A 53,940-nucleotide genomic window follows, 5' to 3' on the forward strand; every position below is an offset into this window, starting at 1 on the left:
AGCAGTTCCAGCGGCTTTTGGGCGACAACGGCATCACCTGTTCCATGAGCCGGTCCGGCAATGTCTGGGACAATGCGGCCATGGAGAGCTTTTTCTCATCACTGAAAACGGAGAGAACAGCCCGCAAACTCTATCGTACCCGCGATGAGGCCCGCTCTGATGTGTTTGATTATATAGAGCGCTTTTACAATCCCCATCGCAGACACTCGAAACTGGGCTATATCAGCCCAATGGAGTTCGAAGAACGCGACAAGCAGGCTTAACCAACTGTCCACCAAACCGGCAGCAGCTCACACTGCATAGCCCAACGGGGCCTGCACAACGGCGGTCACGATATTGAAAATCGCCAGCGCGATTCCGATGTCGACAAAATTGACGCTCATGATGGTCGGCAGAAGCGGAAGCAGCGCCGGGACCGTCATGATGTGAAAATGGCTGACCAGATGAGCGGCGGAGACTTGCGCGAGCAGCCCGCGTTGTGGAGCCGTCATGACGAATTTTCGGCTTCCCCATTGGCGGAGGGCGAGTCCATGACGGGCCAATAGAAGGCGTCAGGGGTCGGACGGGGGCCGAATATGGCCTGACCGACGCGCACGACATCGGCGCCTTCCTCGATGGCGACCTCATAGTCCCCGGACATCCCCATGGAGAGCTGCGTCAGGCAGGGGTGAACGGCGACCGCCCGATCCCGCAGATCGCGGAGTAGACGGAAGCACCGGCGCACGCGCTCGGTATCCGCGCTGAAAATCGCCAGCGTCATCAGGCCGCGCGGTTTCAGCCGGGGATAGTCCGGCAGGTGTTCCACGAAAGAGAGCAGGTCATCAGGATGCAGGCCGTATTTGCTGGCCTCGCCAGAGGTGTTTACCTGCACAAACACGTCGAGATCGCGCCCTTGCGCGTCAAGGCGACGGTTCAGTTCCTTCGCCAGCCGAAGGCTGTCAAGCGCATGAAATTCGGATGCGAAGCGGACGAGGTATTTGACCTTGTTGGTCTGAAGGTGGCCGATGATGTTCCAGCGGATCGCCAGATCGGCCAGCACCTCCTGCTTGCTTCTTGCTTCCTGTAGCTTGTTCTCGCCAAAATCCGTGATCCCGGCCGCGAAAGCGTGGCGCAGGATATGCGCGGGAACCGTCTTGGTGACAGGCAGCAGCCGCACATCATCGGGCTGACGGCCAGAGCGAAGGCAGGCGGCCGCGATGCGATCCTTGACCGTTTGGAGGTTCGCGGCGAAAGCCTCAGCCGGATGCTCACCGAAGCGTGCGATATCCTCGGATGAAAGATCGCTTTTCATCGATGCCGTCATATCAGAACGGGCTCCCGGCTGATGCCGTCAGTAAGGCAAGGGAAAGCGACGAACGAGATCGCGAACCAGCCCGCTGATCCGTTCCCGCTCAGTGTCGAGTCTTCCGCCCCGAACAGCATTAAGCGTGTCGAGCATCAGCCCGGCGATTTGCTTATATTCTTCGGGGCCAAAACCGCGTGACGTTCCCGCCGCGCTGCCCACCCGGATGCCCGATGTCACCATGGGTTTTTCAGGGTCGTTCGGGATTGCGTTCTTGTTGAGCGTGATGCCCACCGATTCCAGCGCGTTCTCGGCGATGTTGCCGGTGAGGCCCAAGGGGCGCAGATCGACCACCGCCAAATGACAATCGGTGCCGCCGCTGGTGATCGCAAGCCCGCCATCGATCAGCGTTTGCGCCAGAACGCGGCAATTTTCGACAACACGCCGGGAGTAGGTCTTGAACGAAGGGTCCAGCGCCTCGCCAAATGCCACGGCCTTCGCCGCGATGACATGCATGAGCGGGCCGCCTTGCAGGCCGGGGAAGACCGCCGAGTTGATCTTCTTCGCGATCTGCGCGTCATTGGTCAGGACGAACCCGCCGCGCGGCCCGCGCAGCGTCTTGTGCGTGGTCGAGGTGACGACATCGGCAAAGGGGATTGGCGAAGGATAGGCATCGCCGGCGACCAGCCCCGCGAAATGCGCCATATCGACCATCAGGATCGCCCCCACTTCATCCGCGATTGCGCGAAAACGGGCAAAATCCAGAGTGCGGGGATAGGCCGAGCCGCCTGCGATCAGCAATTCGGGGCGATGCATGCGCGCCAGTTCCGCCACTTGATCCATGTCGATCAGATGGCTGTCAGCGTCCACGCCATAGCTGGCGACATCGAACCATCGGCCCGAGAGGTTGACGGCTGCGCCATGGGTCAGATGGCCGCCCGCCTTGAGGTCAAGCCCCAGGATCGTGTCGCCGGGCTTCAGCAGCGCGAGAAGTACCGCCTGATTGGCCTGACTGCCCGAATGCGGCTGCACATTGGCGTATGTGCTGCCAAAAAGCCGGTTCAGGCGCTCAATGGCGAGGTCTTCAGCCATATCGACATTAGCGCAGCCGCCATAATAGCGCCGATGCGGATAGCCTTCGGCATATTTGTTGGTGAGGATCGAGCCCTGCGCTTCCAGAACGGCGGGGCTGACGAAATTCTCCGAGGCAATCAGTTCGATGCAGTCACGCTGGCGGTTCCGTTCAGCGGCGATGGCAGCGAAGATCGCGCTGTCGGTGTCCGACAGGCTGGCGTTCCCGACGCTTCCGTCAGCGACAGGCTGGCTCAAGGGGGTGGTTATCGATTGTGCTTTCATTGGTGTCTTCCATGATTGTGGTGTGAAATGCGCACCACATGAGCCCCATGCAGCGGACGATTGTTGGCCTCTGTGTCTGACAGGAACGCCGATCAATTCAGGCGATCTGGGCGAGCCATTCTTCCATCATTTTTTCGGCGGCCACACGGGCGTTGGCGGGAATGGTCTTCGCTTGCGCCCTCAACTTTCGTGGATCGATGCGCGACGATGTCAGTTCCGCCGCGTGCCCTGTCAGCCAGCTTTCGATCCCCGCGTTCGCGTCCACCTCGGGGTGAAATTGCAACGCCAATATGTTGCGACCGATGGAGAAGCCTTGGGTGTCGCACACCTCCGTCGTCCCAAGGTTTTCGGCACCATCCGGGATACGGAAGGCATCCCCATGCCAATGCAGCACGGGGATGCCTTCCAGATGGCGGAGCGGCCCAACCCGTCCGGCATCTGTCAGCGAAACAGGGCTGAACCCGATTTCCTTGTGCCCCATTGGCATAACATCGGCGCCAAGCGTTGCAGCGATCTGCTGTGCACCCAGACAAATGCCGAGCGTCGGGCGTTCCTTCGCCAGCCTCGCGGCGAGTATCCGGCGCTCTTCGGCAAGATAGGGATAGGCATCATTCTCATAGACCCCGACAGGTCCACCAAGGACGATCAGCAAGTCCGGTTCTAGCGCATCAAGCGTTGAAACATCATCGCTATCCAAATCGAGATAGATGACGCTGTATCCCGCCGCCGTCAGCACCGGCTCAAACAGCCCGAGATCTTCAAACAGGATATGCCGAATGACGACGGCTGTTTTGCTGGTGGCGGGGCGTGCTGTCATGCTGTTCTCCGAGGCGACGTTGCCAGCACGCTTATCAGATATATGGACTGATTATCCCCACCAATTTCGCATCATTGCCCAGACCACTCATACTGGTGTGCGCAATGCCTGAAACGCGCTGACCAGCTTCCTGACCGCGCCTTCCAGTTCCATCGGCGTATAGGCGGCAAACCCCATCAGGAAACCGGGCTCGCCATCGCCAGCGGCATAAAGGCCCGATAACCCCAGCAGATCGACGCCGACGCGCCGCGCCGCATCAATCGCCGCGCGTTCGGATATCTCGCCCGTCAACACACAAGGCATCTGCAAACCGCCAATGGGAACATGAGGTTCGACAAAATCAGATAGGTGCTTTCGAACCAATCCCGCCAGCGTATCGAGCCGCTGCGCGTAAATGCCTCGCATGGTGCGGATATGGGCGCCGAAATGCCCGCCCTCCATGAAGCGGGCGAGCGTCAGTTGCGCGATGGATGCCGTGTGGCCGTCAAGCAATGTGCGCGCGACGGTCATTGGCTTCACCAGTTGCGGCGGCAGCACGGCGTACCCGACCCGAAGCCCCGGAAAGAGGGATTTCGTGAAGGTGCCGATGTAGATGGTCCGGTCATGAGGATCGAGGCCCTGCACGCACGCTGTCGGTTTGCCGGAATAATGAAATTCACTGTCGTAATCGTCCTCAATGATCCAGGCCTGATGTCGCGCCGCCCATTCGATGAGCGCAAGACGACGATCCAGCGCCAGCGTCGCCCCGGTCGGGAATTGATGTGAAGGCGTGAGAGAGACCGCTTTGGCCCCGTGCGGATCGTCAAGAATTGGCTCAACCATCACGCCCTGCCGATCCACCTTGACCGGGACGGAGGCCAGCCCTGCCGCATCGAAGGCCTTGCGCGCGCCATAATAGGCCGGGTCTTCGATAAAAATCCGGTCGCCGGGGTCAAGCAGCATATTTGCGCAGAGCGTCATGGCCTGTTGTGAGCTTGTCAGCACCAGCACGCGGTCCGCCGTGGCGCGTGCGCCGCGTTCGAGGTTCACATAGTCCGCGATGGCCCGCCGAAGCGTAGCGTTTCCCTGTGGATCGCTCTGAAGCAGCGCCTGCGTGCCAACCTCTTTCAAAACCTGTCGTTCCAGACGCTCCCAAAGCGGCAGCGGGAAATTGCGTGTCTCCGGCACCCCATGGGTAAACGGGCGCGGCGGCAGCACTTCGCGCAATCCGCCGCTACGAAACATGTCCTTCCCGCGTTCGCTCAGGTTCGGGGCCTGATTGACCAGCAAAGCGCTGCGCCTTGAGCGTCGATGCCCTGGCATGAACTCAGTAATCTCGGTGACGAAACTGCCGCTGCCGACACGCCGCTCAATGAAACCTTCCGCGTGAAGCTGGGCGTAGGCGGACTCGACCGTATCACGCGAAACACCCAGTGATCTGGCGAGGGCGCGGGAGGCTGGAAGTGGCCTTCCTGGGCCAAGCGCACCGTCAAGAATCAGTTGCCGGATCGCTCGCTGTATCCGCGCGTGCAGCGGCATAGCCGCATGGGCCGGATGTGCGAGCCATGCCTTTACGGATTCGAGTTGGGAATGCTTGAACAAATGGCCTGATCCTCTGGAGATAGATGGCTGGTAATATCCAGCCATTTATCAGCTAGATGTCAAGGCATGTTTCCGGCCTCGTGCCCACCCTTTCGGAGAACCACCCAGAACCATGTCGACCAGCCCGTCATCATTACCCATCCGACTGAACGATCTCACCCATCCCATCGTCGCGGGGCTGATCTCCGTCATCGTCAACTATGGTGGAACGTTCATTCTTGTCTTTCAGGCCGCACGGGTTGCGGGCCTTAGTCCCGAATTGACGGCATCCTGGGTATGGTCGGTTTCAATTGGTGTCGGCCTGACCGGCCTGTTCTTGAGCTGGCGCTACCGCGAGCCAATCATCACGGCCTGGTCAACACCGGCCGCCGCCTTCCTTGTAACGGCGCTTGCCACAACGTCTTATGCAGAAGCGGTCGGGGCCTATATTCTCTCCGCTATCGCTTTCATTATACTCGGGCTTTCGGGATATTTTGAGAAAGTGATCAGGCTGATACCGCCCGGCATCGCATCGGGCTTGCTTGCGGGCATCCTGCTGCAATTCGGGATCGGAGCGTTCGAAGGCGCGAGTGTCGATCCCGTTCTGGTCGGCCTGCTGATCGCCGCATATGTCGCGCTCAAGCGCATTTCCGCGCGCTACGCCGTGGTCGGCATCCTATTGATCGGACTTGTGTTTCTTCTTTTGCAGGAACGTGTTGATCTGTCGGGCCTACAATTGAAGTTCGCCATGCCGATCTTCACCATGCCGGAGTTCACGCTGAATGCGACATTGAGCGTCGCGCTGCCCTTGTTCCTCATCACGCTCACCGGCCAGTATATGCCGGGGATGCTGGTGCTGCGAAATGACGGGTTCAAGACAAGCGCCAACCCCATCGTGACCGTAACCGGCCTTGGCTCGCTTCTCATGGCGCCGTTCGGCTCCCATGCGTTCAATATAGCCGCCATCACAGCCGCAATCGCCACAGGGCGGGAGGCGCATGAAGACCCGGCGAAGCGTTGGATCTCCGGTATCGCGGCGGGTTTCTTCTATGTACTTGTCGGCGTGTTCGGTGTGACTCTGGCAGCCGTCTTCATGGCATTTCCGGCGACGTTCATCACCACGCTGGCCGGTCTTGCCCTGCTCGGCACAATCGGGGGAAGCCTTGCCGGGGCCATGGCTGATCCCGCTTCGCGGGAAGCCGCACTCATTACCTTCCTCGCCTCGGCGGCAAACATCAACATGCTCGGGGTTGGGGGCGCGTTTTGGGGGCTGGTGATCGGGTTGATCGCCTATGCGGTCCTGAACGGAAAGCTACCCCGCAAACGCACCATCAAAGCAGAAATCATTGAAAGCGCGGCAGAGTAGTGATGACCATGCAAACATCCATCATTTCCATCCAGAGTCAGGTCGTTCACGGGCATGTCGGCAACAGCGCCGCTGTTCTTCCCATGCAGGCGCGGGGGCTGAACGTGGCGGCGGTGCCGACGACGCTGCTGTCCAATAACCCGCATTTTGAAACCATGCGGGGCCGGGTTCTGGAGCCTGAACTCGTCGGCGACCTGCTGCGCGGGGTCGAGGAACGCGGTCTGATCGAGACAAGCCGTTACATCGTCTCCGGCTATCTCGGCTCACGCGCCAATGGCGAGGTGATCGCCGCTTTCGTGGAGCGCGCCCGCAAGCTCAATCCCGATATCACCTATATCTGCGATCCCGTGATGGGGGATTCCAATCTTGGAATCTTTGTCGCAGATCAGGTTGTTGAATGGCTGTGCGACGATCTCGTGCCGCTCGCCGATCTTTTAACCCCCAACCAGTTCGAGCTCGGTCTGATAACACAGAAACAGGCGAGATCATGGCAGGAGCTGACCGCTGCGGCATCAAAGGTGCAGGCCTTCCGGGGCGCCCGGCTTGTCGTCACCGGCTGCACCTTTCCCGATACGCCGGAAGGATCGCTTGAGAATGTCGTCGCCGATGGGGACATGCGAACAAGGCTGACCTCGCCCCGGCTGCCCATCGTGCCGGTGGGAACGGGCGATCTGTTCACCGGGCTTCTCACGGCCAATCTCGCGCATGGTCGGGATTTGGTGGATGCCGCGCGAAATGCTGCCAGCGTTTTGCTTGATGTCCTTGGGCGAACCATCGTCGAGGGCGAACAGGAAATGCAGCTTGGCAGCGTTATTAACGCACTGGTGGAGAAATCCGAATGAGCGGCGCGCTACTCCCGGTATTCCAGCCTGCGCCGATGGTGTTCGAACACGGCGAAGGCGCATGGCTGACGACGACCGACGGCGAGCGCTATCTCGATTTCGGCGCCGGTATCGCCGTCAATGCGCTTGGCTATTCGCATCCGCATATCATGTCCGCGCTGGAGCGGCAGGGGCGTAAACTGTGGCATCTGTCCAACGTGTATCGCATTCCCGAAGGGGAACGCCTTGCCGAGCGCCTGACGGCCGCCAGTTTTGCCGATCTCGTATCTTTTGCCAATTCCGGCGCCGAGGCGAATGAGTGCGCGATCAAGGTCGCTCGCCGCTATCAGCATACACGCGGCCAGCTCGAACGGTGGCGGATCATTACTTTCAAGGGAGCGTTTCACGGACGCACGCTCGCCACCATGGCGGCGAGCGGAAACAGCAAATATCTCGAAGGGTTCGGCCCGGTGGTTGATGGTTTCGACCAGTGCCCGCTTGGCGATATCAACGCTGTACGCGAAAAGGCCGGGCGTGAAACAGCAGCCATCATGATCGAACCCATTCAGGGCGAAGGCGGTGTTCGGGTGGCTTGCCCCACCTTCCTGCGTCAGCTTCGCGATTTTTGTGACGAATTGGGATTGTTGCTGATCTTTGATGAAGTCCAGTGCGGAATGGGCCGTACCGGCCATCTTTTTGCGCATCAGGAAATCGGTGTTGCGCCTGATATCATGACTTTGGCGAAGGGGCTTGGCGGCGGTTTTCCTGTCGGGGCCTGCCTTGCGACCGAAAGCGCAGGAAGCGCCATGACGCCAGGCGCGCACGGTTCAACCTTTGGCGGTAATCCGCTCGCGGTCGCCGTGGCGAATTCTGTGCTTGATATCGTAGAGGATGAGGCATTTTTGGCCGAAATTCGCCGCAAGAGCATTCTGGCACATGCAGCCCTTGTAAGCGCTGCCCAACAATTCCCCGAACTGATCGCGGATGTTCGAGGCCATGGGCTGATGCTTGGCGTCAGAACAGCCTTGCCCGCGCAGCGGATCGTTGAAGTATTGCGCATACATGGAAAGGTGCTGACGATTCCGGCCAGCGACAATGTTGTTCGCATCCTGCCGCCGTTAACTGTCACCGATGAAGAAATTCGGCTGTTCTCCGAGCGGTTCCACCTGTCGCTGCGCCAACTCGCTGTGTCAGCCGTGAAGGAAACGTAGAGATGAGGCCCCGTGGCGGAGTGGTTACGCGAAGGATTGCAAATCCGTGAAGACCGGTTCGATTCCGGTACCCGCCTCCAAATATTTCAATGACTTAGCTGAGGGTGCCCGGTAAAGGGTATCACAACGGGTATCAGTTTCCCGTTCTGGTCTCGTTCTGTTCATTGCCGTTTCTCCCGTGCCTGACGCGCCCGCATTTCCTGCCGGGCCTCGCCTGCGTACTTCGCAATCATCTCTTTGGTGGCATGGCCGGAATATGCGGCGATTTCGTCATCATCGCATCCGGCCCATGCCAATTCCTTCACCCCGCGATAGCGCAGCGCGTGAAGGTCATAGGCTTCCAGCCCCAGCCGCTTGCGCTCTTTCAGCATCAAATCAGCCATGTAGCGGTAGCTAATCGGGTTGCCGTCTCGCTTGATAAGGATAGGGCGGGCGGCAATGGGAACCGCGCCAAGCGCCCCCTTTGTGCGGTCCAGTGCGGCCTTGAGCTGTTCAGTGCAGGGCAGGACCAGCGGCTTGTCTGTCTTGTTCTGCCGCAGGGTCAGGGAATCACCGTCATAGTCACCCCAGCGGAAACCAACCCAATCGCCGGGGCGCTGGACGCTGCCCACGCCAATCTCGAAGATAAGGCGCGGCAGGCCCTCGGCCTCGGCCCGGAACTTCTCCACCGCCCAATCCGGCCAGGGCAGATGTTCGCGCTGCCGCTCGGTCGGGGTCTTGAGCGCCCGGACGCCCTTCGCTGGATTGTTCTGGATCCAGCCCAGATCAATGGCATGTTCGCAGAGAACAACCAGCATCTGGGGGATATAATTAGCAAAGCGGGTGCGGTGCGCGTTCGCCTTCTGCGCCCCGATCACATCGGCCCGCGTCAAGGATTTCACATCGCGGGTACCAATCTTCTCGCGCAGATAGTCCATCACCTTGTCATAGTCCTGCCGGGTGCGCGGCTTGAGGCCGGTCCAGCGATCTGACTTGCGGTAATCGTCCATGAGGGCCGACCATGAGGTTTTGGCCTGCATCCGCTTGCCTGTCAGGATTTCCCAATACTGGCGGTCGAAATCGGCGGTGCCCTCGGCTGCGGTGATGCGGTGCAGCTTGCCCTTGAGCCGCACATAGATACGGCCTGTGGGGTGGCGCCACAGGAAGCGTTTGGAAGGCGCTACCATGCAATGTCGCCTCCCCCATCAACTGCTCGTCCCTCAACAATGGCGAGGATCTCGGGCACGCTCCACCTCGTCAGGCCGGGCGCTATGGTGCGACCGGGAGGCAGGTGTCCTTGCTGAACAAGGCTGCGGAACTGAGCCACGCTTACGTCAAACAGCTTCGCAGCACTTTGCTCGTTCGCGTACAGCGGGTGACTAGGTCGCATCTACGATCCTCCCGCTTGGCGAAAAATCCGGGTTAAAAGCCACGCTGCCGCCCCTCGCTACATACGCTTCCGATGGCAGGGCTTGAACTGTATTGGCATGGAAAAACTCTGCAATCGCGCTCTCTGGCACCAAGCTTCGGCCGCAAACGCTGACATACCTAAGTTGCCGTCTTGCGATTAGCTGTCGCACCCTGCGGACTGACAGCGACATACGAGCCGCAGCATCACGGGTGGATAGGAGGACATCCATAGATATTGCTCCATTTTCTGTGAATTGATACCATAAGGCCTACACCACGCCTCTTAAGGACAATTTGTTCCAATTAGGCACTATATTGCACTTTATGGAGCAGATTGGGCCATGTCTACCCCTTTTTACGAAATGGGTGATCGCCTGCGTCGCCTCAGGCGAGCGGCAGGACAAACTCAGGTGGAGTTCGCCGAGACGCTTGGTGTCTCGCTTCGGGCCTACAAGGGCTATGAGGGGGGAGAGCGCGAGATACCGACCTCGGTGATTCTAAAGCTCTGCGATATGAGCAGCGTAACGCCAAGCTGGATTCTGACTGGCAAGAAGGACGACATCGACCCAGCATCGATGGAAATGCTCAAGCAGACGATGGTTCACGGGCTGGACCTTTTACGCACGCATTCGACCGGGGCCCCTTCGGACAACTGGGCGGAGTTCTTGGCCGTTCTTGTCAGTATGAGCCACGCACAGGGGTCGAGGGTTAGCAAGGAAGTTGCCAACAACATATTCAATCTAAAGGATAAACTATGAGCTTGGATGCCGACCCAGAAAGCGAGCTCGACCTTTTCCCGGACAGTTCGCGAGTGAGATTAGTGCGCGACCAAGAACAGGCCAGCGCAAGGGCTAAGAAGCAGCGCATTGCTTCGTTACTCCTTGGGGCAGGCGTCGTATTAGCCGTGCCCGGCATATGGATCGGCTCACCTTTGCTACTGAAAGCCGCTTTGCTGGGGTCAAGCTTGTTGTTTACATGTGCGGCTGCGGCGCTCCATCGGTCTCGGCGCAGGATGCTTCTGCCGTGACAAAGCAAGACATCTTGCCCCATCAAAACAGGACAGAAACCGATCAACAACTAGGCTTGGATCGGATAAATTGGTTGCCTCAAAAGGTAGTGGAGGTGGCATGAGACCCATCGGTATAGATTTGTTTGCAGGGGCCGGAGGGCTCAGCCTCGGCTTTGAGCAAGCCGGGTTTGATGTCGTCGCTGCTGTGGAAATTGACCCTGTCCATTGCGCTGTCCACGAATTCAACTTCCCAAACTGCGCGGTCATTTCTCGATCAGTCGAAGGGCTTTCGGGAAGTGAAATTCGTTTGCGAGCGGGCATAGGCAACCGCCCAGTTGACTGCGTTTTTGGTGGGGCACCCTGCCAAGGCTTCTCACTCATCGGGCACCGCGTCCTAGATGACCCCCGTAATCGACTCGTCCTTGAGTTCGTTAGGATCGTCTCCGAGCTGGACGCTCGCACCTTCGTTTTTGAAAACGTAAAGGGACTGACGGTCGGGCGGCACAAGCAGTTCTTGCATGAGCTGGTCGCGGCGTTCGAGGCCGAAGGTTATGCAGTTGAGTTACCTTGGAAGGTGCTGAATGCGGGAGAGTATGGCACCCCGCAGTCCCGCGAGCGGCTGATCCTGATGGGAGCCAAGAGAGGCACTGCGCTGCCATCTTATCCCGCCCCGACAACGCGCATGGCGGGGAAGAAAGGCAATGCAGAGCTGCCCCTAGGCCCAACGTGCCTAGAAGCGTTGGATGACTTGCCGGACGCCGAGAAATTCGCGGAACTTCGCCTGTCTGATGAAGTTCGTGCCAAGAAGGGTAAGGCTGTATCGCCATACGCCGCCACGCTGCGCGGGGAAGGCAATGACGCTTGGGCTTTTGCGCATCCTCGGGTTTGGGACCCTCGCCAGTTAACCTCTAGTGCCCGCACGGAGCACACCGATATATCTCGCCGCCGGTTTCAAGCCACTGAGCCGGGTGCAGTGGAACCGATAAGCCGGTTTTTCAAGCTGCCGCCGGATGGCATATCCAATACGCTAAGGGCGGGAACAGATGGCGCTCGCGGCGCGTTCACCAGTCCGCGCCCCATCCATTACCGCTATGCACGCTGTGTGACCGTAAGGGAAATGGCACGGCTTCATGGTTTCCCAGATTGGTTCCGCTTTAACGCGACCAAATGGCATGGCGCGCGGCAGATCGGCAACTCGGTACCGCCGCCGCTCGCGCGAGCTGTGGCCACGCAGGTGATCTCTGCGCTTGGTTACACACCCGAGCGCCCCTCCACAGCGATCCCGTTGGGCGATCCGGCTTTGCTTACCATGGATGTATCCACTGCGGCGGCTCACTTCGGGATTAAAGCTCCGAAGTCGGGGCGTGATCGCAAAAGTGGCGCAAAAAAGCGCAAGCAAGAAGAGATTGAACGTGACATCTACGCGAGGGCGGCAATTGGTTAAAGTGAACCGCTATCAGGCGCTGATCTCGCGCATATTCTTCGCGAGATATGAACAAGGAAAAACTGCCTTCGAGTTTGATCGTGAGGACTTGCCTAAGGCCGCGACAGAGCTGGGTATACAGCTGCCAAAAAACTTGGGTGATGTCATCTACTCGGTTCGCTTTCGGTCCCCACTTCCCGACGACATTTTGGCTACTCAGCCGGTTGGGATGGAGTGGATCATCGAAGGTGCAGGGCGTTCGGCCTATCGTTTCAGGCTCGTGAAAATTAACCGGGTAGTGCCTCGCCCGGACCTTGTCCGCATCGCCATTCCTGATGCAACCCCCGAACTCATTCGCGCCTATACCCTCGACGATGAACAGGCCCTGCTTGCCATAGTCAGATACAATCGTTTGATCGACACCTTTCTTGGTCTGACCACGTACAGCCTTCAGAACCATCTGCGGACCACCGTCAAAGGTATCGGGCAGATCGAGATTGACGAGCTTTATGTGGGATTAGATAAAAGAGGGTGCCATTATGTAATCCCTGTTCAAGCCAAGGGCGGAAAAGACCAAATTGGCGTTGTGCAAACGACGCAAGACATTCGCTACGTCGAACAAAAATTTCCCGGCCTCCGATGCCGTGCCATTGCTGCGCAATTTATGGACGATCAGGTAATTGCCCTTTTTGAGCTTGGCTTAGTGGAGGGTGACATAAAAGTTGTCGAGGAGAGACACTACAAACTAGTCCCGGCAAAATCTATCGATAGGAATTACATTTCTACATACCACGACTAATCGAAGCTACTCTCTCCTAGAGCAAGGTAACGCTTCACTCTTAATCCGAGTATTTGGACGAAAACGCCACATGGGTTCGCTTGATTAGCATAAGCAACGTGAGGAAGAAGTGGGATATCATCGCCACTAGAATTGCTCCTTCAACGTTATCTCTCCAGTTGGTGAGCATCAGGACAACAAAAGACGTAAGAAATAAGCAGGACAAAAGTATTAAATATGAAACATTGAAATTAACATCCGAGAAAAACTTCTTTTCTCGGATATATCGAGCATGATCTCGACTATCCGTCGTGCTATCACCTGTTTGATGAGGTGCACGCGGTGACAGGCTGAAAAGTGCCATCTGAGCACTGAACAGCAGGGCGCCAAATACAGAGAAGACTGCTATTAGCGCGGACATAAGTCCATCGGGTATGCTGAAAGGGAAAAAATAATATCCGACCGCTAAGGCTGTTGGCAATCCATAGAAAAAGATAATGTCTGGCACTGATATTTTTCCACTTCTATCATCCACCAATGTACACATGTGGTCGCGAATAATTATATAAATATTCACCTTTCTCATTTTTCAGCTCGCCACAATATCTTCGAATATTGATGTGGTTTCTGCCCTCATTGAATCTATTTTAGGCATGCCATTCGCCCCGCGTTCTACCTGATCTGTTAGATCAAATTTCCCGGTTTCACGACTTACTCCGAAGAGTGTAACGCGTCTGCGTTTCTTGCCGATTAAAATTTCCGCCGTTGCCTTGTCGAAATTTGTGTCGCCATACTGGATGTCTGAGTCCCCGGACCGGGCGGCGAATTTTTCCCTCAAGCCACCAAGAAATCCTAGGTTTCCCTTTGGCTTAGCTTGAATTGTCACTTGGTAGTCAACCAAGTTTCCCGCCGGAAGCACAGCGTTTTCAGATGAATCGCTCGTATGGTCATGCTTGAAGAAGCTAATCTTTTTAACCTCTCCATCTCTATATGAGGCTAGTTTTGCAGGGACAACAGGGGCGAAGGCAACCCGATAACCATCGTTAACACTGCGATACCCGTTCTCAAATCCTCTGCAAAACCTTCCTACGCATGAACGTTGCCCAAATGTCTGAAGAGCAACCAGACCATATTGGCCAGACTGGGGAATCCAGAGGCGAAAATAGAGGGGTATCACCTCTACGTCAGTGACCTTCCTAGCGTAGTTCTCTTTTAAGCTCTTCGAGTCGACTATTGTACTTTCAAACCCGGAGCTTCCATACCGAATTACCCCATCCGTTGTGTCGGAGTTCGAAGATACAGAGTTAAGATGCCAGAATCTTGCGCGGCTTCCATCCTCATATTCTGCGGTGGAGAATTTTCTTATGAACTTAGGGATGAATTCTTTTAGCAACCTCCCTTCGCCGCTCGCAGACAGTGGGATTGATTGGCTATTTCGCATCCGGTATTGTGTAATTGCGTAAACGTGCAATCCGATAGCATTATCTGCCATTATGAAATCTTCCAGTGTTTGTCGGCTCAGCTTATCGCCTATTGCCTCTATCGATGAACTGATAATTGGAGCTGCGGCAGCATAGACTACATGTTGGATATTTTTGCGCGGAGGGGGATTTAGCGCTGACAGCCGGTTTCCCCCTAAGTTTCTGCATCCAATCTGAAAACGGCCCCTGTTTTGATCTCCTTCGCGTTCACCCCCAATTCCCGAATAATGTACTGGCCTCCGCGCCCCGAGATGTTCCGAAGGTAGCCCTTCCCATCTTCGGTCATGAACAGGCATCGAATATTCGAATAGTCCCCCCAGACCCCCGCAATCGCCGCCAGATACACCCCGGCTGGCAGCGTACTGACCTTCTCATAGTCACGGTAATCGATCCCGTACATCAAAGCGTCTTTGAATCCCATGGTATAGGGGCGGCCAAAGTCAATCATTTTTCTGTCTCCTTTTCAAAGTCCATGCGATTCGCCGCGATCCCGCTCTCGGTTGCGATCCCTCAACGCCGCTTCAACCTCGCTTCGGCGTCCGTCAGCAGCCGCTCGCTCGTGGTCAACTTCTCTTCCAGCTGCGCGTAGGTCGCGGATTCTGTCAGCACTGAAGCGAGCGATTGCGTCAGCGCCCGCTGCGAGCGCATCAGCAGCCCCACGCAATCGCGTAAGCCAGTCAGCATTTCCCCCTGCTGCGTGGTCGAGCGCTGCTCCAAACCGCGCAATTCCTTCGCCGAGACCTCGCAACACGCGACCAACCTCTCGACGTAGGCCAGCAATTCGCGTTCCAACGGGGTCATCGCCTCGGCCATCATTCAGTCCTCCACCTTGAAACAGGGCACTTCGCGGCCCTGCTGGTTGCATCGCGTCACGGTGATCAGCATCGGATCGGGGATCAGATATGTGCCGGTCAGATCGCGGTGCAGCTGCATCCCCACCGCTTCCAAGCCCGTCCGCTGGTGCATGTCCGCGATCCCGGCGCTCCACACCCATGTCACGCAGGCCAGCATCACGGTCAGCAAGATCACCCCGGTCAACAGCATCCAGCGCCGCCACCAGATCGCTCGCGTGATCGCGCTGCGGTGATTGTGCCAAAGCATCGCGTTCCAGTTCTCGAACGCTTTGGTATCGGCCTCGATTGTAGTCAGCGCGGCGCTCGCAATGCCCTGCAAATCGTTCCTGAAGCTCGCCAGCTGTGACGCCATCAAGGCGGCATTCTCTTCCCTGATCCTGTCCAGATCGGTGTTCAGCTTCGCGCTCAGGCGCTGCGGCGGGGGCCTGCCATCCTTCACGGAAAATTTCTCCTTTTAGCCGCCAACGCTCGCCGGTTTCCGGGTCTTTGACGGTCAGGTAATCTTTGCCGAGGCGCGGCAGCTCATAGCCGACCTCGCGCAACACTTCGGCCATGCTGCCCCTGTCATGGATCGCGCCGATGGAAATCTGGTCGATGATCCAGCTGTGCAGCTCTTCGCGGCCCTGCGCCCGCGTTGGAGCCTCGGGCTGTTCGCGCACCGCCTGCGCCCGGTCGGCATCGAGCGGATCGGCCCAGCCGTGGGTTTTGTTCATCAGGTCGCGCAGGCTGTCGAAGGCGGTCTGATAGCCGGGCGGCGCGATGTTCAAGCTTTTGCCGGTCGATAGCTCCAAGCGCGGCGTGCAGAAATGCAGCTCGACCCGATCCTCATGCGTGTGCCGCACCCAGAGGCAATCGTATCGGTCGCGGTCCAGCCCGGCAAAAGCCAGTTCTTCGAAGCGGTCTATGACCTCGGCCTGCTGGTGGTCGTCTGGCGCATCGTCGCGGGTGAAGCTGATGACGCCCGCGCGATAGGTCCATTGATGCGGGCAGGCATCAATCAGCGCCTCGGTGCGGGCGGGATCGCCGCGCACGACTTCTGGCCGGGGATCGCGGTTCACGGTTAGCGGATTGCCGTGTTCATCGCGGCGAAGATCGCGATTGTCATCATAGGCCAGAACCGTGGTGGCGATCAGATAGCCGACCGGCCCGGCACCCGCGCCTTTGCCGTTCGGGAAGAACTGGATCAGCATGGCCGCGCCTCCGCCAGCAGGCGGCCAAGCTGGCGTTCGATCCCGACCAAGGCTTGCGCCACCCGAACCGCGTCGAAACCTTCGACCCCGCCCGCAAGGGCGTTGCGGTTCAGGACACGGGCGATCTGGTTGAGGTTGCCGCCGATCCGGCCAAGCTCGCGGATCAAGGCGGGGTCAGCCTTTGGCACAGGCTTGCGGCGGCGGGCATCAATCAGGCCAAGCGCTTCGCGCAGCAGGGTAGCCGATGACAGGCCAGCAAGCGCGGCCTGATCGCGCAATCGATCCTTCTCGACGCGGGTGCAGCGGAAAACGAACGTTTCCGCGCGGACTTCTTTGGCGCGGGCCTTGCCCGTGGCGGTGGGGTTCGAAGGGGAGGCTTGCCGCCCCTCGCAAGGCTCCCGGTCAGAAGCGCCAGCGTATGACAGGGGTCGCCTTGCTCTTTCCTCACAGGACATGATGGTTTCGTGGCCTGCGGTCATGACGCCACCCCGACGCGAGCCAGATCGGCGCTCGCGACCATGCCACGGGCCACAAGTTCCCGCGCCTGTTTTGGCGTGATGTGGCGGCACAGCGCAGAACCTTCACGGACCCACTCTGCCAAACGAGAAAGCTGGGCATTCAGGCTTTCACTGGCTTCCACCTGCTGCGCGCGCAACGCCTCAACGCGTTCCCGCCAACGTCCTTGGCGAAACCAATTGTCAGAAAAACTGACCTTTGAGCGCGTGAAGCCTTCGCTTTCCAGCGCGTAGGACTGCACTGCTTTCAACAGTTCGGCGGCGGCGTATCCCTCGCTGATCGCCGACCGATATGCAGCGAGACACGCAGGCCGCCCACGCCGCCGATCTGAAGGGAACGCGGCCCATATTGTTTCGAACTCTTGATCCGCCGCCTCTGCCACGCCCTCGCGCGTAGGTGGTTTATGGGAGGTTTTAGGATGGTTTGGGGTCCGCTGCGGACCCGGTACCCCGGTCACAGTGGCCCCAGTAGCGGGACCAGTCTGGACCCCGTCCGCTCTGGACCCGGTCTCTATTTCGGGGTCATGAATCGGATCGAGCAAGTCAATCCGGCCCAGATTAATGCGATAGATGGTCGTGTAGCCGTTGATGCATTGGCGGCGTCCGGTCTGGATCAGGATTCCTTCCGAGACAAAGTCAGAGATCGCCCGCTTGACGGTGGTTTCGCCCAGCTCGGTCTGCCGAGCGATGGTGCCCTTGCTGCACCAGATGCCCGAACCGTCATCACTGGCCTTGTCAGCCAGATACATGATGATTTGCTTGCGTACTGGGCTGCCAAAACGGCGTTCAGAGCAGAGGGTGGCAACCTTCCAGCTCATTGCAGCCACCCTTGCACTTTGCGCGGGCCGCGACCATTGGAGGTTAGAGAAAAAACAGCGGTACCATGTTCATCGGCTGTTCGCGCAATGTCCTGATACTTTTTCGCCGCTAAGTTACTGAGGTCGAATGAAAACGAGTTGGATTGCAAATCCTTGCAGCGCTGGTTCGAATCCAGCGCGGGGCCTCCAGAAGATCGTCAGATGCTTATCTGACAGAGCTGTTCCCAAATAGAGCGGAGCCTCCCCAATGGCCCTTTTCGACTATCAAGACTTCTTCGCGCATGAACTCACCAAATTGCATCGGGAGGGGCGATATCGTGTCTTTGCAGACCTCGAACGTGAACCGAAAAGCGACATCTACGCCTTCGATCATCGTGTTGGCAGGCGTGTCACCATCTGGTGCTCAAACGACTATCTGTCCATGGGCGTTCACCCCGATGTCATAAGCGCAGCGCGGGAGGCGTTGCAGCAATATGGCGCGGGAGCCGGTGGTACACGCAATATTTCCGGCACCAGCCATGAGCATGTCCTGCTGGAACAGGAGCTTGCCGACCTGCACCGCAAGCAATCCGCCTTACTATTCACATCGGGCTACGTCGCAAACGATGCCGCGCTCTCCACGCTTGGTCGCCTTCTGCCGGGCTGCGTGGTCTTTTCCGATGCCCTGAATCATGCGTCGATGATCGAAGGCATCCGCCACTCAGGAGCGGAAAAACGCGTGTTCGCGCACAACGACTGGCGCGACCTTGAGCGCCAGCTTGCGACCGTCTGCAAATATCGGCCGAAGCTAATCTGCTTCGAGAGCTGCTATTCCATGGATGGCGATTTTGCCCCGATGGAAGCGATCTGCGATCTCGCCGATAAGCACAATGCCTTTACCTACGTCGATGAAGTCCATGCCGTCGGTCTTTACGGCGCGCGCGGAGCTGGCATCGCCGAACGGGACGGTCTTCTCGACCGTATCGATATGTTCCAAGGAACGCTCAGCAAGGGCTTCGGCTCTATCGGTGGCTATATTGCCGGTAGTCGCGATGTGTCGATTTCGTTCGCAGCTTCGCGTCAGGATTCATCTTCAGCACGGCACTGCCACCATCTGTGGTCGCGGGTATCCGCGCGGCCCTGCATCATTTGAAAGAAAACGGCTCGGCCCGGCAGACGCTGGCGAGGCGGGCAACGTCGCTGAAGGGTAAGATGCTGGCAAACGATATTCCGGTGATGCCGAGCCCCAGCCATATCCTGCCCGTCATGATTGGTGAAGCCACGTTGGCAAAGGCGATAACCGATCACCTCTTGGCCGAGAACGGCATCTACATCCAGCCCGTCAACTATCCAACCGTGCCGCGAGGGACCGAGCGCTTACGTATCACTCCAACCCCTCTTCATACGGATGAGGATGAGGATACCCTGATCGCCGCACTTGTTGGTGCACGCGATGTCTTCCCGCGTTGGCGACATCTGACAGCTGCCCAGTGTTCAATTCGAGCATTGGCAGAACCGGACTAACCAAAGGACCGCCCCGCTTCACGGCTTAAACTCACTCCCTCTGAAAGAATAAGACAATGCAAACCAGAATGAACATCGCTCAGCTTACTCCTGAACTATATCGTGCCGTCGTCGCCCTCGATAGTGCAGTGAAAAAATCAGGCCTGGACAATCGCGTCTCGCACCTTGTCAAGTTGCGCGCCTCGCAGATCAACGGTTGCGCGTATTGTGTTAACCTTCACGTGAAGGAAGCTCTCGACGATGGGCTGAATGCACAAATGTTACATCTTGTGGCTGTGTGGCGAGAGTCTCCATTCTTCGACAGCCGGGATCGCGCGGCTCTGGAATGGACGGAGAGCGTAACGCTGGCCGCCCAGAGTGGCATTCCTGATAATGTGTTTGAAATGGCTAGAGGTGCCTTCTCAGAAACGGAGATTGCACAGCTGACAATTGCTATTGGAACAATCAACATCTGGAACAGGATTGCGGTTAGTTCTCGTTTGCAGCATCCAGTGGATGAAAAAAGCGAAGCGCGCGATGTCAAAGGAGCCATCCGCTCGGAAAGTATCTGAGAGCTTGACGGTAATGCGTAGGCGTAGGCGGCAAGCCCAGAATATAGCCTCGGCGAAGGTGCCGCAGTTTTTGAGTGGCCGGTTCCCAATGGTTGCTTTGGTCCAGACTCTGGCTGTTGCCGAGTATTTGAACTTCCGTCATGCGGCGAATGCGCTTGGTGTCGCGCAATCTAGCGTAAGCGCGCGGGTGAAGGCGCTGGAGGAAGACCTTGGCATCCTTCTGTTTGAGCGTCACGCGCGCGGCGTCCGGTTGACCGAAGCCGGACGTCAATTCGTGGCGCAAGTCTCAGCAGGCATCGACCAGCTCGATCATGCGGTGAAGACCGCCGGAAGGGCCGCATCGGGGGAGCAGGGACGCCTGCGCATCGGCGCCCATGCGCTGATCCCCGGCGGTTTCCTTGCCGGGCTGCTGGCCGGATACCGGGAAGACCATCCAGGTATCGAGATCGACATTACCGAAGGCACGGCCCGCGACACCATGATGCGGCTTCGCGCGGACGAGTTGGACATCGTGTTCGTTGCCGGAACACCCGAACCGCCTGACTTTCATGCCCGGCGCATTTGGGCAGAACCCCTTTTCGCAGCGTTGCCGAATGACCATCACCTTGCTGACCGGCCTGCGGTTATGTGGGCCAATCTGACGCAAGAGACATTCCTTGTCCGGCATGGGGGCACCGGCCCGCAGGCATATGACCATATCCTGCTGCGCCTTTCCGGGCAGTGGCCCGCGCCGTCGATCCAGCGTTTCGATGTCGGGCGCAGCGCGTTGCTCTCCATGGTCGCACAGGGCTTTGGCGTCACCATTGTCGGCAGGGACGCATCGCTGGCGCCTGCATCCGGCGTTGTGTTCGTGCCATTCTCCGATGAACCGGAGCCGGTTGCCTTCTCTGCGGTCTGGTCGCCGTCCAATCGCAGCGCCGCGCTGCGCAACCTGCTGGACCTCGCAGCAGCCATGGAGCGACAGGCCCGGAAGGTCTGATCTTCACAACCATCCTTTTCGCCGCCGATCCTGTCCGACAACCCTCCGGCGGCGGTTTTGCTGTTGCCAGCACCACAAACGCTCCGTCTCTGATCGGCTCACACTCATGCCGATGGGAGCGAATATGCGCGGAGGCCGAATCCTCTGGGGTCAAATTACCGCAGTTTTCACCATCGTTCTTGTGATGACCTGGGCGGCGACGCAATGGACGGCGTTTCGTCTTGGCTTCCAGCCCCAGCTTGGTGGACCTTGGTTCGAACTGGCGGGCTGGCCGGTCTATTACCCGCCCGCCTTCTTCTGGTGGTGGTTTTCCTTCGACGCCTACGCGCCTGCAATATTCGTCGAAGGCGCGATCATAGCCGCGTCCGGCGGGCTGATGGCCATCGCCGCCGCCATCTTCATGTCGATCATCCGTTCGCGCGAGGCCCGCAATGTTGCCACCTACGGATCGGCACGATGGGCGGAGGATAAGGAAATCCGCTCTGCCGGTTTGCTTGGCCCCGATGGCGTGGTGCTTGGCCGATACGAACGGACCTATCTGCGCCATGACGGCCCGGAGCATGTCCTGTGTTTCGCTCCGACACGCAGCGGCAAGGGCGTCGGGCTTGTGGTGCCGACACTGCTGACCTGGCCGGGAAGCTGCATCGTCCATGACATCAAGGGCGAGAACTGGGGTCTGACCGCAGGGTTTCGGGCGAAACACGGTCGTGTCCTGCTGTTCGACCCGACAAATGCGAAGTCATCCGCCTACAACCCGTTGCTGGAGGTTCGGCAGGGTGAATGGGAAGTCCGCGACGTGCAGAACATCGCGGATATTCTCGTCGATCCCGAAGGCAGCCTCGACAAGCGCAACCATTGGGAAAAGACCAGCCACAGCCTGCTGGTCGGCGCGATCCTGCATGTGCTCTATGCCGAGAAGGACAAGACACTGGCAGGCGTCGCCAGTTTCCTGTCCGATCCGCGCCGCCCGGTCGAAGCCACCTTGCGCGCAATGATGGATGAGCTGCTGCCGACGAGGCGATCTACATCAAAGGGAACAAAAACACCCTGCTACGGACGCTGGTGGCAACCAAAGGTGGGAAATCGGCGGCAACCGGCGTTCCCGGTTTTGTTCCGAAGTGGCGGAGGGGGTGGAAGTCTAGGATTTTTAGTAAGCGCATGATTATTATCACAAATCACTGCGCCCGCATATGCAATGTGCCCGGCATTGTGCCCGGAATATTACTCCCGGTTTCCACACTCTCTATCCGCCCCCCCACCAGCACCCCCGCCACCTCGCGCAGCAGGCGCAGCACATCATGCGGGGTGAGCGGCACCCGCTCTGCCGCCTGCCCCGGCCGCAGGATGGCGAGAAAAACCCCGCCATCCTCAATGCTCACGGTTACCCGCGTGCGCGGGCCAGTATTGCGTGATCAGGGTTGCTTGAGCACATGAATTTTGACCCCCACCCAGAGCGCCGCGATCAGGCCGGCGACAGCCGCCATCACCACGGCATTGCCAACGGTCGTAACCATGCGGGCATAGGTGCAGCGCCAGTTGCGCAGGAATGCCATATCCTGTCGGGCGGCGGTGATCCCGGCGGCGTCATCCGCCGATATGCCCACCTCAAACAGCACCTTCCGGGCTGCCTTTTCGGCGGCGTCATCCATCATGGCTTGCAGCTCGACGCGAGATATCACCACAGATTCCTCGCGCGCCTCCAGCGCCGCCCGCACCTCACTTGTCATGCCCGGCCCCTCCATAGGCGCGACGCACCCCGGAATACCAGGTCCGGCAGGCGCTCAAATGTCCATTGGCGCGGATAAACGCAGAGCCAACACGCCCTAGCGCCACGCGCGCATCCATATTCGCGGGGATAGATGGAGCCGGCACCGGATTGCAGACGGCGGGCATGGGCGGCAAGGCCCGATCAGTGCCGGTGATGCCAGCCTGGCAGGCGCTCAAGCACATCACCAGCGGTGCAGCCAGGCTGGCCAGATAGAGTTTCGAGCGCATCCGTTGCCTCCTTCAGCTCGCGCGCCTGTTGATCGAGTTTCTCTTGCAGGGCGGCGGCGCGGCTTTCGGCCGCCGAGGCAATGGCGGCATCCGCCTTGGCAATGGCCTGCTGCCCGCGCTCACGCACCCACGCCTCCCGCGTATCGCCGCCATAATCCATGGCCACCCAGGCGACAGCCACGAGCGCGTACACTGTCGCCGGCACCTCGCCCAGCCAGCGCCGGGCCGCCACATAAATGCCGACCGAGGCTGACGCATACAGCCACCACGGCACAAATGAGAGGATCAGTTGCATCATGCCGGCACCCCCCGGCCACCCATCCAGCGGGGCAGCGCGCCAGCCTCGCTCAATCGGTGCCACAGCAGATAGAGCCCGCCAGCCATGACGAGGCAGCCAACCACAACCCCCAGCACGGTGCCCGAGGCCAGATAGGGCGCAGCGTCATCATGCACGCCGGCTACCTGCCGGGCGCTATCGGCCACCGTTACCAGTGCGGCGCCGCCGCCGCCAATAGCCCCAATGGCCCCCTGTACCGTGCCGCTTTTGAGCGCCCCGCCTGCCGGCAGCGGGCGTTCGGCTGGCGGGTCATCCGCCGCCTTCTGGCCGGCGAGCCGATCCGCCATCTTGTCGCGCGTTTGCCGCCCGGCGATGCCATCCACCTTGAGCCCGTTGCGCCGCTGGAAATCCCGCACGGCGCGCTCTGTCTCCGGGCCCTTGAGGCCATCTGCCGTGATGCCGTAGCCCAAACCGTTGAGCTGGTGTTGCAGGGCGAGAATCTCGCCATCCGAGCGCGCGGCGGACCATGCCGTGCCCCCCGACACCAGCGGCCAGATCCGATCAAACCAGCGCTTGCGGTCTGCCGCACCATTGTAGCCGCCATTGATGCGGCGGGTGATGCCGTTGAGGTCATTGCGATCCGCCAGAGCATTGCACCCGCTCTCGCGCCATTCGGCCAGCGCGGGCAGCAGGGCATATTCCGGCTGCGTCACCGCATCCGGGGTGCGCTCAAACAGATCGCCCAGCCCCACCCGTTCACCCAGCCGGCGATGCGCGCCGCGCCCGGTGGTCTGCATCAGGCCGTTGCCGCGATAGGCCCAGCCATCCCCCCTACGGGTGTTTCCCAGCTCGCTGGCCTTGCGCGGATTGCCCAGCCCATAGACCCGATCAAACAACGCCGGACCGTTACCGGCCAGCGCACGCGCTTCCGCCATCGTCACCCCGGCGGAGTGGCGGCCCACCCCGAAAATCTCGACAATACGCTTGCGCGAGTAGGCGCCGCTTTCCCGCAATACGGTCAGCCCGCCCGTCTCATGCAGCACCTGGGACAAAAAATGCGCCAGCCGCAGAGGCGTGGTGATGCCGTAGCGCTCCAGCAGCTCATCCCCTGCCGCGAAGGCCGCCACATAATTTTCCCGCGCGCGCGGGGCCAGCCGGCGCACAATGTCTATCGCTCGCATCCTCTTATCCTTTCCGGGCAACAAAAAACCCGGCGCGCGAGATGCGGCCGGGCACAAAAAAACCCGCGCGAGGCGGGTGGCAATCGTCACTATATCAGGACAAATATGCAATAAATGTCATTATATAATGACATTTATGTTGACCGACAACCCAGATTGTCCTAATTTAAGGACATGGAAGGCGCGCGGCCAACCACCCCACACGGTCAGGGGCGATGATCGGAAGGGAGGCAGGGGATGGAATATCTTCCCTTGGTCCTTCAAATCCTCCAACTGGCAGTCAGCGTTGCAATTCTGATAAATGCCAGAAGGAGGAAGTGAAGACCGGAGGGGGCCGCAAGGCTCCCTCCACCTCCACAAGATAGATAAGGGAACAGGCCATGGCAATGACCGCAGAAGACTTCAATGCCTGGATGGAACTGCGGGGCATTTCGGGCCGAGAGGCGGCGCGGCAGCTGGGTGTCAGCAATGACACCATCACGCGATACAAACGCAGCGGTGCGCCGCTGCACATCGCGCTCGCCTGCTCTGCCATCTGCCATGGCCTGCCCCCGTGGAGAAGGGCTGAAAGTCATGACGACAATTGAAACCGCCCAGCTCGCCATTGGCATCATCAATCTGATGTTGCTGGTCATGATCTGGCGCAAGATTTGAGCGCCTGCCTGTCCCGGTCCAGGCCGGGACAGGCCACACGACCTGCGCAGCGGCCCTTGCTCCGGCCTCATCCTCTGCCGCCTGTCACAACTGCGCCGCTGCCACAAAAAACGCATCCACCTGCGCCGTCTCAAACCCCAGCGCATCAAACCCGGCCTGCATCATGGCGTCCGAGCGCACGAATGTAGAGCTGCTCTCATACGCGATCTGGGTTTCCAGCGGCTGGGTGTCTATCCACGCCTCGACGGTATCCAGCAATCCCAGCGCTAAGAGGTGCAGCCGGAATTGGCGGCGGGAAATGCGCACCGGGATTTGCGGCTCTTCCGGCGCCATTTGGGGGGCTGTCGGCGGGATGGCATCATCCACCACGCGGGTGGGATATTCCTCCCCGTAAGCTACCGGGTTGCGCAGATAGCCCCGGCGGCCGATCCGGCTGGCATCAATCTCTGTGCGGGCCTCAGCCATCATTCGGCCTCCTCATAATCCGGCTTGATGCGCTCCGGCCGGAAGAGGCCATCGGCATCGGTGTAATCCGCTGCGCGGATGACTGGATCGTTCCGGCGGGCAGACACCAGCCAGTGCGCCGGGCCGCTGAAGCCCTCATCCTCTGCCGTGATGACAAATGATCCGCCCGTGATCGGGCCGGCCTTGAGGCGCACCAAACTGCCATCAGCCTGCACGCTCTGGACCAACGCGTCGGCAGTCAGAGCCGCGAAGGTGCCGGGTGTCATGTTGCTGGCAGCATCAATATCCACGGTTGCCACGCCGGCCACCAGATCGGCCGTGCCACGGTAGAGCAACAGCGCTTCCGGGCTTTCAATTGCGACGTGGTACAGGTCAAGATTATACGGATCGAGCGGGTGGTCGATGACAAAATTTTTGGCACCAGAACAGGAAAAAGCGCCTGATGGTGAGAACGTAAATGCGCCTGTATTACTGCCCTCTGTAACGTATATAAGCGCCCCATCCGATTCTTTTTGCAGGCTCATTTTCCGCGTGCTTTCGGAAAATGCCGCCCCCTGATAAGACCGGATCGCGCCACCCCAACCGCTGCTGTTGTACGCCTCACACGCCGACCTGATCTTTGCTTCGCCGGATGTTTCCAAAGCTGCGCTCTTGAACAGACCGTTGTTATAAAGAATAACTTCTCTGTATGTTGCAGGATTTGAATTATCAAAAACACGTAGGTGCAAATTGCCATCCGGCTCGGATACAACAATTTGAGCCCTGTTAACATCGTCAGAATTTGAGAATATTACACGTTTTGTAGTATTGCTTTTGAGTACAGCACCGCTGGCGTACGACGTCCCGCTGATAGTGATGTTCCCGCTTACAGACAATGACCCTGTTAGCGCCCCTCCCGCGAGCGGCAGATAATCTTTCACGGCAGCGGCGGCCACATTCGCGGCTTTGGCGTCAACATAACCCTTGTTCGTCGCGTGGTAGTCCGCAGTCGGCGCAAGGTACAGGTTAAGCGCACCATCGCTGTCAAAATCAAAATCGCGATAGGTCGAACCTCCCCCGTCCCATGCGCGAATTTTGAAAATCTGTTTTGTACTGCCGGGGATCGAATATAACCCGGAAATACGAAAATCATCAGCAGTCCGATACTCGAACAGCGTGTTTCCGGCGGCCCGGATCCCGATATTGCCCGCGAACCAACCGCCCGAGCGAGGTACAATGTCCGGCAGATCAGACAAATCATCGTAACTTCCGGTGCTCGCAACAAGCGCAAATGTGGATGGCTGCACGGCCCATGCCGACAATCCGCGTGACCACCCCGCCCCGGTATCCAGCGCCAGAGCACGCATGCCCGCAGCCGGCGCGGTATAGGCCCAGCCGGTCCCGGTCCAGAGCGCCAGGTGGCCAGCGCGCCCGGCCCATACCCCCGTGGGTGCGGCGGCGATCAGGTAGATATCATCCGTCACCGGGCTGGCCGGCGGCGCATTGGTGGTCGCGGATCGCACCGCATAATCACCACGCTGCGCCAACAGAATGCGCGATGCCGCCAGCACCTCCCGCATGTCTGCCAGCGCCTGTAGGCCGGTGCTGCGGCTGGGGGCCGTGTACCAGATGGCATAAGCTCCGCTCGCCGCCGCCGGGGCCGGCAGCAGCAGCGTCAGCGCCGTGCTGCTCTCCACCGATGCGATGCGCATCTGCCGTCCGCCGATCTCCAGCGTATCGCCCGCCCGGACCAGTCCGGCCCATGAGGTTCCGGCTCCGGCCACGGCGGTGCTGCCCGCCGATACGGTGACCGTGCCGCTATCGTAATAATCAGCCATAGGGGCCTCAGTAATGGGAGAAATTGAAGGCTGCGCAGCCTATGCTGTCAAGGAAATTGTAATTATTCGCCTTTTGGCCTGAAATATACTGCATCGTATTTGACGATGTAGGGTAGCAGCACCAGCCCAAATATGGATATTGCCCAAGAGTAAACATCCCAACCTGTTGGAATGTTCCGCCATCAGATGAGCGCTTACCCTTGAAGCAGATGATAGGAATATCGCTGGGGTTAACGTTTAGACTTCTTGACGTATTCGCAGCCCCTGTGACGCTCCATTCATCTCTATCCGCCAGATAGAGCATGGATTTTGACGTATCGAGTAGCATTTGATCTGCCGTTGCCGCAGTGACGCTCACATCCCGTTTGGAGATTTTAAGGCCGCTTTCATCCAGCAACACGCGCGGCATCGAACTGGCAGACGCCCCGCCGTCAGCACTGTTGATCTTGTCAGGCTCAAATATAGCCCATAAAACTTTTGGTGCCGGGGTGAAATTCTGTCCAATGGGCCATTCGTAAACCTGAATTTTTATCTTGTTATCTGCAGTCCATTGGACAGTATATTCCATCGTCCTATTAAGCGTTGGCATCGCAAAATTGCTGAATGCCACCACAACCGCCGGGCGATTTGGATAACTATTCGATAGGGTTATATTGCCCGTGGTATATCCATATCTCAGATTTGTAGACGACGCACCGGGGTTGGTGTTGTACAGCGAGGTGTTTGCTGTACCCGCCTCCGATACCTGTATCGGTGCCGCGTCGGTCGATATGAGCATGTCGCCGTCTGGAGCTGTCAGGACGTTCGCGCCGCGACGGGACTGCCAAAATCCCGAAGTGCCTCTGTTTGGGTGATTCCCCAGAAGGAGGCGAGGCACCCCCGTTACAGACTCGGAGGCAAGGTCTGCGTCAATCGGGGCCTTGAAGACGATGTAGTCAAATTGGCTTCTTGAGCCATTACCGTAACCGCACCACAGATGGATGCGGTCTGTCTTGCTGATGGCGAGACAGGGGAAGCGCACATTGCCAAGTCTGTTTGCCGTCTGATTGGTAATGCGCCACGCAAATACAACAGGGTTGTAGTCAAGCGGCTCATCCAACATGATAGTTTGAAAGTGCAGCCCCGCAATATCCTCAAGCGTACCGTCAGTTGTACCATAGGCGTATTGGTGCAAGGACAGCACATTGCGCCAGGTGCTATCGTACACAAGTTGCTCATTGGTCAGGCCCGTATCGCCGGCATCAAACCCGTCGCGCGCAATCCGCAGACGGGGCTCCCCATTAAAATTGCCCAGGATGACACGCGCGCCCATAGCCTCAATCCGATATGATGATGTTACCATTCGGGCCGCTGGCGGAGATTTTCGCGCCAATGCTCATGAGCCCGGTAACATTGAGGTCGCCAGTATTGGACGTGATTGCGGAGAGGGTAGCCGCGATAACCTTGGCTGCCGTCAAACTGCCATCGGCGACCAGATCCGCATTGAGATAGGCCGTCCCGCTCGCATCCACCGTCAGCAACGCCTTGCCGCCGGCCCCATCCATGATTGACGTGGAATCGGCCTGCAAAAACAGCTTCGAGCTGTAATTGCCCGGCGTGCCATAAACCGCGAGCATCAGCCCGCCCTGCGCCAGATCCTCGCCATCACCGGCCTTCACGGCGATCTGGTAGGCGGCCAGCGCCCCATCCGGCTTGCTCGCGCTGGCAATGGCCTGCACGGAGACATTGGCGACCACGCCCTCAATCTGGGCCTCAAGGTCCGTACGCTGGAGGGCGACGGCATTGGTCAGATCTGTCAGCGCCTCAGTAGTGCTCGTGATTGACGCCGTATTGCTGGCCACGTTGGCCCGTACAACCCCGATGTCCGTAGCCAGTGCGCTATCAGCGTTGGCCCGCACCTCACGCTCTGCCGTGATTGACGCCTCTGCCTCTCCCACACGCACGCCCATGCGCTCTGTTTCGCGCCGGGAGGCGGTCCACACCTCATCAGCCTGCTTCCGGGCCACCGCATCCACATTGGCCACGGCCATGCCCAGCGCATCCGTGATCTCGCGCAGGGCGGCGATATCCTCATCCTGCCGCGTCAAGACACGCTCGCGCAGCGCCGCCTCCATCGCCTCCACAGTTACGGTTCCGGGTGCCGGGGCAACGGTCATGTCGCCCGTTGTCACCACCTGCCAATCGGTCCATGTCGTGGTGCGCCTGGGCGTCGTGGCCAGCGTGCCGCGCACCTCATAGGTGGTCGCGCCCTGCAACCCGGCAGATATCAGCAGCTCGCCGCCATTCGGGGCGGTGCTGGTGGCCGTCATCACATCGGCGCTGCCCTGCGGACGATACTCGATCACGATGGCGTCTACCGTCGCATCGAGGATAGGTGACCATGTGACCCGCAAGGCCGGCTGTTTGGCGCCCGCCTCACTCACCAGCGAGGTGGCGAGCACGCTCATCAGCGGCACCGTGGTGATCAGGTCCGGCTTGTCGCCGGGCACGCCCGGCACGCTCACCGCACCCTCATCATCCTCGGACCACGCATAGGCCGCCGCGCTGATCTCCCGCAGGTTGAGCGTCACCGTCTGGTCAGCGTGGGAGGTGGTATCCACCACCAGCCAGATCCGCAGCCCGTAGCGCGCCGAGTCCCAGCGCAGCCAATCCCCCGGCTCCAGCACCACGGCCGCAAATCCAAGCGTGATGGTGGCCGTCGCCTGCAGGCGGGACAGGCCCAGATGGATCTGCCCCAGCCGTTGCGCCTGCAGGGCATGATGCACGGATGGATAATCCACCTGCACCCGGCGGATTTCCCCGTCCGCCGCCTCCGCCGCCGCCGAGGTTCGGGCCTCATAGGCCACCAGCTCATACTGGTCCGCCGGGTCCGAAAAACTCCCGAAGACGCCATTTGTCAGATCCGAGCGCGAGCGGCGCGCCGCAAAACGCACCTGACGGCCGGAGACGAGATCGCCATCCGTAATGGTCGGATAGGTGACAATCTGAGCCACCCCAGCCTGCGGACTGAAGGCCCCCACGCGCTCATAGAGCGCCCCCGCACAGGCATCCAGAAAGCGCTGGATCACCGTGGCGTGCTCCTCATCCGCCGCCACATAGGTGCCACAGCGATAGCGCGGCACAGAGCTGCCATCGCTCTCCGCCACCAGCTCATCGCAGGCATTGGCGGCCGCCGTCCAGCTATCGGCCGCCAGATCCACCGGGGCCACGCCCATGCCCACCGTCAGCTCGCCGCCCAGCCAGGTGCCGCGCTGATAATTATAGAGCTGGACAATCGGATTTTCCGAAAACTCCCAGGTGGTTGGATCGTCCCAGCGATGCGCCCCACTGCCACCAACCGTGCTGTCGCGCCGCCAGTCATAGAGCCGCCGCCCGCGCATCTCGAAAACCATCTGCGGGATGCCGTTTGGGAATGCCTCCTCATCATACAGGCCGCGCATATGCACGTAGCAGATGCCGGAGAGCCGATCCGCCGTGGTCCATCGCCCCGCCGGATTGGCATAATTGACGAGCTGCGTTGAGGCCGGCTGATCCTCAAATCCACGCCAGAGGGTGAGCGTCAGATAGGAGACACCCGCACCGCCCAGCACCCCCTCGACGCGATAGGCCGTGCGGTACGCATTATCCTGCAGGACCGTGACGGCATAAGCCTTGCCGCCGATCCACACCCGCTCGATCGCATCATGCGGCCCATCTCCGAGGAGATAGACCATATCGAGCATGTTGTTGTTGTCGGCAAATGTGTTGATATATGCCAGATAGCCGGCCACGCCCACGCGGCCATAGGTGCAGCCGCGCGGCTGGCCTCCGCCCATCTCCACATCGGTCTGGATACCGGCCTGCGCCGTTGCGCCCTGCTGTCCGCCCAGCGCGGATGATGCGTAAGCAAGCCCGCCGGCAATGCCCACATTGATCAGCCCGCCCACAATGGCGCCAGCCGTCGTGCCGGCAAGGCCAACAGCCCCGACAATCGCCGCCCCGATAAATGGCATATCTGATTATCCCGCCCGAAATGCCCGCTTGAGCCGCGCACGCGGCAGGCGGGTGAGGCCGGCCGGGGCCATGCCCAGCACATCAGCCCCGATCACCACAACGCCGGCCTCGCCGCCAGCCTCATCAATCACACCCACATCGCCGCGCTGGGCAAGGCTGGGCGGCACCTCCGGCAGCGCAGCCGCCAGCGCGTCCCCGATGCCGTTAAAGCCGCGCTCCACCAGCAGACGCGCCGCGCCCGTGGCGCTGTCATAGGCGGGCAGATCGGCATAGATCGCAGCGCCGGAAACAGCCTCGACCGTGGCCAGCACCAGACGCCAGCAATCGCGCTCACCCCAAACAAATATGCCGCCCTGATAGGCGGCAATCACATCGTCCAGCCGATCCGGCCAATGGCGCAGGCGTGTCATGATGCACTCCCCGGCGCGCGGCCCCAGAAGGCGGTTTGCCGCCCCGCCACAGCCGCATGGCGCAGCCCGCCATCCGCTGCATCAATCCGGAGCTGATCGGCAACAGACCAGACCCGATAGCCCTTGCGGGTCACATCCCGCCCCCGGCTCTCGCAGGTCACCGCGAGCACGGCCTCGCCCCCGATCGTCTCATCATGGGTGATCTGGCTCACATACCCCCGCCACAGCCGCTCCACGGCAACCAGCGCCCGCGTTTCTGGATGGGTGTAGGCCCGGCGCAATGTCACCGGGCGGCCGTGATAGTGTTCGGCCTCGATGCCGGCCAGCGTGTCCGGCGTCAGAGCCGTATTGGCGATGGCCGTGAGGGTGAGTGTCAGGCTCGCGGATTCAAGGCTGCCGACGGCTGTTACATCCTCAATCCCGATCAGCCCGCCGGCCCCGAGATATGTCAGCCCGGCAAATTCCAGCCGGCCCGCGCCGCTCCAGAACCCATAGGTGCCGGTGCCAAAATCAAACTGGATCAGCGCAGCCGTCACCATGCGCCCGCTGGCCAGCAGGGCCAGCGTCTCGCTGTCAAATGCACGCATCGGATAACCTCAGGCCAGTATCTGCACAGCCTCAAAGGAGGCGGACCCCAGTGCGCCGCCCTCCTCACACTGCCACGTGTCCGGCACAATCATCATCACGCAGGCCGGCCGCACCAGCGCCACCTCCGCCCCGGCTTCCGGGGCCGGCAACAGGCGCACCTCCGGCTCAACCGTCACCGTCACAGCCCCGGCAGCGGAAGCCTGCACCGTCTCCACAATCTCGTGATAGGCCCGCACCCCGGCCCAGGCGAAAGAGAGCCGGTCACCCGCGCGGGCCTCATAGCCCGCCGACAGGCTGGTCAACTCGATGGTGGTGGCGGTGACAGCCCCCAGCACCGCCAGCCCATTGCCAAAACTGCCCCCGCCCGCCCGCGTCAGATCCAGCACCCCGGCCCCGTAAGCCTGCGGATAGGAGCCCACCCAGTCATAAGCGAGGATCTGCCGCGTGCCGGCCAGCGCGCCATACCAGGCATTCAGCGCCCGCCGGCCAGACCAGCGCAGCGGCTCTGTCTGCACCTGAAACCGCCAGAGCGCCGCGCCCGTCTCCGCCGCCTGCACCGCGCCAGATGCCAACGTGTTGACGGACAGGGCCCGCTGCAGCGTCATCTGCGAGCGCAGATAGCGCACACCCTCCGGCAGGGGGCGCGGATAGGTAATCGCCATCAGCTCCTCCTGCCGCGCGGCATCCGCGCCCGCGCCTGCTCCACAACCCCCGGCACCTGCTTCAGCAGCGCCCTGTTGTTCTGGTCCAACAGCGCCTTGAACTGCGCCTCGCTCATCTGCGAGCCCCGCGCATCAATCGTGTATGAGGGCGAGAGCGATACCGACGTCCCGCCGCCGGCCTTGAGCGCGGGGATGGCGGGGGCGCGTAAACCCACAGCACCGCCATCCGCAAAGCCCGGCAGGCCGGTGCGGCGCAGCGCCTCCAGATTGCCCACGCCGATGCGCGAGGTTGAGGCCGCGTCAAACACATATTCGCCCCGGTGCACCACACCGGCAGGGTCATGCCGCCCCCCAGCGCCAGTGTATCCCCCGGTGTCAAACAGGCCGATCGAGCCGCCCCCGCTCCCGCCAAGGCCGGAGAACAGCGCGCTCATCAACCCGCCGGAGCTTCCGCCGCCCAGAAGGCCGGCCAACGGCCCCTGCCCCAGCAAGGCCGCCTGCATCGCCGCATCCGCCAGATTGCCCACCAGATCCTTGAGCACGTCATTCAGGCTTTTCGTGCCGTCAATCAGGCCCGATATGGAGGATGACAGCGCCTGCCCCGTATAATCCTGCAGGGCGCGCACCCCCTCCATTTTTGTGCGCGCCTGCTCAAGCTGGTCTACAGCGGTCGCATAGGCTGCCGCCTCACGCTGTATCCCCGCCTCGACTTCCGGGGTGATCTGCACACCGGCCCGCCGCGCCTCTGCCAGCAGGTCATGTTCCATCCTCAGCCTGGCGGCCTCATAGGTGGATTGGCCCAGCGCCTGCTGCTCCAGCTCCAACGCCGCGATTTCCTCTCGGATGCGATCAATCGAGCGCTCAAAATCTTCGCCCGGCGTCCGGCGGCTAGAGGTCTTTGTTTTCTTTTCTTTCTCTTTAGACGCAACCACCTTACCCGGCACAGAAATATCGATATGCGGACGCCGCTGTGATTGCTGGCTTCGATCAATCAAAGTTGGCGTTTCAACACCCAAATTCAGGACATCATTCATGGTGCCCAGAACATCACCCGCCATGCGGAAATACGCCCACCCCTCCCAGTTGCCCACCCATGTCAGGAAATCCTGCGCGGCTGTCGCCCATTCATCGAACTTGGCAGCGACGGCAACGACCGCCCCTTTCAGCCTCATATCAAAGACCGTGGCGAGCTCATTGAACTTGGCATCAAGTTCAGTGGCTTTAACCACCAGTTCATTGCTCATGATGATCCCGAGCTCACGGGCGCGATGGGCCCATTCATCAATGGATTTAGAACCAGCAGCCAAAAAACGAACAAACTGCTCGCCGCCTGTCCCGCCGAATATTTCATCAGAGATACGTATCTGGGCAGAAGTATCAAACTGTTTGAGCCGCTCGATAATTTCCTTGAACAGGGCCACCGGGTCTTTCAGCTTCTTGCGCAATTCCTCCGCCGAATAACCCAGACGCTGAAACGCATCAGCGCCACTCCCCTTCCCTGTCACTACAAATTCATCAGCGCGCAGTTGCATTTCTTTCAGACCATCGGTCAGCGCATCCATGCTCACCTTGACCTGTTGCGCGGCGTAGCCGAGCTCCTGTAATTCCTCTGCGCTCACCCCGGCCTTTCGGGCTTCCGCCCCAATTTCGGCGAGAGCCGCGGAAGCAGAGCGCAGTTGCGAGACGACAGCAGTAGAACCCACTACCGCCACACCTCCGGCAAGCGCGGTCGCCCCCGCAATCCCCGCCCGAATATTGGAAGACATGGCCGCAAAGGCCGACGATATTTTGCCGGATTGCCCATTTGCATCCGTCCCGAAAGTGCGTAGCCGACGACCCGCCTCACGCAGCCCGGAGTTAAAACCCTCGGAATTGAGCCCCAGATCTATATAAAGGCCCGCAATTTGCTGCGCCATGTCACGATCCCGCCCTCAGTCCAACCATGAAATGGCCCAGCGCATTGCCAACCGCCGCGCTCACGGCCGCGAGCCCATCCCGGTCGATCAGGGCATCTGCCCGTACCAGAGAGGAGGCCAGCAATCGGCCCACCGCCACCTCGCCCGGCGCGGCCAGCGCCGCCCCGACAAGCGCCCGCAATGTCTGCAGGCTCATGCCGTCGGTGGATTCAACCTCCGCGAGGATCGCCCCGATAGGCTTGCCCAGCGCCCATTCCGCCAGCGCCATCCGCGCACGGTCATAGGGTTGCAGTGTCAGGTTCATTTTTTGCCCCCCTTGCGCAACGCCCGCTTCGCGGCCCGCGCTGCCGCCTTCGTGATTTCCGATTTAAGATCAGCAATAACAGCGGCTTGCGTGATCCCTTTGGTGGTGTGGAAAGCCGGGCTCATAAAGGGCTGCGCCGCATGGCGCACCGTGCCATCCTCCTGCAAATGGGCATGTGGCACCGTTGTGCGCACCCGCACCGTTGCTGTCGCCCCGCGCCCGGCTGCCGCCCGGTTCGCAGCCCGTGCAGCCTGCCCAGCCTCTTTTTTGGTTGCCCCCGCGCGCATGGCCTTGGCATAGGCCGCCTTGCCGGCATTGCCCCGCAGCACAATGGCCTCGATGCTGCCTTTCAGCTTGCGGTGGCCCGGCGGGCGGTGGCCCTCGCGCTCCGGCGCATTGGCGTTGGCCGCATCCACCAATGGCTTTGCCGCTTTTTTCAGGGCCCGGTTCAGCACGCCGCGTTGCGTGGCCTTGCTCAGATCCTCAAGCCCCTGTCCGGCCTCATAGAGGCCTTCCAGCTTGATTTTTGCTTTCATCTCCATCCTCCCCTGCAAAAAGAAAACCGCCCGTAGGCGGTTTTGTTATTCAGTGAGTGATGGCTTGCGGATGGAGCGGAACAACATTTTTCCGGTCAATGACCTTGCCTAGTATCATGCATTGCCACCCTACCGGCAGCGGATGCCGATGGCCGGGAACGGCCTCGATCTGGTCGGATGCCATCGCCCCGCGTGGCCCCATCGCCAAATGCGAGTTTGCATCCTTGTGTGGTGTATCAACCTTGACGTCACCCGCAGCCGTCACAACCACGAAATGCTCACCATCCTTGATGGACGTACCCCTGATATCAATGAGAACCAGTTCTCCATTCAGGCAAAGCACCCCCTTGCCCTCATCGATAACCTTCTCGATCCGCCGACGCGTCAGCCGTCCGTCCAGCGGCAAAACTGCTTGCCCGGCACGTTCGGCAAGATTGTTTTCAATGGCGGATTTTCCCCCTGCCTTCAGCCACTGTTCTGCCCTGTCGGGGTCAAACAGCCGCGCACGGCTCACCCCGGTATCAAGCCGCCCTTCCACCCGGCAGCCCGCCGCTTCCAGCCAATTGCCCACCCGGTTCGCCAGTCCCTTGGGGCAACGTGAAAACCCTGCCGCTTTCAGAATGGCCCCAACGGTGCGCCCGTTGCGAAATACTCCCGGCGTGGAAGGCTGGACAATAGCGGCAAGAGCGTTGACGGTTTCGACCAGCGCCGGAAGTGTGCTCAACGCCTTTTCGATCCCTGTCACCTTGCTGGCCAACATCCGCGAAATCCCATCATCACGACGGATGGTTTCCAGCACATCGGCGGGCAGCGTGGTCACGGGCGTGCCGTTCTGCTCCTCCAGTTCCTGCCAGCGGTCCACAATCGCGGCGCGAAGGGGAATGCTGTAGCCGGAAACGAGGATCATCGTCTCGCGTTTGGGGAGGCGGTATTCCTTGCGCCATTCGCCTTTGGCATCCTGATACTTGCCCTCAAAATCAACCGGCTCAGAATTGAGCCCGTTGAGCATTGCCTCAATGTCCCGAACCACATTCTTGTGGAGTTTGCCGGTCAGGTCGGCAATCTCGCGACTGGACATGGTGAGGGGGCCTACGCCCTTGCCATTCTCCGGGAAAGGAATGATATGTTTATCGTCCATCTCAGCAGTCCTTTTGCTGGGTGTGGAACTGGCCCGCTGCTTCAACAGCGGTGTTGGGATCGACAGCGGCGGGGGTGTCGTCGCCAAACTCTGCCCCCGTCGCTGCCTCTGCGCTTCCGAAGATGCGCTTGAGGTGATGGATCACCTCGGAATTCATCGTTCGCTCATTTGCCTTAGCGGCTGCCTTGATGCTCTCCCGAAGATCGGGAGGCATACGCAAAGCCATTTGCGCCATATTGCTCAAATCACCCTCCAATGAAGCACGGTGATACTAGAGCACCGTGCTTCATTGCCGTCAAGCATATGGTGCTATATTTGTGCGATATGGCCCGTGAAGATCCTCAAGTGAACATTCGGATGCCCGCGCTCCTAAAAGCGCGGCTGGAAGCTCGCGCCCGTGAGAACAATCGCTCTCTCACGGCGGAGATTGTCCACCTTCTGGATCAAGCTGTAAGCACAGCCCCAAGGCAGAACTATACGAAAGAAGAGTTCCTCAAGGATATAAAGAACCTTGAGGCTCACCTCCGCGCACTTACGGATGAAATGAAATCATCCGAAATAGAAAACGGTGAATAAGTCACCCCCACCCCGCCATCCGGGCATCCATCTGCGCAGACATGCGCAGCAACGCGTCAAAATCATCGTCGGATGGAGCCGGGGGCTCAGCCTGCCCATGTGCCTGCGCATAGCCCGTCACATAGGCCACGAGCTGATACAGGCTCATGCCCCCGATGCACTCAGGGGCCAGCCCGATTACGGCACCGCACTGGTAGATGGCGGCAGCGGAGAGCCATCCGTCTGCGCTGCCGCCACGGGATTTCCCGGCGCATCATCCGGCTGGGCAAGGGCGGCATAAATCACCTCCCGCGCAACAGGCACATTTTCCAGCAGCGGACGGCGGTCCACATAGCGCGCCACCAGCGCCAGAGCCTGCGCCGGGGTCTTGCCCCCGCCAATCAGGCCCAGCCGCAACGTCTCGCGCACATCCTCGACCCGCCAGTCATCACCCTGCAATCGCAGCGCAATGGCCAGCGGCCCGCTATCCACCTTGTCTTGCAGCTCAAGCAAGCCATCCAGAGTGAGGCGAAAGGTGGTGTCCCCATCGCCCCACGGGCGCGTCACGCGCGCATCAAAGCCCGCCATCAGGCCAGATCCGCAGCCACCAGCGGGCCATCTCCCGTCTGTGTGACAGACACCTGTACCTTGTTCCCTCGCTCCCCGGTCACCTCATAGGAGGTCAGCAAAGCCCGTCCGGTATAGCGCCGCCCGGCAGCTCCCGTGCCAAGATCAATCTGCACATTCCGCGCTTCGCCGGAGGCAAACCACTCATCCCAGACGGCCACACTCTCAGCAGCCAGAACACCGGAGCCGCTCACGGACCATGACTGGCTGCCCACTTCCGCCTCAGTCCACGCAGGCGCATCCGGGTCATCACAGTCCGGCACGCTGGTACTGTTGGTTTCGGCGGTGCGCGACAGCCCGCGCGTAGTCAGCCCGCACGGCGCGGAAAATTCCTCAGGGTCCCCGCCGTCACTAATTTTGACAAGCAGATGTGAGCCTCTGTAAGTCGTCGGTTTGGCCATGATGCAAGCCCTTGCTTGAGTTGATATTACTGGCTCTCGATCAGAGCCGCGATGTCGATAATGCCGTGGGTTGTCAGCCCGTCAGGATCACGGCTGGTGCGGGTGCTGCCGCATTGCAGTGAGCACAGGGCACTATCCACTCCCAGATCCAGCTCCGCCTCATGCAGCGCCTGCCGCACGGCCCAGCAGATCCGTTTGGCCTCCACCCCGCCCACGGCGCGTGACCACACATGCAGCGTGGTCACCACCTCATATCCGGCGATGCAATCGGCGCTATCATCCAACACCTGAAAATCGCCAAATGTGATGCGTGGGAAGCCGGCCCCATCCGGCACCGCGTCATAAATGCGCCCATCCACCAGATCCGCCACAGCCGCGTCTGCCATCAGCGCGGCATAGATGGCCCGCTGCAACGCCTCATCAGGTGCGCTCATGGCGCCCTCCCCGTGGTGGCCATCATCTCAAGCCACTGCCGCCGCCCGTCCGGGTCAACCGGGGCACAGGTCAGCGCATAGATCGCGCCGGTGCGTGCATCCACCGCCCGCCAATCCGCCTGTATCTGGCGGGTGGCGGAACAGGCCCGCACCGTAATTGTCAGGGTTGTGATGCCTTCGAGCCGCGCCGCCACAACCGCCTCCCCGCCCAGCCGGGGCCGCACATAAGCGCGCCGCTCAAACTGATTCACCCAGCCAGCCTCATGATTGCCCGCCCCGTCAGGGGCGATGCTGCGGGCCTGAAACATCACCCGCCCGCGCAGATCGCCGGCGCTAGTCATGCCCCGCCTCATCAGTTCCCGGACGCGAAATGGATACAGCCGCGCCAGCCGCCTTGGCGCGCAGCGCACAGGCGCGCGGCACATTGTAGGATCGCCCGGCCCGATACCGGAGCGTCACCCGCCCGCCGCGCGCCGGCGGATCAAACTCGAAATCCCGCTCAAAGCGCACCCACGCCATGGTCAGGCCCTCCGCATCATGCTGGGGCCAAGCATGGCCCGTACGGCAGGCGGGACACCTTCCCCACCGCCATTGGATGGCGGGGCATACCAGTGCCCAACCAGCAGCATGATGGCGCGGCAGATATTGTCCGGCACATCCTCCGGGGCGCCATAACCGGCCACCCATTGCACGCTGACGGCATCATCTTCGCGCGCCAGATCCGGCAACGACCCGCGCAAACGCACAAATGGCCCCAGATCATCCACCAATGGGCTGCTGTAGGATGCCGGCGGCAGGGTCTGCACCGCACCGGATTTATCCCGGTAGAGGATGCTATCCACGGATCGCACCGGCCCCAGCGACAGGCGGATGACCCCGCCCCGTGGCCAGCCCGGCAAATCCTGTTGCCAGGTCTGCATCAGCAATGCCCGGCCCAGAATACCGGCCCGCCCATCCAGATAGGATGTGGCCGCGCCAATCAGCGCGGTCAGATCCGCATCATCGTCATCATGATCTATTCTCAGCGCCGCCTTGAGCGCCTCAAGGCTCACAGGGAGCTGTGCAGGCGGCGTCACGCATACAGCCTGCAGCATGCGCACCTCATCATGTCAGAGAGACGAGAGGCGGCGCGGTCACTCCGCGCCGCCAGACATTACGCCTTAATCTTCAGCGCCCGCATCGGTTCGGGGTTGACGACACCGCCACCCACCCGTTTGCGGGTGTAGAAGCCCACATAGGGCTTGCGGGTCAGCTCATCACGCAACACGGAAATGCCCAGCCGATCCACGATCAGATATGTCGCGGCCATATCGCCATAGAGCACCGGCAGGGCCTCCGCCGCGATATCCGGCATGCCGGGCATCTCCACAACGGCCTCGCCCAGCAGGGTCGAGGGCTGACCCGCCGCGAAGGCAGGCTGCCACAGATAATTGCCGTCGCCATCCTTCAGCTTGCGGCACTCGCGCAGGGATGCGCGATTGAGGAACAACTTAGCGCCCGCGCGCAATTCGGCCGGCAGATCATAGATCAAATTGATCAGATCATCCGCCCCCAGCGCACCAGAGGCCGCCGTTTCCACGGTCCCGATGGCCCCATAAGGGTGGCGTGCTGCATTGGCCTCGCCATCCACATATGTCAGGACACCGAAGGGCTTGCCCGCCCCGTCACCGGCAAGGAACGCCGCGCCTTCCTGCTTGGCGAATTCGTCCTGGACCTCCGCCGCGAGCCACGCCTCCACATCAATTTCCGCATCTTCGAGGAGCGTCTGGGTTGTATGCGGATAGGCGTACATTTCCCCCGTCTCGAATGTCAGCGGCTTGACAGTCGGGGTGCCGGTTGCCGGACGGGCCGCCGTTTCAGCGACCCAGCCGGAATCCGCTCCACCCTCATTGTAGAGTTTCGTAAATCCGGCTTTTGAAACCGTGATCGACGAGGCGTGCGCCCGCATGGGCGAAAAGATCTGGAGCCGGTTGGTGATGGTCCGATCCCATTCCACCGGCGCAAGATACCCGCCCCCCTCGGCCACACCAACAGACAGATCCGCACGGGGGCCGGCCTTGCTCGCAGCACGGATCTGGGCTTCACCCTGCCCGTCGCGGAAAAATTTTGCCCATGCCTGGCTGTATTCCGGGTCTTCAGGGGCCGGGCGATCCTGCCCGCCGCCAGAGGCCGCACGCGCGGCATTCTCCCGGGCCAAACGATCAAGTTCCGTCTGGATATTATCCATGGCGGCGTTGATCTTCCCGAGCTTTTCATCCACTTCCGGCCCATTGGCCTTGCCGGACAGACGCTCATCATTGGCCGCCTTGAATTCCTCGAAGGCGCGATTCATGGCCTCCACAGCCGCACGCGGGGAGCCTGTTTCCGCGCGCGGGGTGCCCAGCAGGGCGCGCGGCGGACAGGCATGCGCGAGGGTGGCCAGAGCCGCAGCGCCGGCAATATTGATATTGTGCATGGTATCTAACCTTATGACTGGATTGTCTGTGTCAGGCCGGCCAACAGACCGGCCCACTCATCATCGCCAGCGCCCGGCGTGGCGGAGGGCGGGGCAGCGCCTGGCGTACCCGCACCCTTGATCTTGCTGATGCGCGCGCGCGCCTGTGAGCGGGTCATGCCACTCCCCACAAGCGTCAGTTCCAGCGCACGCAAATCGTTCACGGCACGGTCAGATGCCTGCGCCGCCTCATCATGAGAGACGGCATCTGCCGACAAGAGCGCATCGGCAAAGCCGCGCTCTATGGCCTGCGCCCCGGACATATAGGTTTCGGCATCCATCCATTTGACGATATCGCCGACAGGCCGGCCGGTGCGGGCCGCATAAACATCGGCCATCGCAGCGTCAAACGGCTCCAGATACTCCGCCACCTCACGCATGTCATGCCGGTTGCCGCCCGACACCACCCACGCATTATGGATCATCACAAAGGAGGCTGCCCCGATCTCGATCCGGTCCCCGGCCATCGCAATCAGCGAGGCCGCAGAGGCCGCCCAGCCCATCACCTTGATGGTGATATCCTGCGGGTGCTCGCGCAACACATTATAGATGGCGATGCCCTCAAACACATCGCCACCCGGGGAATTGACATGCACCTCCACAGGGCGGTCCCCAATAGCCCGGAGCTGCTGCGACACCTTTTTGGCGGTGAGCCCACCACCCGACCAGTAATCCTCCCCGACCACATCAAACATGGTGATCACATTGTCACCCGTGGCCAGAGCCCGCACCCCGGCCGCCCCATCAGCCCAGCGATCCAGCACCGCCGGGCAGGTCAGGGCCTGCACATCCATGTTCGCGGGCACCGGCAATGCGCCAGGGCGCGCACGCGCCAATACCTTAGGCCGCTGCTTCATCACCGCCCCCCTTTCGCTTCAGTTGTTCCCGTCATCATCGTGTGTGGCGGGGCTTCCCGTTCCGGCAGATCCATGGTGTCGCGCACCTCATCCACATGCATCCACGGGGCATGCCCGCCGGAGCCCAGCGCCTTTGCCAGCACCTCCGCCTGATCTTTCATGCTTCCCCGCAAAAGCGCGCCAGCATTGAATTTTGCCGCCAGATTCCCCCGCTCACCATCCCCCAGAAGGGTGCGCTCACAGGCTTGCTGCCACGCCTCAAACCACGGGTTGAGAGCGTAGGTGACAAAAAACTGACCCAGCGCCTCAATGCCGGAGCCCCAACTTGTCTCATCCATCATGAGCAGAGGACGCGGCACGCCGGTAACGCGTGCGATCTCCTCCACCTGCATCTTGCGCAGCACATCAAGCTGTGCGTCGCGCGCACTGACGCCGGCCGCCGAAAACTTAGCGCCCTGCTCCAGTATCAGCAGCTTGCCGGCATTGTCCGCACCGGATTTTTCCGCGAGACTGGCGCGCAGCCGGTCATATGCCTCCGGCGACAGCAGGTCCGGCAGCTCAAGCGCTCCGCCCGTCATGGTCCCGTTTTTCAGGAGCCGCGAGGTGGCCAGCTCCGCCGCCAGAGCAATCCCGATCGCCTCCCCGGCCTGCCTCACCAGCGAGAGCCCACGCAAGCCGTCAAGCGTCACCCCCCGCAGGTGCAGGATATCCTGCGGGTTATAGGTCACACTGCCACCCTTGCGCGGCTGATAACGATAGGTCACCCGCCAGGACGTATCCTGATCGACACTCACAAGGTCCGGGTCCAGCGGCACCAGCCCCAGCACCTTGCCCCGCCCGCTGCGCATGTCGCGCCCGCGTACAACCAGCGCATAGGCGTTGCCCTTGACCAGCGCCCGCATCTGCATGAGCGCGCGGAAGTCAAAGGCGGTCTGCCAGTCATTCGGACGGCGATGCAGCACCGTATAAAGCGGGTGATCGCTTTGCTTTTCTTTCGTTTTTGCGTCAATCAGATGCAACGGTAACATGCCGATGCAGTTGGATATCAGCGTCACGGCCCGCCACATGGCCGGGGTTTTCAGGGCGCGGTCCACATTGACATGTATCCCCGTCGCGGTTGGCGATACCCCGAAGCGGATCATCTCCGAGAGCGCCACCAGAACATCCCCGCCACCATCCATCTGAGCAGCCGGATGCCTTCCCGCCCCACGGCTGTCAGCACGTGGTGCGCGGCGAAATAGATTTTGCAGCCACATATCACACCATCAGCACGCCACGGGTTTCGTAGATCGACACCGCGCGCGGTGCCGGCGCGCGGCTGGCCATTTCCACCGCGTTGTAGAGCGCCATCAGCGGGTCTATTTTCTCGCTGGCCTTGCGCTTGGTAATGTAGACATTCTGGCCACGCGGCTCCGTTACCGCATTGCCGACGCACCAGGCCATGAGCGGCGCCCCGGCATGACACAGGTTCCCGGCCGCCAGCAGACGTTCCGCCCCGAAAATGGCGCTTGAGAGCCGATAACCCTGCGAGACACTCATAACCTTGGGGTCGCCTATACCGGCATCGGCAAGGGCCACGACAAGATCCGCCGACAAGGCCGGGTCAAGGCCGATCGCATTTTCGTCCGGCAGGAGGCCCGCGCGGTCAAGCCGACGGATAATATCCAGCACCTGCACCACATCCGCCCCAACATCACAGATCGTCAGGTCGCCATCCCGCTCAAATCCGCGCAGCGCCTCAGCCATGTCCTTGTTGCGATCCAGCGCTATGGGCTGCGCCCAGGCGTGGCACCACGCCAACCATTTACGGGTCTCCCTGTGCCGGCCCAGAACCGCCAGGCCGAACAGGTCATCAAGCCCGCCAATGTCACCGCCCACCACGCCCACATCACACTCATCAATGATACGCTCAAGCGTGATGGTCCGATCCGCAGCCCCCTCCCAGTAATCCGCGCCAACCCAGCGCCGATCATGCATCGCAAGGCCGATCTCCACATTGAGATGCTGCGATGCCCATTCACGGGCTTCCTGCTCGCCTTTTTCCTGCGCCGTATCCCACTCATCGACGAGGCGCGGAATGGTCAGGGATCGCCCCAGATTGGGCAGCACCATGGGCCAGTTTTCAGGGTCTGCCCACGGTTTGCCCTCATCACGCTGCATCCCTTCCGGGAATTCGTAGAGCACCGGCAACATGCGCACGCCCTTGGTGATTTTCCCGTCCCGCACACCGCGCGCATAATTCAATTCGCTCTTGAAAATCCCTGTAGGTGGCGATTCCGATTGCGTCGTGATGATGATCAGCAGGCTGTCCGGCTTGGTCACCATGCCCCCGCGAATCTGGTTCATGACGCGCGTTGCGTGCGATGATGCGCTCATGACGTGCAATTCATCGACGATTGCAAAGTCAGGGATACCGCCCGTCACCACACGTGGGTCGAAGCTCTTGATCTTGAGTACAGAGTTGCGCGGGCGGCCCGTCTGCTCATCATTATACAGGTCAACGATTTCTTTTTTGTGCCCCACGATCTTGAAGCGTCGGGACAAGAAATCGTCCAGAGAGATCATGTCGCATGCCTGATAGAAACAGGTATCCGCGACGGATTGCGTCGGACCAATGATATTCCCGATCACGCCGGGCCGCTGAAACATCTGGAGCGCGACCAGACCAAGCGCGGCAGCATTGGTGGTCTTGCCGTTTTTCTTGGGCACGAGATTGAAAATCTCACCCACAAAACGCGCACCCGTCTCAGGGTCAATCGAGCCGAACGACGCCCGCACAATGTCGCGCATCCAGTCTCCAGCGGCCTCCGCCATCGTTGGCGTGCCGGGAATGTCAGGGAGGCGCAGCTTGTCAAACAGCTTGACCGATACATCCGAATAGATCGGGTCCAGCGGCAGATCCGGGATCGGCGTTTCGCCGCGTCGGAGCTTACCCTCCCAGTCTGGACAGGCAAATGATGGCCGTTGCATCAATGAGGTGTCCTTAGTCTGGCGTACATGTCGCCATAATCCTCAGGCACCGACTGCGCATCCTGCAGGCGTTGCTCCTTCTTCCCGACCGGCGCAGACGGCTTTTCGTCTCCTTCGGCTGGCGACGTCTGGACACGCGGCGCACTCGGTACAGATGCCGAGATCCGCTCCATCAACAGACGCACAGATGGCACGTGCCCCTCGCGCGCCTTGCGCATGAGAACATCCAGAAGCACGCCTTCAGTCAGCACCAGGCCGGATTGCAGCTCACGGGAAAAATGTTTGCGCAGGGTCTTTTCATCGATCCCCATATTCTCCGCGATCATCTTGTGAGACCAGCCAGCCGCCACACGGGCGCACACAAAGTCTTGATTTTCCTTGTCTTTCTTGAAAGACGGGCGTCCGCGTCGGTCGCGGATCGGCAAGGTCGGCTGGCCGAACAGATCGACCCCGACCGTTCCATCAGAATTTTCATCGCTCACAGGAAAAAAATCTCCGAATGTGAGGGGCGGGGGTCAGGAAAAGGGGGCCATACAGCACTTTTGCCACCCCCTACCCTCACCAGCGCCGGCGCTCCGCCGCCTGCTTGCGCCCATCGTGACAGGGCTTGCACAGCGTCTGCAGGTTGTCGCGATCCCAGAACAACGCCTCATCACCCCGATGCGGCCGGATATGGTCACACACCCGTTGCCGTGGATCGGTGATCAGCCGCCCGCATCCCTGCATCTGGCAGCTATACCCGTCCCGCGCGAACGTCTCCTCGCGCAGCGCGGACCATCTGGCTGTCGCATACCATCGCCGCCACGGGGACTCGATGGCGCGCCGTTGCGTGCGCGATCCATTGTCATGTGATTGCACCGGCAGCAGCGGAGCCGGCGGCGGGAGCCGAGGCGGCAGCGACCGGAGACGAGGTGGCCTCTTGACCATGGCCCACATCCCCAACGCAAAGACCCCGGCAGCGGGTTGCGCTCCGGGGTCTCAAACCTTTTTATCTGTGGTTGAAGCTACGCAAACTTTTTTTCTCAGTCAACCCGCTTTTTCGATGGCCAGCCAATCCGGCTCATCCACCCGGTAGAGCGCCCGCAACAGCCACGGCTCGCGCGGCGCGGCGGGCGGGGCTGCCTCATGCGCGCACAACGCCCCAGCAAGCCCGCAGGCCAACCCATCCAGCGCATACCACCACATCACATATTGCCCGCGCGAATGCGCCACAAGCGCCGGGTCCACAGCCCAGCGCAGCCGACACCCAACCTCACGCCTGCCCAGATCCCGCACCATCCGCACCCGCCCGCCGTGGCCATAGGTATCCGCCACCAGCCGCTCCGCCTCGCGCCCGTGCCAGGATGGCCGACACCCACCCCGACCATGCCCCACCACCAGCGCCAGCGCCTCGCCGGGCAGCGCCATCACCGCCTCATGCACCGCCATCGCATCCGGCGCCACCGCCGCGCCCAGCGCCGTCAGATGCAGGCCGGATGTGCCCACCCGCGTGCCCAGCGCCTCGATGCTCATCATCGCGTCAGTCGCAGAGCGCATGCGCGGCGCAGCCACCCCCCGCGCCAGCGCCGCCACCCGGTCCACACGCTGATCGCGATAGGCCCAGGCCACCAGATGCTCAATGTCGATCCGCTGTTTCATCGCCTGCCCTCTTTGCCCCAGTTCCCCGAAAATCTGGCCCAGTCAATTCCGCCGCTGTTTCAGTGGCTTGCCCCACTTGCCCCACTTGCCCCAGTCAAAATGAAAACCATCAGATTTTCCGCCATCGCCGCTCCCCATTCTCCGCCCCCCTTTGCGCGCGCCTCACGTGTACGCGCGAGGGCTAAAAAATGGGGCAAGTGGGGCAAGTGGGGCAACGCATTGAAAGTACTTTATTATTTTTGCCCCAGTCCGGGGCCGGTTGCCCCGGTTCCGCACCCGGCGCGGTGGCGGCCGGAAAGACACCTTCAGGTCTCCGCATCCGGCCACTCGTCGGTTTGCCCCATCGCGGAATCCCACGCCTCCCGACATGCCCCGAGCGCGGGGAAAGTGAGGCACCACTCGCGCGGCGTGGAAGAGCCACCCTCCGCGTCATAATCCTTGTCGCGATGCAGCCCAGGCACCACCTTGCGCAGGCGCTTGCCAAAGGCGGTAGGGCTGTCTCGCCGTCGCCACCCCACCCGCTCCGCCTCATGCAGATAGTCGTCATAGAGCACCCGCGAAGGCACGGCTTGCCCCCACGCGCGCCCGCTGCGTGTCAGCGCCCCGGCAAACAGCCGCCCATACCACCACTCCTCCACGCTATGGAGGCTGGAAAGCTTCTGCTCCAGCAAGGCTTTGGTGCGCGGAATGCGCCTCAGATCCACCTGTGACAGGTCGAAACTCAGAAGATCATGCAGCAGCGCCTCGCGCCCGCCATCCGCAAGCTGTTCTTCCATTTCCCGGAAGTAATCAGAGTTCTGCGCGCAGCGCGGGTGAATATCCAGCACACAAAATCGCCGCTCATCCTTGCCGGCAGGCACCACCCAGTCTTCGTTTGAGGTCATCATCAGCCGCACATAGTTGTCCAACCGGATTGGATCGACACCCTTGCTCTCGATCATCTGAAACTTCGAGGTAACAAGCCCTTTCAGCCGGCCTTCCGCCGCCTTGTCGCCCGCCCAAACTGCCTCTTCCGCCTGCAATAACAGGCAACTGGCCATGTGCGCGTTGAATTGCCCCGTCACATAGCGCGGGTCATCCACCGCGAAATAATGGGCCGGAAACAGCGAGCCCATCACTTCGCCCACCTTGGTCTTGCCAGTGCCCATGCGCCCGCGCATCACCAGCGCCGTTCCCACCCGCTCGCGCGGGCGCTGCACCATGTGCGCGAACCAGCCAAACACCCAGCGAAAGAGCCCTTCATCCCCGTGGCAGACATTATTCAGAATGTGATCGTGGAAGATGGCATAGCCATTCTCCCGGGCTTTCGGCACCACGGCAAAGCCGCGCCACAGATTGAGATAATCCCTGAAGCACTCCACCCCATCCGGGTTCGGGAAGAACTGGATGCCCGAATACTGGCGGCGATGCCGGTCTTTCAGCCAGCGCTCGGCATGGCTGAGGGCGCGGATCTTGCCATCCGCCGCCGGAACCTCGGTACAGGTGTTGCCCAGCCAAAGCCGAAAGGAATCGACGGTCAGGAAGCGCTGCCGGTCTTCCACCGGCGCGCCTCCGCCTTGCTCGCGCATGACCACGGCCTTGCCGCCCATCAGCACCAGCGCCCATTCCCGGTTCAGGCGCTCCACATCATAGCCGCCATCACGCAACACGCGCGGGGCGTCATCCTCCGCCTGCGCCGCTTCCGTCTGGGCCCCCGTCTGGGCACCCGGCACCTCCGGCGGCACGCTCAGCCCGGCAAGTGCCGCCCGAAACCCCGCCGCCAGCGCCTGCGCACCCGGCCCCGCCGCAATTTCTCCCCGCTCGCTCATGCTGCATCCTCAATAATCATATCGTTGCAATCCGCCTCTGTAGCGGGCCAGTACGTCACCACCCGCAGCCCCTCGCGCGCATGCCGCGCCTCTGCCCGCGCCATTGCCTGTCGGGTGAAAAATGGTTCGCTGTCGCCATCCGCCAGCAACACCAGATCGCGCACACTCTCCGGCACCGGCATGGCCGGTTCATCAAGGGCCGGCACCGGGCCGGGCACCTTCACGGCGCGCTTGTGTCCCTTGGCGGTCACCCGCACCTCTGTCGGGTGCCTCACGGTTTCCAACGCCTTGCCCGTGAGATTGCCCAGCGTGATGCCAGCGGCCCAAAGCCAGCCCTCCGGCAGGCCGCCGGCGCGACGCAGCGCGCTCCACATCGCGAGCGTGGTCTCAATGCCCTCGCCGGAGCACTGCCCCACCGGCTCCGGCCCGCCCGGAGACAGCACAATGCGGCTGCCCAGCACCGTGCCCCGGCACTTTTTGGCCGGCAGCACCTCGCCGCTGTCAGGGTCGATAAATGCGGCCTTGCCCTTGGCACGCGCCAGATCCAGCCAGGTCATGTGCAGGCCCCGGAAGTTGCCCGCGCCATCCGTCATCGCCGCCAGCATCGCCGGGCCGGACCCGATGCGACGCGGCCGCCGCCGGCCCGCCTCATCCTTTTCAACCCCGTGAAAATAGGGCATATCCGGCGCAAACCGCAGATGCGCGCCCGAGGGCACATCCAGCCCGCGCAGCTCGCGCAAATAGGTCTCCGCCAGCGAGCCCGCGAGAGGCAGGCTCCGCCGCCACTGGGCAAAGCAGCGGTCCCGCTCCGCCTCGCGATAACGCCCGCGCCGCCGCTCTTCCAGCGCCCGCGCCTCATCCTCGCGCACGCGGCGGGCCTGTTCCCGTGCCGCCAGCTCTTCCGGGCTGGCCCGCTGGCCCTCCCCGCGCGGCGGCGCACGGCCCGTCAGCGTCTCGCAGGCCGCCAGAAAATCGGCATCATCCAGATATTCCACCAGCGCAATGGCATCGCCCCCGCGCCCGGCATGCCGGCAATTCCAGAGGTTTTTCGGGGGGTTGACCGAGAACCGATCCCGCCCCCCGCACACCGGGCACGGGCCCACCAGTTCATTGCCAGCACGACGCAGTTTGATGGAGCGGCGCGAAAGCACCTCTTCCACGCGCACGGCCCGCGCATCTTCGACCCATGCGGAGAGATCGGAATCGTTCATGCCGCTTCCCCCGCAATATATTCGGACAAAATTGCCCGATTACGCTTGACGCTCGGACATAAATGTCCGATATTCAATTCATCAACAAGGAGGTGGTCATGGACAAACGGGCGCGGTTCATCGCGGAAATCAGGGAGGAGGCAAAAGCCAGAAACCTCCCCTTCCACGAAGAGAGCCGCCGCGGAAAGGGCGGGCACGCAATGCTCTGGGTCGGAGACAGGGTGACAACCCTCCCCTCCCGGGAGATAGACCCCAAGACAGCCCGGAAAATCCGCAAAACCCTCGGTCTCGATTGAGACCGGGGGAACCCCGTTGCCAGACCCAGAACAGGAACCGGAACGATGCTGACATTCAGATTTTTCGCGCAATTCGAGCCCGGCGATGAAGGCGGCATCGTCGTCAGCTTCCCGGATGTGCCGGAAGCCATCACACAGGGTGACGATATGGCGGACGCCCGCGCGCAGGCGCAGGAAGCCCTTGGCCTTGCCCTGCTCACCTACCCGCGCCGGGGCTTGCCCCTGCCGGTCGCAACGACGCAGGCAAAGGGGCTGGAGCCCGTCGCGGTGGAAGCGGAAACCGCCGCCAAGCTGGCCTTGCTGGAGCGCTTCCGCGCCAGCGGCATCAGCAAGAGCGAACTCGCCCGCAGGCTGGGCAAAGACGAAAAGGCGGTGCGCCGGTTGCTTGACCCGATGCACCCCACCAAGCTTGCCCCCCTTGTGGAAGCCCTTGCGGCTCTGGGGGGGCAGCTTGTCATCAGCATGGAGGAGGCGGCCTGAAATCATTCCGCCGCCTCCGCGAAGAAACCGGAAACCTCGACATGCCGCGCCTTGCGCGCGCGCGGCATGGAAACCTCACGGGGCTGATAATTGGCGGCCACCAGCGCAGCCGCCTCGGTCGGGCAAACGGCATTCCCGCACATATGGCCCTGCTGCGCCTGCGAGAACGTCACCACATTGCCGTCCTCATCAAGGCCGCGATCAATGATGTAATCCGGCGGGAAACCCATGGCGGAGAAGCGCTCACGCGGGGTCAGCATCCTCATGCCAATATCCACCAGCACGAAGGTTTGCCCCTCCGCCTCGACCGTTACGAATTCTCGCTCATCCCAGCAGCCATGCGCCCGCAGAAAATCGGCCACCTCTCGCGCCCGGGCCTCATGCTCCGGCCCAAAGGGCGGCAATGTGCCAAGGGCGGAAACCAACCCAAACCTGGCCTTGGCCGTATCCGTGCGCATCGGCTGGGCCAGCGCCCCACCGACCTCGTCTGTCCCGTAATAGACGGTCAGCATTGGCAGACTCACGAGCGCGTCATGCGTGCCGGAAGCGGTTGTGGTGCGCGCAGGCTCATCCGCCGGGCTGTCGCGCCGGTCAGTGCCCCGCAGGCTCAGCATATGCGCCGCCACCAGATTTTGTTGTGATCCGGACGTGGTGATGGTGCTCACCGGCTCGCGCAGATCATGTCCCGGCGCACCCGGGCGTGGCCCGCCATTGTGCTGCGCAATGAATGCCGAAACCAGCGCCGCCTTGCCCGCCCCGCCCGCCGTGATGGTGCCCACCGGGCTATCCACCCCAGCGCCGACCGAGGCCCCGAACTGGCGCGAAATCATTGGCATCAGGCCAGCGGAAACGGTCGTTATCGCCGCGCCATCCGCAACGATGGTGCGCAGCGGCCGCTCCGCAGATGACCACGGATCCTGCGAGGGCCGCATGGTCATCATGTGCACACACGCAAGGCTCCCGCCATTGCCAGAAGGAACCACAGTCGGGCCGGGGCGGTCACAGCCGGAAGAGCGCGGGGCCTGCCCGGCCCGCTCGCCATAGCGCGGCACCAGATAGGGCACGATCAGCTGGTTCTGGTCCTTCCGGCTTGCCGTGATCGTCTGCACCGGCTGGGCAGCGTCGCGCACCCCGCCGCCTTGCTGGGCATAGGCGATAACGGGGGAAACAAGAGCATCGCCCCGGCGCGCCGTCAGCGTGTGCAGGGGCTTGTCAAGCGCCCGGTCACGTGCGGTGTCCCCGCCATGGTTCACCACCACCAGAACCGGGCGCGCCGTTTCCAGCACATGCCGCTTCACACCCAGCGCAATCCGCGCCATCGTCTTTTCCGCCAGCGGCCGCACTGCGCGCAGCCCCAGCTTTTCGAGGATCTGCGACTTGCTGTCGAAAATCGACGGGCACGGCAGGCTGAAATCCACATTATCCGCCGCCGTCACCCACGGGCGCAGTTCGCCGGCCTCGATCCGCGCAGCGTCCTCCGCATCCTGAGGATTCCCGAAGGCCCGCGCCGGCCACACGATGGGCTCGCCATCCCGCCGCATGACCATGTAGAGCCGCCGCCGGATGGTGCCCGCGCCAGACCACCAGGCCCGCCGCTGCCGCCACTCGATATTCCTGTAACCGAGCGCCTGCCACGCCGCCACGAACTGCTGAAACGTCTCACCTTTGCGGCGCGGGCAGCGCTTTCCATCAGCCAGCAACGGCCCCCAATCCACATATTCCTCGACATTTTCCAGAAAAACGACGCGCGGGCGCTGCCATGCCGGCAGGCGCTTGACCCAGCCGACGATTGCCCAACCGATGCCGCGCGTTGTCTTGTCGCCATCCCGGCGCGGGGCCGCGCCCTTGGCCTTGGAATGGTCCGTGCAGTCCGGGCTCATCCAGAGCATGCCAATGGGTAGCCCGGCGCACATAGCCACGGAATCCACCGTCGCCACATCCTGCACCATGTGCCGAGTGGCAGGGTGGTTGATGCGGTGCATCGCCAGAGCCAGCGGGTCATGATTGATGGCGATATCCGCATCCCGCCCCAGCGCCATGCGGATGCCTGTGGAAGCCCCGCCGCCGCCGGCGAAGCTGTCTATGACGAGCTCTTTCATTCCGCCGCCTCCTGCGCCAATGCCTCACGCAGCCGCGCATTTTCCGCCGCCAGCCGCACCAAACGCTCATGCAGGCTCTTTTCGCGCGCAGATGCCGGCTTTCTCCTCTTTTCGCGCGGCGGCTGAGGGGCGATGCAGATGCGCAATATCTCCGGTATCTCGCGCAGCAAGCGGCGCGCTTCGGCACGCAGCTTTTTGGCTGCCTTGATATTGGCAATCGCAGAGATATGCCGGTTTGCATCAGTATCTACCCGCGCGCGGGCATCCAGAGCATTGGCCCGTTGCAACAGCCGCGCCGTCAGCGCGCGACGCTCCTGAGATGAGAGGCCCCATGCGCTGGGCTCGCGCACACGCGGCACCAACAGCCCCCGCAACTGCACCAGTTCGGCACGCAGCCGCTCATTGTCCGCCACAAGGGCGCGCAAGGCCGTGCTCATTCCGCGCCCTCCCGCTTGAGAGCCACCAGCTCCGCATCCAGCGCCGCCAGCCCCTCCATCGCCTCGCGGATCGCCCCGCGCAGGCCCAGCCCGCGCACCTCATCCGCCGTCACCCGGCCGTCATCCTCCAACGCGCGGGCCAGCCGGCCCGTCAGGGCGCTGGCATCCTGCACAATGTCAGAGATGTGCCGCACCCAGCGGCCCTGCCCGGCCACACCCTGCGGCAGGCGCACCAGCACATGGCCTGTCAGCGCGGCCAGCTCCCGCGTGACAAGGGCCGCATCCGCATCCGCCTCCAGATCCGCCACCACATCCACCGGGGCAAAAACATGCTCCTGCGGGTGGCCATATCTGGAGAGGGTCTGCGGGGCCACGCGGGTGACGCTGGCGGCAGATTCCTGCCCGCCGCACGCCTCCACAAGCCGCCGCATGGCCCCCTTGAGGCTGAGATAATCGGCACGCCGATGCCGGCGCGCTGCGGGCTCCACACCCCGCCCCGAAGGCTGTCTCATGCGCAATTTTCCGATGCTTGCGCCTTTTCCAGCGCAGGAGGATGGGGAATGGTGGCCTCAGGCCCGGCGCCGAACACATCCGGGCGCAGATCATGGCGGCTCACAGCACCATCCGTCGCCGCCTCGATCCGCAGGGCCATTTCCGCGGAAATCCTGCGGGCGCGCGAAAGCAGGAAGGAGATTTGCTGCTGGGAACAGCCCGCCGCCTGGGCAAGCTTGAGCTGCGATCCCCTGATCTGGACTGCCCGCGAAATGTGATCTCTGAAGCCGGTCATACTAGTA

61 protein-coding genes, 1 tRNA gene and 2 pseudogenes are annotated in these 53,940 nt (G+C 61.4%); 16 read left to right on the forward strand and 48 right to left on the reverse strand.

What is annotated here, in order from left to right; translation table 11 throughout:
- Positions 1-263 (forward strand): integrase core domain-containing protein (locus ACT6QH_RS01745; protein ID WP_444973094.1); only part of this gene is annotated, 263 nt, incomplete at its 5' end.
- Between the two features lie 27 nt (positions 264-290).
- Here the strand turns inward: ACT6QH_RS01745 and ACT6QH_RS01750 are convergent.
- From ACT6QH_RS01750 to pdxR, 5 genes are all read right to left on the reverse strand, one after another.
- A complete protein-coding gene (locus ACT6QH_RS01750) occupies positions 291-491 on the reverse strand; it encodes a hypothetical protein (protein WP_444973095.1) in 201 nt (66 codons plus the stop codon).
- The gene (locus ACT6QH_RS01755) at positions 488-1,291 is read right to left on the reverse strand and encodes a YggS family pyridoxal phosphate-dependent enzyme (protein ID WP_444973096.1); all 804 of its coding nucleotides are present in this window, start codon (positions 1,289-1,291) and stop codon (positions 488-490) included. The genes ACT6QH_RS01750 and ACT6QH_RS01755 overlap by 4 nt, the downstream gene beginning before the upstream one ends.
- A 39-nt stretch (positions 1,292-1,330) precedes the next feature.
- Complete coding sequence (glyA, locus tag ACT6QH_RS01760; RefSeq protein WP_444973165.1) at positions 1,331-2,638, reverse strand: serine hydroxymethyltransferase; 1,308 nt, start codon at positions 2,636-2,638, stop codon at positions 1,331-1,333.
- Between the two features lie 97 nt (positions 2,639-2,735).
- Positions 2,736-3,455: a glutamine amidotransferase gene (locus tag ACT6QH_RS01765; RefSeq protein ID WP_444973097.1), complete on the reverse strand. Its 720-nt coding sequence runs from the start codon at positions 3,453-3,455 to the stop codon at positions 2,736-2,738.
- 87 nt (positions 3,456-3,542) lie between these two features.
- Positions 3,543-5,036, reverse strand: a complete 1,494-nt coding sequence (gene pdxR / locus ACT6QH_RS01770; RefSeq protein WP_444973098.1) for a MocR-like pyridoxine biosynthesis transcription factor PdxR — start codon at positions 5,034-5,036, stop codon at positions 3,543-3,545.
- Positions 5,037-5,148: 112 nt separating this feature from the next.
- On the opposite strand from pdxR, the gene ACT6QH_RS01775 reads away from it, so the two are divergent.
- From ACT6QH_RS01775 to ACT6QH_RS01785, 3 genes are read left to right on the forward strand one after another with little or no spacing between them, the layout of a single operon-like run.
- Complete coding sequence (locus tag ACT6QH_RS01775) at positions 5,149-6,381, forward strand: benzoate/H(+) symporter BenE family transporter (RefSeq protein ID WP_444973099.1); 1,233 nt, start codon at positions 5,149-5,151, stop codon at positions 6,379-6,381.
- Between the two features lie 2 nt (positions 6,382-6,383).
- Positions 6,384-7,223: a pyridoxal kinase gene (gene pdxY / locus ACT6QH_RS01780; RefSeq protein WP_394707379.1), complete on the forward strand. Its 840-nt coding sequence runs from the start codon at positions 6,384-6,386 to the stop codon at positions 7,221-7,223.
- On the forward strand, positions 7,220-8,413 hold the full coding sequence (locus ACT6QH_RS01785; protein ID WP_444973100.1) for an aspartate aminotransferase family protein: 1,194 nt from the start codon (positions 7,220-7,222) through the stop codon (positions 8,411-8,413). Before pdxY ends, ACT6QH_RS01785 begins: the two co-directional genes overlap by 4 nt.
- A 161-nt stretch (positions 8,414-8,574) precedes the next feature.
- Here the strand turns inward: ACT6QH_RS01785 and ACT6QH_RS01790 are convergent, their stop codons facing one another.
- The gene (locus ACT6QH_RS01790) at positions 8,575-9,579 is read right to left on the reverse strand and encodes a site-specific integrase (protein WP_444973101.1); all 1,005 of its coding nucleotides are present in this window, start codon (positions 9,577-9,579) and stop codon (positions 8,575-8,577) included.
- A complete protein-coding gene (locus tag ACT6QH_RS01795; protein WP_444973102.1) occupies positions 9,573-9,782 on the reverse strand; it encodes a helix-turn-helix transcriptional regulator in 210 nt (69 codons plus the stop codon). Before ACT6QH_RS01795 ends, ACT6QH_RS01790 begins: the two co-directional genes overlap by 7 nt.
- 361 nt (positions 9,783-10,143) lie before the next feature.
- On the opposite strand from ACT6QH_RS01795, the gene ACT6QH_RS01800 reads away from it, so the two are divergent.
- From ACT6QH_RS01800 to ACT6QH_RS01810, 3 genes are all read left to right on the forward strand, one after another.
- Positions 10,144-10,560, forward strand: a complete 417-nt coding sequence (locus tag ACT6QH_RS01800) for a helix-turn-helix domain-containing protein (RefSeq protein ID WP_444973103.1) — start codon at positions 10,144-10,146, stop codon at positions 10,558-10,560.
- 369 nt (positions 10,561-10,929) lie between these two features.
- Positions 10,930-12,255 (forward strand): DNA cytosine methyltransferase, encoded by a 1,326-nt coding sequence (locus ACT6QH_RS01805; protein WP_444973104.1) that lies wholly within the window; start codon positions 10,930-10,932, stop codon positions 12,253-12,255.
- On the forward strand, positions 12,224-13,033 hold the full coding sequence (locus ACT6QH_RS01810; protein ID WP_444973105.1) for an endonuclease: 810 nt from the start codon (positions 12,224-12,226) through the stop codon (positions 13,031-13,033). Before ACT6QH_RS01805 ends, ACT6QH_RS01810 begins: the two co-directional genes overlap by 32 nt.
- Before the next feature lie 568 nt (positions 13,034-13,601).
- Here the strand turns inward: ACT6QH_RS01810 and ACT6QH_RS01815 are convergent.
- The 5 genes from ACT6QH_RS01815 to ACT6QH_RS01835 all read right to left on the reverse strand — a co-directional run bounded on the left by ACT6QH_RS01815 (position 13,602) and on the right by ACT6QH_RS01835 (position 17,870).
- Complete coding sequence (locus tag ACT6QH_RS01815) at positions 13,602-14,504, reverse strand: hypothetical protein (protein WP_444973106.1); 903 nt, start codon at positions 14,502-14,504, stop codon at positions 13,602-13,604.
- 143 nt (positions 14,505-14,647) lie between these two features.
- Complete coding sequence (locus ACT6QH_RS01820) at positions 14,648-14,941, reverse strand: hypothetical protein (RefSeq protein WP_444973107.1); 294 nt, start codon at positions 14,939-14,941, stop codon at positions 14,648-14,650.
- Between the two features lie 15 nt (positions 14,942-14,956).
- Complete coding sequence (locus tag ACT6QH_RS01825; RefSeq protein WP_444973108.1) at positions 14,957-16,537, reverse strand: relaxase family protein; 1,581 nt, start codon at positions 16,535-16,537, stop codon at positions 14,957-14,959.
- Positions 16,531-17,016 (reverse strand): plasmid mobilization protein, encoded by a 486-nt coding sequence (locus ACT6QH_RS01830; RefSeq protein ID WP_444973109.1) that lies wholly within the window; start codon positions 17,014-17,016, stop codon positions 16,531-16,533. The genes ACT6QH_RS01825 and ACT6QH_RS01830 overlap by 7 nt, the downstream gene beginning before the upstream one ends.
- Positions 17,013-17,870, reverse strand: coding sequence for a hypothetical protein (locus ACT6QH_RS01835; protein WP_444973110.1), 858 nt, complete (start codon positions 17,868-17,870; stop codon positions 17,013-17,015). Before ACT6QH_RS01835 ends, ACT6QH_RS01830 begins: the two co-directional genes overlap by 4 nt.
- Positions 17,871-17,978: 108 nt before the next feature.
- On the opposite strand from ACT6QH_RS01835, the gene ACT6QH_RS01840 reads away from it, so the two are divergent.
- The 5 genes and pseudogenes from ACT6QH_RS01840 to ACT6QH_RS01860 all read left to right on the forward strand — a co-directional run.
- Positions 17,979-18,059: transfer RNA gene (locus ACT6QH_RS01840), tRNA-OTHER, on the forward strand.
- A 58-nt stretch (positions 18,060-18,117) separates the two neighbouring features.
- Positions 18,118-19,373: pseudogene (gene hemA / locus ACT6QH_RS01845) on the forward strand (5-aminolevulinate synthase).
- A 56-nt stretch (positions 19,374-19,429) separates the two neighbouring features.
- Entirely contained in the window at positions 19,430-19,924 is a 495-nt protein-coding gene (locus ACT6QH_RS01850; protein WP_444973111.1) for a carboxymuconolactone decarboxylase family protein, read from the forward strand.
- A gap of 88 nt (positions 19,925-20,012) precedes the next feature.
- A complete protein-coding gene (locus tag ACT6QH_RS01855; protein ID WP_444973112.1) occupies positions 20,013-20,903 on the forward strand; it encodes a LysR family transcriptional regulator in 891 nt (296 codons plus the stop codon).
- 124 nt (positions 20,904-21,027) lie between these two features.
- A pseudogene (locus ACT6QH_RS01860) lies at positions 21,028-21,903 on the forward strand (type IV secretory system conjugative DNA transfer family protein); the annotation flags it as partial.
- Between the two features lie 175 nt (positions 21,904-22,078).
- On the opposite strand, the gene ACT6QH_RS01865 reads toward ACT6QH_RS01860, so the two are convergent.
- The 4 genes from ACT6QH_RS01865 to ACT6QH_RS01880 all read right to left on the reverse strand — a co-directional run bounded on the left by ACT6QH_RS01865 (position 22,079) and on the right by ACT6QH_RS01880 (position 24,356).
- Positions 22,079-22,282 carry a hypothetical protein gene (locus tag ACT6QH_RS01865; RefSeq protein ID WP_444973113.1) on the reverse strand — a complete coding sequence of 68 codons (204 nt, stop codon included), beginning with the start codon at positions 22,280-22,282 and terminating at the stop codon, positions 22,079-22,081.
- Between the two features lie 33 nt (positions 22,283-22,315).
- The gene (locus tag ACT6QH_RS01870; protein WP_444973114.1) at positions 22,316-22,630 is read right to left on the reverse strand and encodes a hypothetical protein; all 315 of its coding nucleotides are present in this window, start codon (positions 22,628-22,630) and stop codon (positions 22,316-22,318) included.
- Positions 22,631-22,812: 182 nt separating this feature from the next.
- Positions 22,813-23,196, reverse strand: a complete 384-nt coding sequence (locus ACT6QH_RS01875; RefSeq protein WP_444973115.1) for a hypothetical protein — start codon at positions 23,194-23,196, stop codon at positions 22,813-22,815.
- Positions 23,193-24,356: a peptidoglycan-binding protein gene (locus ACT6QH_RS01880; RefSeq protein ID WP_444973116.1), complete on the reverse strand. Its 1,164-nt coding sequence runs from the start codon at positions 24,354-24,356 to the stop codon at positions 23,193-23,195. The genes ACT6QH_RS01875 and ACT6QH_RS01880 overlap by 4 nt, the downstream gene beginning before the upstream one ends.
- Before the next feature lie 468 nt (positions 24,357-24,824).
- On the opposite strand from ACT6QH_RS01880, the gene ACT6QH_RS01885 reads away from it, so the two are divergent.
- Positions 24,825-25,010, forward strand: coding sequence for a hypothetical protein (locus tag ACT6QH_RS01885; RefSeq protein ID WP_444973117.1), 186 nt, complete (start codon positions 24,825-24,827; stop codon positions 25,008-25,010).
- A gap of 84 nt (positions 25,011-25,094) precedes the next feature.
- On the opposite strand, the gene ACT6QH_RS01890 is transcribed toward ACT6QH_RS01885, so the two are convergent.
- The 12 genes from ACT6QH_RS01890 to ACT6QH_RS01945 are packed head-to-tail and all read right to left on the reverse strand — an operon-like array spanning position 25,095 to position 37,074.
- On the reverse strand, positions 25,095-25,478 hold the full coding sequence (locus tag ACT6QH_RS01890) for a hypothetical protein (protein ID WP_444973118.1): 384 nt from the start codon (positions 25,476-25,478) through the stop codon (positions 25,095-25,097).
- Positions 25,475-27,292 (reverse strand): DUF2793 domain-containing protein, encoded by a 1,818-nt coding sequence (locus ACT6QH_RS01895; RefSeq protein ID WP_444973119.1) that lies wholly within the window; start codon positions 27,290-27,292, stop codon positions 25,475-25,477. Before ACT6QH_RS01895 ends, ACT6QH_RS01890 begins: the two co-directional genes overlap by 4 nt.
- A 7-nt stretch (positions 27,293-27,299) precedes the next feature.
- Positions 27,300-28,604, reverse strand: coding sequence for a hypothetical protein (locus ACT6QH_RS01900; protein WP_444973120.1), 1,305 nt, complete (start codon positions 28,602-28,604; stop codon positions 27,300-27,302).
- Between the two features lie 4 nt (positions 28,605-28,608).
- Positions 28,609-31,284, reverse strand: a complete 2,676-nt coding sequence (locus ACT6QH_RS01905) for a phage tail tip fiber protein (RefSeq protein ID WP_444973121.1) — start codon at positions 31,282-31,284, stop codon at positions 28,609-28,611.
- 6 nt (positions 31,285-31,290) lie between these two features.
- Positions 31,291-31,695 (reverse strand): DUF6950 family protein, encoded by a 405-nt coding sequence (locus ACT6QH_RS01910; protein ID WP_444973122.1) that lies wholly within the window; start codon positions 31,693-31,695, stop codon positions 31,291-31,293.
- On the reverse strand, positions 31,692-32,282 hold the full coding sequence (locus ACT6QH_RS01915) for a DUF2163 domain-containing protein (protein WP_444973123.1): 591 nt from the start codon (positions 32,280-32,282) through the stop codon (positions 31,692-31,694). Before ACT6QH_RS01915 ends, ACT6QH_RS01910 begins: the two co-directional genes overlap by 4 nt.
- A 9-nt stretch (positions 32,283-32,291) precedes the next feature.
- On the reverse strand, positions 32,292-32,945 hold the full coding sequence (locus tag ACT6QH_RS01920; protein WP_444973124.1) for a major capsid protein: 654 nt from the start codon (positions 32,943-32,945) through the stop codon (positions 32,292-32,294).
- Positions 32,945-34,861: a phage tail tape measure protein gene (locus tag ACT6QH_RS01925; protein WP_444973125.1), complete on the reverse strand. Its 1,917-nt coding sequence runs from the start codon at positions 34,859-34,861 to the stop codon at positions 32,945-32,947. Before ACT6QH_RS01925 ends, ACT6QH_RS01920 begins: the two co-directional genes overlap by 1 nt.
- 1 nt (position 34,862) lies before the next feature.
- Positions 34,863-35,165, reverse strand: a complete 303-nt coding sequence (locus ACT6QH_RS01930) for a hypothetical protein (protein WP_444973126.1) — start codon at positions 35,163-35,165, stop codon at positions 34,863-34,865.
- Positions 35,162-35,701, reverse strand: a complete 540-nt coding sequence (locus tag ACT6QH_RS01935; RefSeq protein ID WP_444973127.1) for an HK97-gp10 family putative phage morphogenesis protein — start codon at positions 35,699-35,701, stop codon at positions 35,162-35,164. The genes ACT6QH_RS01930 and ACT6QH_RS01935 overlap by 4 nt, the downstream gene beginning before the upstream one ends.
- Positions 35,702-35,750: 49 nt before the next feature.
- Complete coding sequence (locus ACT6QH_RS01940) at positions 35,751-36,839, reverse strand: Rha family transcriptional regulator (protein ID WP_444973128.1); 1,089 nt, start codon at positions 36,837-36,839, stop codon at positions 35,751-35,753.
- 1 nt (position 36,840) lies between these two features.
- Positions 36,841-37,074: an Arc family DNA-binding protein gene (locus ACT6QH_RS01945; protein ID WP_444973166.1), complete on the reverse strand. Its 234-nt coding sequence runs from the start codon at positions 37,072-37,074 to the stop codon at positions 36,841-36,843.
- A gap of 89 nt (positions 37,075-37,163) precedes the next feature.
- Here ACT6QH_RS01945 and ACT6QH_RS01950 point away from each other — a divergent pair, with 89 nt between their 5' ends.
- Positions 37,164-37,415 (forward strand): Arc family DNA-binding protein, encoded by a 252-nt coding sequence (locus ACT6QH_RS01950; protein WP_444973129.1) that lies wholly within the window; start codon positions 37,164-37,166, stop codon positions 37,413-37,415.
- Position 37,416: 1 nt separating this feature from the next.
- Here ACT6QH_RS01950 and ACT6QH_RS01955 read toward each other — a convergent pair whose 3' ends face one another.
- The 16 genes from ACT6QH_RS01955 to ACT6QH_RS02030 all read right to left on the reverse strand — a co-directional run bounded on the left by ACT6QH_RS01955 (position 37,417) and on the right by ACT6QH_RS02030 (position 49,834).
- The gene (locus ACT6QH_RS01955; RefSeq protein WP_444973130.1) at positions 37,417-37,563 is read right to left on the reverse strand and encodes a hypothetical protein; all 147 of its coding nucleotides are present in this window, start codon (positions 37,561-37,563) and stop codon (positions 37,417-37,419) included.
- A gap of 29 nt (positions 37,564-37,592) precedes the next feature.
- Positions 37,593-37,982 (reverse strand): gene transfer agent family protein, encoded by a 390-nt coding sequence (locus tag ACT6QH_RS01960; protein WP_444973131.1) that lies wholly within the window; start codon positions 37,980-37,982, stop codon positions 37,593-37,595.
- On the reverse strand, positions 37,982-38,422 hold the full coding sequence (locus ACT6QH_RS01965) for a phage tail tube protein (RefSeq protein WP_444973132.1): 441 nt from the start codon (positions 38,420-38,422) through the stop codon (positions 37,982-37,984). The genes ACT6QH_RS01960 and ACT6QH_RS01965 overlap by 1 nt, the downstream gene beginning before the upstream one ends.
- A gap of 26 nt (positions 38,423-38,448) precedes the next feature.
- Positions 38,449-38,856, reverse strand: coding sequence for a DUF3168 domain-containing protein (locus ACT6QH_RS01970; RefSeq protein WP_444973133.1), 408 nt, complete (start codon positions 38,854-38,856; stop codon positions 38,449-38,451).
- Entirely contained in the window at positions 38,853-39,197 is a 345-nt protein-coding gene (locus ACT6QH_RS01975) for a head-tail adaptor protein (RefSeq protein WP_444973134.1), read from the reverse strand. Before ACT6QH_RS01975 ends, ACT6QH_RS01970 begins: the two co-directional genes overlap by 4 nt.
- Complete coding sequence (locus ACT6QH_RS01980; RefSeq protein WP_444973135.1) at positions 39,190-39,375, reverse strand: hypothetical protein; 186 nt, start codon at positions 39,373-39,375, stop codon at positions 39,190-39,192. Before ACT6QH_RS01980 ends, ACT6QH_RS01975 begins: the two co-directional genes overlap by 8 nt.
- Positions 39,376-39,377: 2 nt before the next feature.
- Positions 39,378-39,950 carry a head-tail connector protein gene (locus ACT6QH_RS01985; protein WP_444973136.1) on the reverse strand — a complete coding sequence of 191 codons (573 nt, stop codon included), beginning with the start codon at positions 39,948-39,950 and terminating at the stop codon, positions 39,378-39,380.
- 59 nt (positions 39,951-40,009) lie between these two features.
- Positions 40,010-41,311: a phage major capsid protein gene (locus ACT6QH_RS01990; protein WP_444973137.1), complete on the reverse strand. Its 1,302-nt coding sequence runs from the start codon at positions 41,309-41,311 to the stop codon at positions 40,010-40,012.
- An 11-nt stretch (positions 41,312-41,322) separates the two neighbouring features.
- Positions 41,323-42,207, reverse strand: coding sequence for a head maturation protease, ClpP-related (locus tag ACT6QH_RS01995; protein ID WP_444973138.1), 885 nt, complete (start codon positions 42,205-42,207; stop codon positions 41,323-41,325).
- On the reverse strand, positions 42,207-43,388 hold the full coding sequence (locus ACT6QH_RS02000) for a phage portal protein (protein WP_444973139.1): 1,182 nt from the start codon (positions 43,386-43,388) through the stop codon (positions 42,207-42,209). The genes ACT6QH_RS01995 and ACT6QH_RS02000 overlap by 1 nt, the downstream gene beginning before the upstream one ends.
- A 76-nt stretch (positions 43,389-43,464) precedes the next feature.
- Positions 43,465-45,177, reverse strand: coding sequence for a terminase large subunit (locus ACT6QH_RS02005; RefSeq protein ID WP_444973140.1), 1,713 nt, complete (start codon positions 45,175-45,177; stop codon positions 43,465-43,467).
- A complete protein-coding gene (locus tag ACT6QH_RS02010; protein ID WP_444973141.1) occupies positions 45,177-45,659 on the reverse strand; it encodes a hypothetical protein in 483 nt (160 codons plus the stop codon). The genes ACT6QH_RS02005 and ACT6QH_RS02010 overlap by 1 nt, the downstream gene beginning before the upstream one ends.
- 76 nt (positions 45,660-45,735) lie before the next feature.
- A complete protein-coding gene (locus tag ACT6QH_RS02015) occupies positions 45,736-46,113 on the reverse strand; it encodes an HNH endonuclease (RefSeq protein ID WP_444973142.1) in 378 nt (125 codons plus the stop codon).
- Positions 46,114-46,203: 90 nt separating this feature from the next.
- The gene (locus tag ACT6QH_RS02020; protein WP_444973143.1) at positions 46,204-46,815 is read right to left on the reverse strand and encodes a hypothetical protein; all 612 of its coding nucleotides are present in this window, start codon (positions 46,813-46,815) and stop codon (positions 46,204-46,206) included.
- 305 nt (positions 46,816-47,120) lie between these two features.
- A complete protein-coding gene (locus tag ACT6QH_RS02025; protein WP_444973144.1) occupies positions 47,121-48,623 on the reverse strand; it encodes a primase-helicase family protein in 1,503 nt (500 codons plus the stop codon).
- On the reverse strand, positions 48,620-49,834 hold the full coding sequence (locus ACT6QH_RS02030; protein WP_444973145.1) for a DUF7146 domain-containing protein: 1,215 nt from the start codon (positions 49,832-49,834) through the stop codon (positions 48,620-48,622). Before ACT6QH_RS02030 ends, ACT6QH_RS02025 begins: the two co-directional genes overlap by 4 nt.
- 62 nt (positions 49,835-49,896) lie before the next feature.
- On the opposite strand from ACT6QH_RS02030, the gene ACT6QH_RS02035 reads away from it, so the two are divergent.
- A complete protein-coding gene (locus tag ACT6QH_RS02035) occupies positions 49,897-50,130 on the forward strand; it encodes a hypothetical protein (protein WP_444973146.1) in 234 nt (77 codons plus the stop codon).
- A 48-nt stretch (positions 50,131-50,178) separates the two neighbouring features.
- Positions 50,179-50,610, forward strand: a complete 432-nt coding sequence (locus tag ACT6QH_RS02040) for a type II toxin-antitoxin system HicB family antitoxin (protein ID WP_444973167.1) — start codon at positions 50,179-50,181, stop codon at positions 50,608-50,610.
- Between the two features lie 2 nt (positions 50,611-50,612).
- Here the strand turns inward: ACT6QH_RS02040 and ACT6QH_RS02045 are convergent, their stop codons facing one another.
- The 4 genes from ACT6QH_RS02045 to ACT6QH_RS02060 are packed head-to-tail and all read right to left on the reverse strand — an operon-like array spanning position 50,613 to position 53,933.
- Positions 50,613-52,709: a DNA cytosine methyltransferase gene (locus ACT6QH_RS02045; protein ID WP_444973147.1), complete on the reverse strand. Its 2,097-nt coding sequence runs from the start codon at positions 52,707-52,709 to the stop codon at positions 50,613-50,615.
- Complete coding sequence (locus tag ACT6QH_RS02050; protein WP_444973148.1) at positions 52,706-53,146, reverse strand: hypothetical protein; 441 nt, start codon at positions 53,144-53,146, stop codon at positions 52,706-52,708. The genes ACT6QH_RS02045 and ACT6QH_RS02050 overlap by 4 nt, the downstream gene beginning before the upstream one ends.
- Positions 53,143-53,658 (reverse strand): phage regulatory CII family protein, encoded by a 516-nt coding sequence (locus ACT6QH_RS02055; protein ID WP_444973149.1) that lies wholly within the window; start codon positions 53,656-53,658, stop codon positions 53,143-53,145. Before ACT6QH_RS02055 ends, ACT6QH_RS02050 begins: the two co-directional genes overlap by 4 nt.
- Positions 53,655-53,933, reverse strand: coding sequence for a transcriptional regulator (locus ACT6QH_RS02060; RefSeq protein ID WP_444973150.1), 279 nt, complete (start codon positions 53,931-53,933; stop codon positions 53,655-53,657). Before ACT6QH_RS02060 ends, ACT6QH_RS02055 begins: the two co-directional genes overlap by 4 nt.
- Positions 53,934-53,940 lie beyond the last annotated feature (7 nt).

The organism is Haloleucobacter albus (assembly GCF_052492075.1).

Bases quoted from the DNA above. Each gene is read 5' to 3' on its own strand.
- ACT6QH_RS01750 (WP_444973095.1), bottom strand. From the start codon at position 491: ATGACGGCTCCACAACGCGGGCTGCTCGCGCAAGTCTCCGCCGCTCAT.
- ACT6QH_RS01755 (WP_444973096.1), bottom strand. From the start codon at position 1,291: ATGAAAAGCGATCTTTCATCCGAGGATATCGCACGCTTCGGTGAGCAT.
- glyA (WP_444973165.1), bottom strand. From the start codon at position 2,638: ATGAAAGCACAATCGATAACCACCCCCTTGAGCCAGCCTGTCGCTGAC.
- ACT6QH_RS01765 (WP_444973097.1), bottom strand. From the start codon at position 3,455: ATGACAGCACGCCCCGCCACCAGCAAAACAGCCGTCGTCATTCGGCAT.
- ACT6QH_RS01775 (WP_444973099.1), top strand. From the start codon at position 5,149: ATGTCGACCAGCCCGTCATCATTACCCATCCGACTGAACGATCTCACC.
- pdxY (WP_394707379.1), top strand. From the start codon at position 6,384: ATGACCATGCAAACATCCATCATTTCCATCCAGAGTCAGGTCGTTCAC.
- ACT6QH_RS01785 (WP_444973100.1), top strand. From the start codon at position 7,220: ATGAGCGGCGCGCTACTCCCGGTATTCCAGCCTGCGCCGATGGTGTTC.
- ACT6QH_RS01790 (WP_444973101.1), bottom strand. From the start codon at position 9,579: ATGGTAGCGCCTTCCAAACGCTTCCTGTGGCGCCACCCCACAGGCCGT.
- ACT6QH_RS01795 (WP_444973102.1), bottom strand. From the start codon at position 9,782: ATGCGACCTAGTCACCCGCTGTACGCGAACGAGCAAAGTGCTGCGAAG.
- ACT6QH_RS01800 (WP_444973103.1), top strand. From the start codon at position 10,144: ATGTCTACCCCTTTTTACGAAATGGGTGATCGCCTGCGTCGCCTCAGG.
- ACT6QH_RS01805 (WP_444973104.1), top strand. From the start codon at position 10,930: ATGAGACCCATCGGTATAGATTTGTTTGCAGGGGCCGGAGGGCTCAGC.
- ACT6QH_RS01815 (WP_444973106.1), bottom strand. From the start codon at position 14,504: ATGGCAGATAATGCTATCGGATTGCACGTTTACGCAATTACACAATAC.
- ACT6QH_RS01820 (WP_444973107.1), bottom strand. From the start codon at position 14,941: ATGATTGACTTTGGCCGCCCCTATACCATGGGATTCAAAGACGCTTTG.
- ACT6QH_RS01825 (WP_444973108.1), bottom strand. From the start codon at position 16,537: ATGCTGATCCAGTTCTTCCCGAACGGCAAAGGCGCGGGTGCCGGGCCG.
- ACT6QH_RS01830 (WP_444973109.1), bottom strand. From the start codon at position 17,016: ATGACCGCAGGCCACGAAACCATCATGTCCTGTGAGGAAAGAGCAAGG.
- ACT6QH_RS01835 (WP_444973110.1), bottom strand. From the start codon at position 17,870: ATGAGCTGGAAGGTTGCCACCCTCTGCTCTGAACGCCGTTTTGGCAGC.
- ACT6QH_RS01850 (WP_444973111.1), top strand. From the start codon at position 19,430: ATGCAAACCAGAATGAACATCGCTCAGCTTACTCCTGAACTATATCGT.
- ACT6QH_RS01855 (WP_444973112.1), top strand. From the start codon at position 20,013: ATGGTTGCTTTGGTCCAGACTCTGGCTGTTGCCGAGTATTTGAACTTC.
- ACT6QH_RS01870 (WP_444973114.1), bottom strand. From the start codon at position 22,630: ATGACAAGTGAGGTGCGGGCGGCGCTGGAGGCGCGCGAGGAATCTGTG.
- ACT6QH_RS01875 (WP_444973115.1), bottom strand. From the start codon at position 23,196: ATGATGCAACTGATCCTCTCATTTGTGCCGTGGTGGCTGTATGCGTCA.
- ACT6QH_RS01880 (WP_444973116.1), bottom strand. From the start codon at position 24,356: ATGCGAGCGATAGACATTGTGCGCCGGCTGGCCCCGCGCGCGCGGGAA.
- ACT6QH_RS01885 (WP_444973117.1), top strand. From the start codon at position 24,825: ATGACACCATCACGCGATACAAACGCAGCGGTGCGCCGCTGCACATCG.
- ACT6QH_RS01890 (WP_444973118.1), bottom strand. From the start codon at position 25,478: ATGATGGCTGAGGCCCGCACAGAGATTGATGCCAGCCGGATCGGCCGC.
- ACT6QH_RS01895 (WP_444973119.1), bottom strand. From the start codon at position 27,292: ATGGCTGATTATTACGATAGCGGCACGGTCACCGTATCGGCGGGCAGC.
- ACT6QH_RS01900 (WP_444973120.1), bottom strand. From the start codon at position 28,604: ATGGGCGCGCGTGTCATCCTGGGCAATTTTAATGGGGAGCCCCGTCTG.
- ACT6QH_RS01905 (WP_444973121.1), bottom strand. From the start codon at position 31,284: ATGCCATTTATCGGGGCGGCGATTGTCGGGGCTGTTGGCCTTGCCGGC.
- ACT6QH_RS01910 (WP_444973122.1), bottom strand. From the start codon at position 31,695: ATGACACGCCTGCGCCATTGGCCGGATCGGCTGGACGATGTGATTGCC.
- ACT6QH_RS01915 (WP_444973123.1), bottom strand. From the start codon at position 32,282: ATGCGTGCATTTGACAGCGAGACGCTGGCCCTGCTGGCCAGCGGGCGC.
- ACT6QH_RS01920 (WP_444973124.1), bottom strand. From the start codon at position 32,945: ATGGCGATTACCTATCCGCGCCCCCTGCCGGAGGGTGTGCGCTATCTG.
- ACT6QH_RS01925 (WP_444973125.1), bottom strand. From the start codon at position 34,861: ATGGCGCAGCAAATTGCGGGCCTTTATATAGATCTGGGGCTCAATTCC.
- ACT6QH_RS01930 (WP_444973126.1), bottom strand. From the start codon at position 35,165: ATGAACCTGACACTGCAACCCTATGACCGTGCGCGGATGGCGCTGGCG.
- ACT6QH_RS01935 (WP_444973127.1), bottom strand. From the start codon at position 35,701: ATGAAAGCAAAAATCAAGCTGGAAGGCCTCTATGAGGCCGGACAGGGG.
- ACT6QH_RS01940 (WP_444973128.1), bottom strand. From the start codon at position 36,839: ATGGACGATAAACATATCATTCCTTTCCCGGAGAATGGCAAGGGCGTA.
- ACT6QH_RS01945 (WP_444973166.1), bottom strand. From the start codon at position 37,074: ATGGCGCAAATGGCTTTGCGTATGCCTCCCGATCTTCGGGAGAGCATC.
- ACT6QH_RS01950 (WP_444973129.1), top strand. From the start codon at position 37,164: ATGGCCCGTGAAGATCCTCAAGTGAACATTCGGATGCCCGCGCTCCTA.
- ACT6QH_RS01955 (WP_444973130.1), bottom strand. From the start codon at position 37,563: ATGAGCCTGTATCAGCTCGTGGCCTATGTGACGGGCTATGCGCAGGCA.
- ACT6QH_RS01960 (WP_444973131.1), bottom strand. From the start codon at position 37,982: ATGGCGGGCTTTGATGCGCGCGTGACGCGCCCGTGGGGCGATGGGGAC.
- ACT6QH_RS01965 (WP_444973132.1), bottom strand. From the start codon at position 38,422: ATGGCCAAACCGACGACTTACAGAGGCTCACATCTGCTTGTCAAAATT.
- ACT6QH_RS01970 (WP_444973133.1), bottom strand. From the start codon at position 38,856: ATGAGCGCACCTGATGAGGCGTTGCAGCGGGCCATCTATGCCGCGCTG.
- ACT6QH_RS01975 (WP_444973134.1), bottom strand. From the start codon at position 39,197: ATGACTAGCGCCGGCGATCTGCGCGGGCGGGTGATGTTTCAGGCCCGC.
- ACT6QH_RS01980 (WP_444973135.1), bottom strand. From the start codon at position 39,375: ATGGCGTGGGTGCGCTTTGAGCGGGATTTCGAGTTTGATCCGCCGGCG.
- ACT6QH_RS01985 (WP_444973136.1), bottom strand. From the start codon at position 39,950: ATGCTGCAGGCTGTATGCGTGACGCCGCCTGCACAGCTCCCTGTGAGC.
- ACT6QH_RS01990 (WP_444973137.1), bottom strand. From the start codon at position 41,311: ATGCACAATATCAATATTGCCGGCGCTGCGGCTCTGGCCACCCTCGCG.
- ACT6QH_RS01995 (WP_444973138.1), bottom strand. From the start codon at position 42,207: ATGAAGCAGCGGCCTAAGGTATTGGCGCGTGCGCGCCCTGGCGCATTG.
- ACT6QH_RS02000 (WP_444973139.1), bottom strand. From the start codon at position 43,388: ATGGATGGTGGCGGGGATGTTCTGGTGGCGCTCTCGGAGATGATCCGC.
- ACT6QH_RS02005 (WP_444973140.1), bottom strand. From the start codon at position 45,177: ATGCAACGGCCATCATTTGCCTGTCCAGACTGGGAGGGTAAGCTCCGA.
- ACT6QH_RS02015 (WP_444973142.1), bottom strand. From the start codon at position 46,113: ATGTGGGCCATGGTCAAGAGGCCACCTCGTCTCCGGTCGCTGCCGCCT.
- ACT6QH_RS02020 (WP_444973143.1), bottom strand. From the start codon at position 46,815: ATGAAACAGCGGATCGACATTGAGCATCTGGTGGCCTGGGCCTATCGC.
- ACT6QH_RS02025 (WP_444973144.1), bottom strand. From the start codon at position 48,623: ATGAGCGAGCGGGGAGAAATTGCGGCGGGGCCGGGTGCGCAGGCGCTG.
- ACT6QH_RS02030 (WP_444973145.1), bottom strand. From the start codon at position 49,834: ATGAACGATTCCGATCTCTCCGCATGGGTCGAAGATGCGCGGGCCGTG.
- ACT6QH_RS02035 (WP_444973146.1), top strand. From the start codon at position 49,897: ATGTCCGATATTCAATTCATCAACAAGGAGGTGGTCATGGACAAACGG.
- ACT6QH_RS02045 (WP_444973147.1), bottom strand. From the start codon at position 52,709: ATGAAAGAGCTCGTCATAGACAGCTTCGCCGGCGGCGGCGGGGCTTCC.
- ACT6QH_RS02050 (WP_444973148.1), bottom strand. From the start codon at position 53,146: ATGAGCACGGCCTTGCGCGCCCTTGTGGCGGACAATGAGCGGCTGCGT.
- ACT6QH_RS02055 (WP_444973149.1), bottom strand. From the start codon at position 53,658: ATGAGACAGCCTTCGGGGCGGGGTGTGGAGCCCGCAGCGCGCCGGCAT.
- ACT6QH_RS02060 (WP_444973150.1), bottom strand. From the start codon at position 53,933: ATGACCGGCTTCAGAGATCACATTTCGCGGGCAGTCCAGATCAGGGGA.